This window comes from Citricoccus alkalitolerans (assembly GCF_039528175.1).
GTDB classification, from domain to species: domain Bacteria; phylum Actinomycetota; class Actinomycetes; order Actinomycetales; family Micrococcaceae; genus Citricoccus; species Citricoccus alkalitolerans.
This window is the reverse complement of sequence record NZ_BAAALH010000001.1, coordinates 365593-410716: the sequence shown is the minus strand read 5'-3', so window position 1 is coordinate 410716 and position 45124 is coordinate 365593. Positions and strand designations below refer to the sequence as shown.

General features: G+C 68.8%; 43 protein-coding genes. 4 read left to right on the top strand and 39 right to left on the bottom strand.

Annotated elements, in window-relative coordinates:
- The 3 genes from ABD134_RS01800 to dapA all read right to left on the bottom strand — a co-directional run.
- On the bottom strand, positions 1–1155 hold a 1155-nt coding region (locus ABD134_RS01800; RefSeq protein ID WP_344226159.1), incomplete at its 3' end, for a DNA translocase FtsK 4TM domain-containing protein.
- A gap of 214 nt (positions 1156–1369) precedes the next feature.
- The gene (locus tag ABD134_RS01795) at positions 1370–3055 is read right to left on the bottom strand and encodes a ribonuclease J (protein ID WP_344226157.1); all 1686 of its coding nucleotides are present in this window, start codon (positions 3053–3055) and stop codon (positions 1370–1372) included.
- Between the two features lie 15 nt (positions 3056–3070).
- Positions 3071–3982, bottom strand: a complete 912-nt coding sequence (gene dapA / locus ABD134_RS01790) for a 4-hydroxy-tetrahydrodipicolinate synthase (RefSeq protein WP_344226155.1) — start codon at positions 3980–3982, stop codon at positions 3071–3073.
- A 108-nt stretch (positions 3983–4090) separates the two neighbouring features.
- On the opposite strand from dapA, the gene ABD134_RS01785 reads away from it, so the two are divergent.
- Complete coding sequence (locus tag ABD134_RS01785; protein WP_344226153.1) at positions 4091–5314, top strand: heparan-alpha-glucosaminide N-acetyltransferase domain-containing protein; 1224 nt, start codon at positions 4091–4093, stop codon at positions 5312–5314.
- Between the two features lie 21 nt (positions 5315–5335).
- On the opposite strand, the gene ABD134_RS01780 is transcribed toward ABD134_RS01785, so the two are convergent.
- From ABD134_RS01780 to ABD134_RS01645, 28 genes are all read right to left on the bottom strand, one after another.
- Positions 5336–5785 (bottom strand): hypothetical protein, encoded by a 450-nt coding sequence (locus ABD134_RS01780; protein WP_344226151.1) that lies wholly within the window; start codon positions 5783–5785, stop codon positions 5336–5338.
- A 16-nt stretch (positions 5786–5801) separates the two neighbouring features.
- Complete coding sequence (gene dapB, locus ABD134_RS01775; protein WP_344226150.1) at positions 5802–6605, bottom strand: 4-hydroxy-tetrahydrodipicolinate reductase; 804 nt, start codon at positions 6603–6605, stop codon at positions 5802–5804.
- Between the two features lie 56 nt (positions 6606–6661).
- Complete coding sequence (locus ABD134_RS01770) at positions 6662–8185, bottom strand: alanine/glycine:cation symporter family protein (RefSeq protein WP_344226148.1); 1524 nt, start codon at positions 8183–8185, stop codon at positions 6662–6664.
- A 156-nt stretch (positions 8186–8341) separates the two neighbouring features.
- Positions 8342–9679, bottom strand: coding sequence for a M16 family metallopeptidase (locus ABD134_RS01765; protein ID WP_344226146.1), 1338 nt, complete (start codon positions 9677–9679; stop codon positions 8342–8344).
- 129 nt (positions 9680–9808) lie between these two features.
- Positions 9809–12088 (bottom strand): polyribonucleotide nucleotidyltransferase, encoded by a 2280-nt coding sequence (locus ABD134_RS01760; RefSeq protein ID WP_344226144.1) that lies wholly within the window; start codon positions 12086–12088, stop codon positions 9809–9811.
- Positions 12089–12347: 259 nt separating this feature from the next.
- Positions 12348–12617, bottom strand: a complete 270-nt coding sequence (gene rpsO, locus ABD134_RS01755) for a 30S ribosomal protein S15 (protein WP_115930821.1) — start codon at positions 12615–12617, stop codon at positions 12348–12350.
- A 99-nt stretch (positions 12618–12716) separates the two neighbouring features.
- On the bottom strand, positions 12717–13505 hold the full coding sequence (locus ABD134_RS01750) for a class I SAM-dependent methyltransferase (RefSeq protein ID WP_344226141.1): 789 nt from the start codon (positions 13503–13505) through the stop codon (positions 12717–12719).
- Positions 13506–13523: 18 nt separating this feature from the next.
- On the bottom strand, positions 13524–14489 hold the full coding sequence (locus ABD134_RS01745) for a bifunctional riboflavin kinase/FAD synthetase (RefSeq protein ID WP_344226139.1): 966 nt from the start codon (positions 14487–14489) through the stop codon (positions 13524–13526).
- 42 nt (positions 14490–14531) lie between these two features.
- Positions 14532–14999 (bottom strand): hypothetical protein, encoded by a 468-nt coding sequence (locus tag ABD134_RS01740; RefSeq protein WP_378108392.1) that lies wholly within the window; start codon positions 14997–14999, stop codon positions 14532–14534.
- On the bottom strand, positions 14992–15354 hold the full coding sequence (locus ABD134_RS01735; protein WP_344227612.1) for a hypothetical protein: 363 nt from the start codon (positions 15352–15354) through the stop codon (positions 14992–14994). Before ABD134_RS01735 ends, ABD134_RS01740 begins: the two co-directional genes overlap by 8 nt.
- Before the next feature lie 5 nt (positions 15355–15359).
- Positions 15360–16322: a tRNA pseudouridine(55) synthase TruB gene (gene truB, locus ABD134_RS01730; protein WP_344227610.1), complete on the bottom strand. Its 963-nt coding sequence runs from the start codon at positions 16320–16322 to the stop codon at positions 15360–15362.
- Positions 16323–16354: 32 nt separating this feature from the next.
- On the bottom strand, positions 16355–16804 hold the full coding sequence (gene rbfA / locus ABD134_RS01725) for a 30S ribosome-binding factor RbfA (RefSeq protein WP_344226137.1): 450 nt from the start codon (positions 16802–16804) through the stop codon (positions 16355–16357).
- Positions 16805–16847: 43 nt separating this feature from the next.
- A complete protein-coding gene (infB, locus tag ABD134_RS01720) occupies positions 16848–19748 on the bottom strand; it encodes a translation initiation factor IF-2 (RefSeq protein WP_344226135.1) in 2901 nt (966 codons plus the stop codon).
- 131 nt (positions 19749–19879) lie between these two features.
- Positions 19880–20191 carry a YlxR family protein gene (locus tag ABD134_RS01715; protein ID WP_344226133.1) on the bottom strand — a complete coding sequence of 104 codons (312 nt, stop codon included), beginning with the start codon at positions 20189–20191 and terminating at the stop codon, positions 19880–19882.
- A 95-nt stretch (positions 20192–20286) separates the two neighbouring features.
- Positions 20287–21252 carry a transcription termination factor NusA gene (gene nusA, locus ABD134_RS01710; protein ID WP_344226131.1) on the bottom strand — a complete coding sequence of 322 codons (966 nt, stop codon included), beginning with the start codon at positions 21250–21252 and terminating at the stop codon, positions 20287–20289.
- Positions 21253–21900, bottom strand: a complete 648-nt coding sequence (locus ABD134_RS01705; protein ID WP_344226129.1) for a ribosome maturation factor RimP — start codon at positions 21898–21900, stop codon at positions 21253–21255.
- Positions 21901–21908: 8 nt separating this feature from the next.
- The gene (locus ABD134_RS01700; RefSeq protein WP_344226127.1) at positions 21909–22700 is read right to left on the bottom strand and encodes a sulfite exporter TauE/SafE family protein; all 792 of its coding nucleotides are present in this window, start codon (positions 22698–22700) and stop codon (positions 21909–21911) included.
- A gap of 26 nt (positions 22701–22726) precedes the next feature.
- Positions 22727–24505 (bottom strand): proline--tRNA ligase, encoded by a 1779-nt coding sequence (locus ABD134_RS01695; RefSeq protein ID WP_344226125.1) that lies wholly within the window; start codon positions 24503–24505, stop codon positions 22727–22729.
- Between the two features lie 127 nt (positions 24506–24632).
- A complete protein-coding gene (locus ABD134_RS01690; protein WP_344226123.1) occupies positions 24633–25490 on the bottom strand; it encodes a hypothetical protein in 858 nt (285 codons plus the stop codon).
- A 126-nt stretch (positions 25491–25616) separates the two neighbouring features.
- The gene (locus tag ABD134_RS01685) at positions 25617–26546 is read right to left on the bottom strand and encodes a GNAT family N-acetyltransferase (RefSeq protein WP_344226121.1); all 930 of its coding nucleotides are present in this window, start codon (positions 26544–26546) and stop codon (positions 25617–25619) included.
- A complete protein-coding gene (gene ispG, locus ABD134_RS01680; RefSeq protein ID WP_344227608.1) occupies positions 26503–27666 on the bottom strand; it encodes a flavodoxin-dependent (E)-4-hydroxy-3-methylbut-2-enyl-diphosphate synthase in 1164 nt (387 codons plus the stop codon). The genes ABD134_RS01685 and ispG overlap by 44 nt, the downstream gene beginning before the upstream one ends.
- A 69-nt stretch (positions 27667–27735) precedes the next feature.
- On the bottom strand, positions 27736–28485 hold the full coding sequence (locus ABD134_RS01675; protein WP_344226119.1) for a type 1 periplasmic-binding domain-containing protein: 750 nt from the start codon (positions 28483–28485) through the stop codon (positions 27736–27738).
- A 230-nt stretch (positions 28486–28715) separates the two neighbouring features.
- On the bottom strand, positions 28716–29030 hold the full coding sequence (locus ABD134_RS01670; RefSeq protein WP_344226117.1) for a YciI family protein: 315 nt from the start codon (positions 29028–29030) through the stop codon (positions 28716–28718).
- Between the two features lie 118 nt (positions 29031–29148).
- Positions 29149–30531, bottom strand: coding sequence for a M50 family metallopeptidase (locus ABD134_RS01665; RefSeq protein ID WP_344226115.1), 1383 nt, complete (start codon positions 30529–30531; stop codon positions 29149–29151).
- Positions 30525–31748 (bottom strand): 1-deoxy-D-xylulose-5-phosphate reductoisomerase, encoded by a 1224-nt coding sequence (dxr, locus tag ABD134_RS01660; protein WP_344226113.1) that lies wholly within the window; start codon positions 31746–31748, stop codon positions 30525–30527. The genes ABD134_RS01665 and dxr overlap by 7 nt, the downstream gene beginning before the upstream one ends.
- A gap of 147 nt (positions 31749–31895) precedes the next feature.
- A complete protein-coding gene (locus ABD134_RS01655; RefSeq protein WP_344226112.1) occupies positions 31896–33521 on the bottom strand; it encodes a solute symporter family protein in 1626 nt (541 codons plus the stop codon).
- Positions 33518–33934 carry a DUF485 domain-containing protein gene (locus tag ABD134_RS01650; protein WP_344226111.1) on the bottom strand — a complete coding sequence of 139 codons (417 nt, stop codon included), beginning with the start codon at positions 33932–33934 and terminating at the stop codon, positions 33518–33520. The genes ABD134_RS01655 and ABD134_RS01650 overlap by 4 nt, the downstream gene beginning before the upstream one ends.
- A gap of 120 nt (positions 33935–34054) precedes the next feature.
- Positions 34055–35245 (bottom strand): acyl-CoA dehydrogenase family protein, encoded by a 1191-nt coding sequence (locus ABD134_RS01645; RefSeq protein WP_378108394.1) that lies wholly within the window; start codon positions 35243–35245, stop codon positions 34055–34057.
- A 143-nt stretch (positions 35246–35388) separates the two neighbouring features.
- Between ABD134_RS01645 and ABD134_RS01640 the strand changes: the two genes are divergently transcribed.
- Both ABD134_RS01640 and ABD134_RS01635 read left to right on the top strand, forming a co-directional pair.
- The gene (locus ABD134_RS01640) at positions 35389–35994 is read left to right on the top strand and encodes a TetR/AcrR family transcriptional regulator (RefSeq protein ID WP_344226110.1); all 606 of its coding nucleotides are present in this window, start codon (positions 35389–35391) and stop codon (positions 35992–35994) included.
- Positions 35995–36069: 75 nt separating this feature from the next.
- Positions 36070–36534: a GNAT family N-acetyltransferase gene (locus ABD134_RS01635; protein WP_344226109.1), complete on the top strand. Its 465-nt coding sequence runs from the start codon at positions 36070–36072 to the stop codon at positions 36532–36534.
- A 19-nt stretch (positions 36535–36553) separates the two neighbouring features.
- Here the strand turns inward: ABD134_RS01635 and ABD134_RS01630 are convergent, their stop codons facing one another.
- From ABD134_RS01630 to pdhA, 3 genes are read right to left on the bottom strand one after another with little or no spacing between them, the layout of a single operon-like run.
- Positions 36554–37936 (bottom strand): dihydrolipoamide acetyltransferase family protein, encoded by a 1383-nt coding sequence (locus tag ABD134_RS01630; protein ID WP_344226107.1) that lies wholly within the window; start codon positions 37934–37936, stop codon positions 36554–36556.
- Position 37937: 1 nt separating this feature from the next.
- Complete coding sequence (locus tag ABD134_RS01625) at positions 37938–39005, bottom strand: alpha-ketoacid dehydrogenase subunit beta (protein ID WP_344226106.1); 1068 nt, start codon at positions 39003–39005, stop codon at positions 37938–37940.
- A complete protein-coding gene (gene pdhA / locus ABD134_RS01620; protein WP_344226104.1) occupies positions 39002–40144 on the bottom strand; it encodes a pyruvate dehydrogenase (acetyl-transferring) E1 component subunit alpha in 1143 nt (380 codons plus the stop codon). The genes ABD134_RS01625 and pdhA overlap by 4 nt, the downstream gene beginning before the upstream one ends.
- Before the next feature lie 182 nt (positions 40145–40326).
- On the opposite strand from pdhA, the gene ABD134_RS01615 reads away from it, so the two are divergent.
- Complete coding sequence (locus ABD134_RS01615) at positions 40327–40797, top strand: Lrp/AsnC family transcriptional regulator (protein ID WP_344226102.1); 471 nt, start codon at positions 40327–40329, stop codon at positions 40795–40797.
- A 61-nt stretch (positions 40798–40858) separates the two neighbouring features.
- Here ABD134_RS01615 and ABD134_RS01610 read toward each other — a convergent pair whose 3' ends face one another.
- The 5 genes from ABD134_RS01610 to tsf all read right to left on the bottom strand — a co-directional run bounded on the left by ABD134_RS01610 (position 40859) and on the right by tsf (position 45035).
- Entirely contained in the window at positions 40859–41476 is a 618-nt protein-coding gene (locus tag ABD134_RS01610) for a DivIVA domain-containing protein (RefSeq protein ID WP_344226100.1), read from the bottom strand.
- 122 nt (positions 41477–41598) lie between these two features.
- Positions 41599–42528 carry a phosphatidate cytidylyltransferase gene (locus tag ABD134_RS01605; RefSeq protein ID WP_344226097.1) on the bottom strand — a complete coding sequence of 310 codons (930 nt, stop codon included), beginning with the start codon at positions 42526–42528 and terminating at the stop codon, positions 41599–41601.
- Between the two features lie 15 nt (positions 42529–42543).
- Positions 42544–43101, bottom strand: coding sequence for a ribosome recycling factor (gene frr / locus ABD134_RS01600; protein WP_344226095.1), 558 nt, complete (start codon positions 43099–43101; stop codon positions 42544–42546).
- A gap of 97 nt (positions 43102–43198) precedes the next feature.
- Positions 43199–44017, bottom strand: a complete 819-nt coding sequence (gene pyrH, locus ABD134_RS01595) for a UMP kinase (protein ID WP_344226093.1) — start codon at positions 44015–44017, stop codon at positions 43199–43201.
- 181 nt (positions 44018–44198) lie between these two features.
- On the bottom strand, positions 44199–45035 hold the full coding sequence (gene tsf / locus ABD134_RS01590) for a translation elongation factor Ts (protein WP_344226092.1): 837 nt from the start codon (positions 45033–45035) through the stop codon (positions 44199–44201).
- Positions 45036–45124 lie beyond the last annotated feature (89 nt).

Genomic DNA, 45124 nt, shown 5'->3' with positions numbered 1-45124 from the left:
TCCCCCGGCGGTCGGCCGCCGGACACCCGGCGGCACGGCCGGGCTGGAGGGCCCGGCCTCAGCGGGGGTCGCCGCGGAGGCAGCGTCAGGGTGCTCGACTGGGTTCCCGGCAGGGTCGGCATCGCCGATCACGGCGGTCTCGTAGGCCTCCGTGGTGGTGACCGGATCACCGTTCTGGTCCAGGACCGCGGTCGGCTGTTCGTCGTCACGCCCGAAGAGCCGGGTGCCCTTGCGCTTCTTCTTCGCCTGCTTGTCCGGCGTGCCGGCGTGGTTCCGCTCGTGCTGCGTCAGGTAGGACTGATCATGCTCGTCCTCTCCGTCCCGGTCGGCCCGGCTTGCGCGGGCACCGCGGGCGGTGCGTTCCGGGCGCTCGGTGGCAACGCCGCCGTCGGGCTGGCCGGTGAGCCAGGCATAGGCGGCCCGCGTGCGCTGCGGGATCTGGCCCACCGGGGTTGCAGTGACGATCAGTAGCCCGAAGAGGACCAGGACGACCATCAGGGCCCACACGGGCCAGGGCGTCAACAGGGAGGCCAGCGGGGTGGTGGCGAGGTAACCGACCAGGCCTCCCCCGGCCAGGAGGTTCTCGAAGGAATCGGCCACGGCGGGCAGGCCTGCCACGAGGTGGGCGATCCCGGTGGCACCGATCAGCATGACCAGCAGGCCGATGGAGATGCGGCCGTTGTCCCGGTGCTCCTGTGGCGTGCGGAAGTACCGGATCGCGATGATGAACAGCACGGCTGGGAAGAGCAGGGCGGCCCAGCCGAGGGTACCGGCGGCCACGTTGTGGACCACGGTGCCGTAGCCCGGGGTGCCGCGCAGGCCCCACCATTCCACGGAGCCGATGACGAAGGCGAGGGCCACGAGGAAGAATCCGGTGCCGTCGCGGCGGTCCTCTGGTTCGATCCTTGCGTCGCGGCCGACCTTGCGCACACCGGCGCCGATCGGCGTGGCCAGGGCCATCCAGAACCCGCGTGCCGCGCGCACGAACAGGTTGCCCGCCGGCTGGGGGGCGGGTTCGGGCGCGCTGCGGTTGCGCTGGGTGGTGCCGGACGGGCGCGCAGACGACTTCGCCGACTTCGGCTCCGCACCCTTGCGGGCGGAGGAGGTCGAGGACCGGCTGGACTGCGAACGCGTCGGGGAAGTACGGGTCGCCATGCTACGTAGGGTACCGGCGTCGCCGTAGGCTGTCCGTGACCAACACAGGGGTTCCGGCGATGGCGACCCTCCCCCTGGCCGCGGCCGCCGTCGCCTTCGTGCTGGCCTTCATCGCGGCCGCCGTGGTCTACACCCTGACCCGCCGAAGGCCCGCGGGCCCTTGGACGCCGCGGTACTGAGCGGCAGCGCCCCGCTGTACCGCCGGTCCGGTGCCTCAGGCCTCCAGGACGACCGGGACGATCATCGGCCGGCGGCGCAGCTTGCGATTGACCCACGTGCCGATGACGCGGCGGACCACCTGCTGGAGCTGGTGTGTGGTGTGGTCCGCGTTGGACTGCACGGCCTCCTCGAGCGCGCGGGCGATCTTGAGTTTGACCTCGTCGAACACCGAGTCGTCCTCCGCGACGCCACGGGCGTGGATGTCCGGGCCTGACACGATGGTGCCGGTCTGGCGGTTGACCACGGAGATGATCGAGATGAATCCCTCCTCACCCAGCACCTGGCGGTCCTTGAGGTCGGCATCCGTGATCTCGCCGATCGAGGAACCGTCCACGTAGACGAATCCGCACTCCACCTGGCCGGTCATCCGCGCCACGCCGTCCGTGAGATCCACCACGGAACCGTCCTCGGTGAGCAGGACGTTCTCGCTCGGCACCCCCGTCGACTCGGCGATCTTGCCGTTCGCGATCAGGTGGCGCGTCTCACCGTGGACGGGCATCACGTGGGTGGGTTTGACGATGTTGTAGCAGTAGAGTAGCTCGCCCTGGGAGGCGTGGCCGGAGACGTGGACCTGGGCCATGCCCTTGTGGACCACCTCGGCACCGAGCTTCATCAGTCCGTTGACCACCCGGAACACGGAGGTCTCGTTGCCGGGGATCAGGGACGAGGCCAGGATCACGAGGTCGCCGGCATTGAGCTGGATGCGGTGGTCGCCGTTGGCCATCCGTGACAGCGCGGCCATGGGTTCGCCCTGGGAGCCGGTGCACATCAGCACCACCCGGTCGTCCGGCAGCTGGTCCACCTGTTTGAGGTCCACCAGAATGCCCTCCGGCACCTTGAGGTAGCCGAGCTTCGCGGCGATGCCCATGTTGCGCACCATGGACCGTCCCACGAAGCAGACCTTGCGGCCGTGCTGGTGGGCGGCGTCCAGGACCTGCTGGATGCGGTGCACGTGGGAGGCGAACGAGGCCACGATGACGCGCTGGCTGGCCCGGGCCATCAGGCCCTCCAGGACGGAGCCGATCTCCTTCTCCGTGGTGGTGAACCCGGGGACCTCCGCATTCGTGGAGTCGGTGAGGAACAGGTCCACGCCGTCCTCCCCCAGACGGGCGAAGGCCCGCAGGTCCGTGATGCGGCCGTCCAACGGCAACTGATCCATCTTGAAGTCGCCGGTGTGCAGGATGGTGCCGGCCTGCGTCTTGATGGCCACCGCGAGTGCGTCCGGGATGGAGTGGTTGACGGCCACGAACTCGCATTCGAAGGGGCCGAGATGCTCGGTGTCCCCCTCCGTGACGGTGAGGGTGAGCGGACGGATCCGGTGCTCCTCGAGTTTGGCCTCGATCAGGGCCAGAGTCAGGGTGGAGCCGATCAGCGGGATGTCCGCCTTCAGCCGCAACAGGTACGGCACGGCGCCGATATGGTCCTCGTGGCCGTGGGTCAGCACCACTCCGACCACGTCGTCGAGGCGGTCCTCGATATAGCTGAAGTCCGGCAGGATCAGGTCCACGCCGGGCTGGTGTTCCTCGGGGAAGAGCACGCCGCAATCGACGATGAGGATCTTGCCGTCCAGTTCGAAGACGGTCATGTTGCGCCCCACCTCGCCGAGGCCACCGAGGGGGACGATGCGGCAGGTGCCGGGCTTCAGCGCGGGTGGAGTGGACAGGCGGGAGCCTGGTGCCATGGGGTTCGGTCCCTTCTAGAAGGTGAGTCCGGCCTCCGCGAGGTCGGCCCGGATGATGGTCCTCTCCTCCTCGGTGGCCTCCACGAGCGGGAGGCGGACCACGGAGTTCGGCAGGAGGCCCTGCCAGTTCAGGATCGTCTTGGCGGAGACGGCCCCCTGGATGTGCGTCATCACCGCCCGCTGGTACGGATCCAGCTCGAAGTGCAGTGCTTGGGCCGCTGCCAGGTCGCCGGCGAGCATGGCGTCCACCATCTGCCGGTACAGCCGCGTGGCCACGTGGGCGGTCACGGAGACCACGCCCACGGCACCCAGGGTCATGAGCGGCATGGTCAGGGAGTCCTCGCCCGAGTAGATGTCCAGGTCCGTGTTCGCCGCCACCAGGGTGGTGGACTGGAAGTCGCCCTTGGCGTCCTTGAGGGCCGCGATGTTCGGGTGCTGGGCCAGCGCGATGATGGTGTCCGGGTTGATCGGCATGACCGAGCGCCCCGGAATGTCGTAGAGCATGACCGGAAGGTCGGTGGCGGAGGCGATGGTCTCGAAGTGTGCCCGGATACCGGCCTGGTTGGGCTTGTTGTAGTACGGCGTGACCAGCAGCAGGCCGTCGACGCCGGTCTTGGCGGCCAGCTGGGACAGGTGCACCGAGTGCCCCGTGTCATTCATGCCGGTGCCGGCGATGACCTTGGCTCGCCCCCCGACGGCCTCCACCACAGCCTCGAACATGGCAACGTTCTCCTCGTCCAGCAGGGTCGAGGTCTCCCCGGTGGTGCCGGTGATGACCAGCCCGTCGGCACCCTCGTCCACGAGGTGGTTCGCCAGTTTCTGGGCCGAGTCCAGGTCCAGGCCGCCGTCGTCCGTGAAGGGGGTGACCATGGCGGGGACAACGGTGCCGAAGGTGTTCGCGGAGCGCGGGGCAGGGGTCTCGATCATGGCTTCCAGCCTACCTGCGAGAATGGCCTCCGGCAGGTAGCCGGAAGGCGAGAGTCTGGGCTGACACGACGAACGAACCAAGAACGAACCAGGAACAGGGAGTGGCCCATGGCGGCAACCACGGCAGTGCAGCGCCGCATCCCCGGTGTGGACGCGGCCCGGGGTCTGGCCCTGTTGGGCATGATCGCCACCCATCTGCTCGGACTGGTGTCCGCGGACGGGACGGAGCCGACCGTCGTCGGGCTGGTGTTCGCCGGGAAGTCCTCGGCCCTGTTCGCCACCCTGGCCGGCGTCGGGCTGGCCCTGCTCACCGGCGGCGCGGGAAGGACCGGCACCCCGCACCGGGGACCCCTCCTCGGCTGGGACCGCCGCCGGGTGGCGATACGCGCACTGCTGCTGTTCATCCTCGGACTCGCCTGCGGTTCGCTGGACATGAACGTCGCCGTCATCCTCGCCCAGTACGCGCTGCTGTTCCTGGTCGCGGTGCCTTTCCTGCACTTGGGGGCCCGTGCCCTGGCCGCCTGGGCGACCGGCTGGGTGCTGCTCTCCCCCGTGCTCGCGAGCCTGCTGTCCGCGACGCTGCAGTCGGCGGTGGGGTCCACGGCCTATGTGGACGGCTGGCGGCTGTGGTCCAATCCGACCCTCATCGACCTGGTCTCCCAGCCCGGACTGCTGGCCTGGGACCTGCTGTTCTCGGGCTACTATCCCGTGCTGCAGTGGTTCAGCTACGTGCTCTTCGGCCTGTTCCTCGGCCGGCTGCGGCTGGACCGGATGCGGGTGGCAGCCGTCCTCGCCGCCGGTGGCGCCACCCTGGCCGCGGTGGCATTCCTCCTCTCGCGCGGACTGCAGCAGTGGCCCGGGGTGGTCTCTGCCCTGGCGACCGGGACGGGGGCCGGCACGCGTGCTCTTGAGGCTGAGCTACTGACCGGCGCGAGCCTGTCCACCGAGTCGGTCCAGCACCTTCTCGTGTGGTTCACGCTCTCCACGCCCCACTCCGGGGCGCCGTTGGACCTGCTGTTGACCTGTGGCACCTCCGCCCTGGTGCTCGGGGTCTGCCTGTTGTTGACCCAGGTCGCCCGGGGTCTGCTCGTCTGGCCCCTGATGCCCCTGATCGGTGCCGGTGCCCTTCCCCTCACGCTGTACGTGGGGCACCTGGTGGCCTTGGACGTCTTCGAGACGGCGACGGCCGACTGGCCCCGCCTCGGCCTGCTCCTGGCCTACTGGGTGGGTTGCCTCATCGCCGGGACGCTGTGGCGGGGATTCGGCTGGAAGGGCCCGCTGGAGTGGCTTGTCGCGACAACCTCGGGCACGCTCGCCGGACCGAGGCCCTGACGTGTGTTCTGACTTGGGTCCTCAGCCCTCGGACCGGACTGAGTACAGGGCGATCGCGTCCCGCATGGCCTTCCGGGCCCGGGTGCGGTCGCCGGAGGCGTCGTAGCCGAGGGAGAGCCGGTACCAGGATCGCCAGTCCTGCGGGGCGGCCTCGGCCTCCGCACGGAAGGTCTCGAACTGGACGTCCGCAGCCGCTCGGTCGATGCGCCCCGCGGCCGAGCGGGGCAGGTTGTCCACGGGCAGCCCACCCTCGGCCTCCAAGGCGCGGCCCATCTTCTCCATCGTGAGGCCGAAGCGCAGCTCGCGCCACAGCGTCCACACGCCCACGGCGACCACGCAGAGCACGGCCACCCCGAGGATCCTGGCGATGGGTTGCGGTGCCTGCAGGAAGCCCACGGCAGACACGACCGCCACCACCGCGAACAGCAGCATGAGGGCGGCGATCGCCACCACTCCGATCTTGGTTCTCATCGTCCTCCGCTCCAGCTCAGTCGAGGTCCAGGTAGGCGTCCAGGCCGTAGGCCAGGCCGGGCCGGGAGGCCACGGTCCGCAACCCCAGCAGGACGCCACGCATGTACGCCCCGCGGTCGAAGGCATCATGGCGGACTACCAGCTGCTCGCCCGGTCCACCCATCAGGACCTCCTGATGGGCCTCCAGCCCGCGCAGTCGCACGGCATGCACGCGGATCCCGTCCACCTGGGCCCCGCGGGCGCCGTCCGGATCATGGGTGGTCGCGTCCGGGGAGGGTCCGACGCCGGCCGCCTGGCGGGCGTCCGCGATCAGCCCCGCGGTGCGCACCGCCGTGCCTGAAGGCGCATCGACCTTGTCCGGGTGGTGCATCTCGATGATCTCCACGGAGGGAAAGTGACGGGCGGCCTTCGCGGCGAAGGCGCTGGCCAGGACGGAGCCGACCGAGAAGTTCGGGGCGATCAGCACGCCCACCTCCGGGTGCGCCGCCAGCTGCCCCGTGAGCGTCTCCCGGCGCTCGGCGGACCAGCCGGAGGTCCCGACGACGGCGTGCAGACCGTGCTCGACGGCGAAGGCCACATTGTCCGGGGAGACCTGCGGGACGGTGAGGTCCAGCAGGTGGCTCGCGCCGGCGTCGACGGCGGCCGAGACGGGATCCCGGGAGCCGAGTTCGGCCACCAGCTCCAGATCCGGGGCTCCGCCCACGGCCGCCACTGCGTAGCGGCCCATCTTGCCGGTGGCTCCGAGGATGGCGACCCGGATCGGTGCGCCGCTGAGGTCGGTGCGGGGTTCAGGGCGGGATTCGGTCTCGGGCGCAGTCATGACCTCCAGTTTAGGCGCCGCCGGAGGCCTCCGGTGCCGCCGGCCGTGGGGCCATCTCAGAGCTGGTGCTGATCCCGGTCACCAGCAGGCTTCACCGGTGCCCGCCCGGTGTGCGTGCGGGAGGAACCCACCACGTTTCCGGACTTCCAGTCCGCCCAACCAGGACGGTCCACCATGAAGGTCTCGATGTCAGCGGCGGACGCCACGAGCTTCGGATCGTGCTTGAGGTAATGCCGGGTCTCACGGGCCACCAGACCGGAGAGGACCAGCAGGCCAATCAGGTTCGGCAGTGCCATCAGGCCGTTCATGATGTCCGAGAAACTCCAGACGACGGCCAGCGGCACGGTACAACCCACGAACACCACGAGGGAGAACACCACGCGGTAGGGCATCACGAGCCGCTGACCGAACAGGCGCTCCACGTTGCGCTCACCGTAGTAGGACCAGCCGAGGATGGTGGAAAAGGCGAACATCATCAGGCCGAGGGTGACGATCCAGTGACCCCACTGTCCCGGCAAGCCACTCGAGAACGCCTCCCCCGTCATCAGAGCGGCGGAGATCTGCTCCCCGTCCTCGCCGGCACGGTTCCAGGTACCGGTGGTGATGATGACCAGGCCGGTGAAGGACACCACGATGATCGTATCGATGAACGTCTGGGTCATGGACACCAGTCCTTGGCGGACCGGATGGGAGGTCTGGGCTGCGGCGGCCGCGATGGCAGCCGACCCCAGTCCGGACTCATTGGAGAACATGCCCCGCGCCACGCCGTACTGGATGGCGATGATGAGGATCGATCCGGTGAATCCTCCGACGGCTGCGGTGCCGGTGAACGCGTCCGTGAAGATCAGGGCGATGGCAGCGGGCACATCGACGATGTTGACGGCCAGGATGAAGATGGCGGCCGCGACGTAGAAGACGATCATCACCGGCACGAAGGCAGACGTGACCTTGCCGATGGATTTGATGCCACCCACCAGTACCAGGATGGTCAGGACCGTGAGGACGATGCCGGTCACCCACGGGACCACGCCGAACGATTCCTCCACGTTGGCTGCGATCGAGTTGCCCTGGGTCATGTTGCCGATGCCGAAGGAGGCCAGGAAGGCGAACACCGCGAAGGACAGAGCCAGGATCTTGCCGACAGGCCCCTTGATGGCCTTCTGCAGGTAGTACTGCGGTCCACCTGACTTCTCTCCCGCCTCGTCCGTGGTGCGGAAGCGGACCCCGAGGTAGGCCTCTGAATACTTGGACGCCATCCCGAGCAGCCCGGTCACCCACATCCAGAACAAGGCGCCCGGCCCGCCGATACCGATGGCCGTGGCCACCCCGACGATGTTCCCGGTGCCGACCGTGGCCGCCAGAGCAGTGGTCAAGGCCTGGAACTGGGAGATGTCACCCTCGGTGTCCGGATCCCGCCGTCGGATGATGCCCAGATTCAGCGCCGGGAGGAGCTTGTGGAACTGGAGGAAGCCCAGTCGGATGGTCAGGTAGAGGCCGGTGCCCAGCAGCAGGGGGATGAGGAAGAACGGGCCCCATACGAATGAGCCGATGGTGTCCAGGACTGTCTGCAGTTGTTCCATGACGGTGATCCGGTCTTTCTGTCCGTGGTGCGCTGCCCGACCCCTCGGGCGACGGATCGGCCTGTGAGAGGACGATGCCGTCCAGAATGTTGCACACACCACCCCGAGTCAAGCGACTCCCCGTGGAAGGGGCGGATGGAAATGTCCTGGAAACGCTCAGCGGCCGGAGAGTCCGTCCGCCGACACGTCCGGGCCGACCATGATCGTGGCCCGGGGGGAGGTGGCCAGGCGCTGGGCCACCGTCTGGACCTGCTCGGCCGTCACGGCCCGCAGCCGGTCCAGGGCGCCGTCCAGGTCCACGAACTCCCCCGTGACCAGTTCGGCACGGCCCAGGCGTGACATCCGGGAGCCCGTGTCCTCCAGCCCGAGCACGGTGCCGCCGGAGAGCTGGCCGCGGGCCCGCTCCAATTCCTCGTCCGTGATGCCGTGCTCGGCCAGCCGTTCCAGTTCCGAGACCATGAGCTCGGCCACGGTGCCGGCCCTCTGCGGGGAGCAGCCGGCGTAGAGGCCGAAGTAGCCTACGTCCGAATAGGCGGCGGAGAAGGAGTACGTGTTGTAGGCCAGGCCACGCTTCTCCCGGATTTCCTGGAACAGGCGCGAACTCATGCCCCCGCCCAGAGTGGAGTTCATCAGTGCCAGCGCGAACCGGTCGGGGTCCAGGGAGTGGATGGAGCGCCCGCCGACCAGGATCGAGGACTGCTCCACCGGCCGGGCGATCCGGTGCAGTCCCTCGGAGATCTCCGCCCCGGTGTACACGTGGCTGCGCCGTGGAGCGGGGGCGACACCCTCCGGCAGGCCCCAGCCCGAGCGGTCCAGCGCCTCGACAACGAGCCGGCACACCTCGTCATGGTCCAGGCCACCGGCGGCGGTCACCACGAGTTCATCCGGGCGGTACCACTGGCGGTAGTGCTCCAACACGCGTTCACGGGTCACGGCGTTGATGGTCGCGGCAGTGCCGCCGATGGGACGGCCCAGCTCGTGCCCGTCCAGCAGGGCGGCCGCCAGAGCCTCATGCGCGGTGTCGATGGGATCGTCGGCGTCCATCGCCAGTTCCTCGAGGATTACCCCGCGTTCCGTCTCGAGTTCTTCAGGATCGATCAGGGCGGAGGTGACCATGTCCGTGATGACGTCGATGGCCATCGGCAGGTCGGTGTCCAGCACCCTGGCGTGGTAGCACGTGGACTCCTTGGCCGTGGAGGCGTTGGATTCCCCGCCGACCCGATCGAAGGCCGTGGCGATGTCCATGGCCGACCGGGTGGGGGTGCCTTTGAAGAGCAGGTGCTCCAGGAAATGGGTGGAACCGAAACCACCTTCCGCCTCATCCCGTGAGCCCACGGCGATCCAGAAACCGATGGTGACCGAGCGCTGGTCCGGCATCGCCTCGGTCAGGACTCGGACGCCGCCGGGCAGCACGGAACGCCGGACCACGGAGCCGTGGCCGGCGTCCTGGAGTGTTCCGGTGAAGTCGGCGGGAATCGGCAGCGTAGGACTCATGTCTCCGAAACTACCAGCGCCGCCGTGGCCGGCCTCATTGGTGCCCTAAACACCCGTGGCCCGCACCGAAGTGCGGGCCACGGGCCGGTGGAGCTGAGAGGTCAGCTCCTTCAGGCGATCAGCGGGAGATCAGTTCCCCTCGGACTCCTCGGAGCCACCCTCCGCGTCGGACGGCGCATCCGACTCGTTGTCCTCGGATTCGCCGCCCTCGACCACGGGGGCCAGGGACAGCTTGCCGCGGTCGTCGATCTTGGTGATCTCGACCTGGATCTTCTGGCCGACCTCGACGACGTCCTCGACGTCCTCGACGCGCTTGCCCTCGTTGATCTTGCGCAGCTCGGAGATGTGCAGCAGACCATCCTTGCCCGGGGTGAGGGACACGAACGCACCGAAGGTGGTCAGCTTCACCACGGTCCCGAGGTAGCGCTCCCCGACCTCGGGAACCTGCGGGTTGGCAATGGCATTGACCGCGGAACGGGCGGCCTCGGCTGCCGATCCCTCGGTGGCACCGATCAGCACGGTGCCGTCGTCCTCGATGGAGATGTCCGCACCCGTGTCGTCCTGGATCTGGTTGATCATGGCACCCTTGGGGCCGATGACCGCACCGATCTTGTCCACCGGGATCTTGACGGCGATGATGCGCGGGGCATACTGGCTCATCTCATCCGGGGCATCGATCGCGGCGTTCAGGACACCCAGGATGTGCAGGCGAGCCTCACGGGCCTGGGTCAGCGCGGCGGCCAGCACGGAGGCCGGGATGCCGTCGAGCTTGGTGTCCAGCTGGATCGCAGTGACGAACTCGGAGGTGCCGGCCACCTTGAAGTCCATGTCGCCGAAGGCATCCTCGGCACCGAGGATATCCGTCAGGGCGGCGTAGCGGGTCTGACCGTCCACGGTGTCCGAGACCAGGCCCATGGCGATGCCGGCCACGGCGGCCTTCAGAGGAACACCGGCGTTCAGCATCGACAGGGTCGAGGCACAGACGGAGCCCATGGACGTGGAACCGTTGGAGCCTAGGGCCTCGGAGACCTGGCGGATCGCGTACGGAAACTCCTCGCGGGACGGAAGCACCGGGACCATGGCACGCTCGGCGAGGGCACCGTGGCCGATCTCGCGGCGCTTCGGCGAGCCCACACGGCCGGTCTCACCGACGGAGTACGGCGGGAAGTTGTAGTGGTGCAGGTAGCGCTTGCGCGTATCCGGTGCCAGCGAGTCGATCTGCTGTTCCATCTTCAGCATGTTCAGCGTGGTGACACCCATGATCTGGGTCTCGCCGCGCTCGAAGATGGCCGAACCGTGCACGCGCGGCAGTACCTCCACCTCGGCGGTCAGCTTGCGGATGTCCGTGAGGCCACGGCCGTCGATGCGGACCTGGTTGGTCAGGATCTGCTGGCGTACGGCCTTCTTGGTCACGGCACCGTAGGCCTTGGAGATCTCGCCGCGGCGCTGCTCGAATTGGGTGCCCTCCCCGGCCAGGGCCTCGACGACCTCGGCGCGGTAGGCGTCGTCGGTGTTCTGGCGCTCCTGCTTGTCGGCGATCGAGTAGATCTCCTGCAGCCGGGCACCGGCGAACTGTTCCACGGCCTCGTAGGCGTCGTCCTCGTAGTCCTTGAAGACCGGGATCTCGACGGGTGCCTTGGCGGCGCGCTGGGCCAGGTCGGCCTGGGCGTCGCAGAGGGCCTTGATGAAGGGCTTGGCGGCCTCGAGGCCTTCGGCCACGACCTCCTCGGTCGGAGCGGTGGCGCCCTGTTCCTTGATCAGGTTCCAGGAGTCCGGAGTGGCCTCGGCTTCGACCATCATCACGGCGATGTCGTCCCCGGCAACACGGCCGGCCACGGCCATGTTGAACACGGCGTCCTTGAGCTGTGAGTGCTTCGGGAAGGCGACCCACTGGCGGTTGCCGGCGCCGTCGTCGATCAGGGCCACTCGCACGCCGCCGATCGGGCCGGAGAACGGCAGGCCGGAGAGCTGGGTGGACATCGAGGCGGCGTTGATGGCCACCGTGTCATAGATCTCGTCCGGAGCGATCGAGGTGACGGTCACGACGACCTGGACCTCGTTGCGGATGCCCTTGGTGAACGCGGGACGCAGCGGGCGGTCGATCAGGCGGCAGGTGAGGACGGCGTCAGTGGACGGGCGGCCCTCACGGCGGAAGAACGAACCGGGGATGCGGCCGGCAGCGTACATGCGCTCCTCGACATCCACGGTCAGCGGGAAGAAGTCGAAGCCCTCACGCGGGGACTTGCCGACGGTCGTGGCCGACAGCATCGAGGTCTCTTCGTCGATGTAGACCATGGCCGCGCCGGCGGCCTGCTGGGCCAGACGGCCGGTTTCGAAGCGCACGACGCGCTGTCCGTAGGTGCCGTTGTCGATGACGGCTTCGGCGAACTTGATTTCGGGACCCTCCATGGGGTGGGTGTCCTTTCTTCGGCCCGCCGCGTCACCACCCGGTCTTCGATCGAAGCCTCCGGACGCTCGGACACGATGGTCGTGAGATTCCGGAAGCCACTGTCGAGGACCGCGAATGGATGGACGCTGACGGGCTTGATGGGTGTGCTGACTGGTGTCAGCAGGGACGGTCACATCGGGTGAGCCTCCCTGACCAGACTAAAGGCGGCGACCCGAAGGGGGAAACCCCACACGCGGGACGCCGCCTGAAGTCAAGAGGTCACTTACGCAGGCCGAGGCGCCCGATCAGCGAGCGGTAGCGCTCGATGTCAGTGCGCTCGAGGTACCCGAGCATACGACGACGGCGACCGACCAGGGCCATCAGGCCACGGCGGGTGTGGTGGTCGTGCTTGTGGGATTTCAGGTGTTCCGTCAGGTCCAAGATGCGACGGGACAGCACAGCAACCTGCACTTCCGGAGAACCGGTGTCGCCCTCGTGGGTGGCGTATTCCTTCATGATGTCCTGCTTGACGGCGGGGTCGAGTGCCACGCGAACTCCTTATGAGTTGTGCCGCGATCATAAACGGTGGATCCCGCCACCGCGGACTGCAGCGGGCACCAACAAGCCAGTCTAGCAGTCCGGATGCCGTCAGCCGCGCCGCGTGCGCAACGCGAACGTCAGGTACGGCAGTTCGATCGCCTGGTCCGGGGCGAATCCCAGGTGCTCGTGCAGGTACCAGTCGAGATTGGCCGTCATCCTCGCGCGGATGTCCTCGCCCGAGCGGAGCCAATACGAACGGGACGCCATCAGCGCGTGGAGGCCGGCCGGCGTCGTGCGGTCCGTCCAGTGCACCTCGTGGTGCTGCTCTGCTCCGAAGGGCGCGCGCGTGCGCCGCCGTGGCCGGCCGGTTCCGGCCGCGTGGACGTCCCCGGCATGCATGATGCGGGTGAGCCGGTGGATCCAGGGCACGGAGGTGTCCAATTGGTTCCACACCAGGGCCAGCGTGCCGCCGGGACGCAGCAGCCGGGCGGCCTCCGCCGAGCCGGCGTCCGGGTCGATCCAGTGCCACGCCTGCGCGCTCGTGACCAGGTCGAAGCCGCCGGGCTCCAGTCCCGTGTGCTCCGCGCCGGCCTGGACGACGACGGCGGAGGGCACCGCGCGCCGCAACGGTTCCAGCATGGAGGCCGAGGGATCCACGGCGGTGACCTCCAGTCCGCGGTCCACCAGCAGCCGGGTGAAGAGGCCGGTGCCGGCGCCGAGGTCCACGGCGGTGCGAGTGCCGGCCGGGACCATGAAGTCGACAGTCTGTGCCGGGTAGGAGGGCCGCACCGCGTGGTAGTGCTCTCCCCCGCTCGCGAAGGCGGAGCCGAGGCTCTGGCGGGAGGCGTTGTCGAGGCGGGGGTCCCCGCCGGGTCGGTTCGGGACGGGACGTGTCACCGGAGAGTCACCGGACGGTCACGGACGGGGGTCCGCCGGGACCGCGGCCAGGACCTGGCGCGTGCGGTCGACGTCCTGGGTCATCTGCTCGACGAGCTTGGGGATGCCCTCGAACGCGACCATGCCGCGCAGACGTTCCACGAACTCGACCGTGACGAACTGCCCGTACAGGTCGAAGTCCTCGACCTGTTCCTGCGGCCGGTCGATGACATGGGCCTCGACCACCCGGGACACCCCCTCGAAGGTCGGGTTGGAGCCGATCGAGATGGCGACGGGCCAGCAGCGGTGCGCCTCGTCGAAGAGCCAGCCGGCGTAGACGCCGTCCGCGGGGATCATGCCCTGGACCTCATCGGAGAGGTTGGCGGTGGGGAAGCCCAGCTCGCGGCCCCGGGCGAAGCCATGGACGACCTCGCCGTGCACGCGGTGGTTTCGGCCCAGCACTCTGGCGGCCTCACGGACCTGGCCCTCGCGCAGCGATTCGCGGATCCAGGTGGAGGAGCAGCGGCGGTCCTCGCCGAAGTCGGCCACATCGATGACGTCGAAGCCGTACGTGCGGCCGAGTTCCACCATGGTCCCGAAGTCACCGGAGTTGCGGAAACCGAAGCGGACGTCCCGGCCCACCACCACCGCCGTGGCGTTGACGGCGTCCACGATCACATTCTTGACGAATTCCTCAGGGCTCTGCTGGGCGAACTCGAGGGTGTAGTGGATGACCAGCATCGCGTCGATGCCGGCCTGCTCGATCAGCCGGGCCTTCTCCTCATATCCGGTGATCGCCTCCTGGAGATCGTTGGGCCGGTGCACCACGCGGGGATGCGGGTCGAAGGTGATGGCCACGGAGGTAGCCCCGGAACCGCGTGCGGCGGAGACGACCTGGTCGAGGACTTGGAGGTGGCCACGGTGCACCCCATCGAAGTTCCCGATGGTGACCACGGAGGGTGCGGGGTTCTCCGGTACGGCGGCTAGGCCGTCCCAATAGTGCATGCAGTCCCTCCGCTCCGGATCATGACTCGATTATCCACCCCCTCAGGGGCGGCTTTCCACTCCGCCACCGGGGCGGTGTCCCAGCAACCAGGCCAGGCCCAGGATCGGCAGGATCAGCGGGATGTACCCGTACCCGGCGCCGAAGCGGCTCCACACCGTGTCATCGGCGAACAGCTGCGGGTCCAGGAGCGTCCAGAGCCCGACCCCGACCACGCCCACCAGCTCGATGCCCACCGCCACGACCGAGACGTACCAGGCCGTGCGGCCGGAACGGGCCAGGGACAGCGTGGCCACGATGTAGACGGCGGCGGCGAAGGCGGAGAGCAGGTAGGCCAGCGGTGCCTGATCGAAGCGCGTGGCGATCTGGAAGATCGAACGCGCGAAGGAGGATAGGGCGAACACGGCGTAGACCATCACCAGGATGCGTCCGAGTCCCTGGTTTCGCTGGTTCCGCCGGGGTCTGTTGGTCTCCCTGGTCCACGTGCTGTTCTTGTTCTCGGTCTCAGCCAAACCAGATCACCTGCAGTCTGTACAACATCACGAAGATCGTCGGCCCCACGGCGGCCATCACCAGGTTGGACCAGCGGGTCTTGTCCGTGACGGCCCACACCACGGCGACCAGAGAGACCACCAGGGCCGTCAGGACATAGCCCCAGAACTCCCAGAGCTCCCCCTGGAGGGGCTCGCCTCCGGTCTGGCGGAAGATCGCCCCCACGCCGTAGACGACCAGGAACAGTTCGACCGCGGCCACGGAGAGGATGGAGAAGTCGTCCGGGAAGCTGCGGATGAAGGTCATCACCACGCAGATCACCAGGGAGACGGCACACAAGGCGGTGCCGACCCAGAACCAGCCGTCGGTCGCCACCTCGGTCACGTGCGCCCACCGTCCTGGCCGGTTGCTCGGCCTGGCGTCTGGGCCGGCGCGAAGACGATCTCGGGCTTGGCGGAGAGCGCCCCCGGGCGGCCCTGGCGCGCTTGGTCGGAGATCAAGGCGACGACGGTGCCGTCCGGTGCCTGCGCGGCCACCATCCCCTCGGTGCCGGTGGCCTCGATGCGCCGCCCGAAGGACAGCTCGGAGACCTCCTCGCCGGTCAGCCGGCGCACGGGGAACAGCCCGGCCGCGGCCTCGGACAGCTCGGTGGAGGTGAAGCGCACCGCCAGGTCCTCGAGGGTCACGGCATCGGAAACGGAGAAGGGTCCGACGGCGGTGCGCCGCAAGGCCGTCAGGTGGCCGCCGGTTTCGAGGGCCTCCCCCAGGTCCCGCGCCAAGGCCCGGATATAGGTCCCGGAGGTGCAGTCCACCTCGACGTCGAGGTCCACGGTGGCGCCACCCTCGGCTCGCCGGTAACCGGTGACCTCGAGACGGCGGACCGTGACGGGCCTGGCCTTGAGGCGCACGTCCTCCCCGGCGCGCACCCGGTGATAGGCGCGCTGCCCGTCCACCTTGATGGCAGACACGGCCGAGGGGACTTGCAGGATGTCCCCCGTGAGATCGTCCACGGCGGCATCCACCCGTTCCGGGGTGACCGCGTTCGCGAGCCGCGTCTGCAGCACATCACCCTCGGCATCATCCGTCACGGTGGAGACCCCGAGCCGGATGGTCGCCAGATACGTCTTGTCCGTCCCCGTGATCGCCGTCAGCAGGCGGGTGGCCTTGTTGAAACCGACCACCAGCAGGCCGGTGGCCATCGGATCCAGCGTTCCGGCATGACCGACCTTGCGGGTATTGGCCAGCCGGCGGACCTTCCCGACGACGTCATGGGAGGTCCAGCCAGCCGGCTTGTCCACGAGCACCAGGCCGGAGGCCTGGGTGCCGGGAGCGCCCTCGGGCAGCTCCCGGCCCCGGGACTGCTTGGAAGAACCGGTCAACGGGCCGCGTCCTCGTTCCCGCTGTCCTCGCCGTCCTTCTTGTACGGGTCGGACTCACCGGCGAAGGTGGCGTTCTCACGCAACCGGGCCAGTTCGGCGTCGCGCTCCCTGGCCTGGGCGAGCACCTCTTCGAGGTGCGCCGCGACCTCCGGGACCTCGTCAGCCACGAACTCCAGCGTCGGCACCAGCCGGATGGTCAGCTGGCGCCCGACCTCGTGCCGGATGGCGCCCTGGTGGGCCTCGAGGACCTCCCGGGCACCCTCGGCCGCCGTGGCGTCACCGAGCACCGTGTAGTACACGGTGGCGTGCTGGAGGTCGTTGGTCACCCGCACCTCGGTGAGGGTGATGGCCTCGGCCCGGTCGTCCTTGACCCGCTTGCGCAGGGCCTCGGCGACCAGGACCTTGATCCGTTGGGACAACCGGGCCGCACGTGCCTGATCCACCATGGGACCGTCCTTTCTCCTTGGGGGGATCGGCCGGCGCGTCAACTCAGACGCGCGGCTTCTCCTGCATCTCGAAGGTCTCGATGATGTCCCCGTCCTTGATGTCGTTGAAGCCACCCAGACCGATACCGCACTCGTAGCCCTCGCGGACCTCGGTGGCGTCGTCCTTGAACCGGCGCAGCGACTCGATTTTGAGCTTGTCCGCCACCACGTTGCCGTCCCGCACGAGGCGGGCGGAGGCGTTGCGGCGGATGAGCCCGGAACGGACCAGCGTGCCGGCGATGTTGCCCCACTTGGAGGACCGGAAGACCTCGCGGACCTCCGCAGAACCCAGCTGGACCTCTTCGTACTCCGGCTTGAGCATGCCCTTCAGCGCGCTCTCGATGTCATCGAGCGCGTCGTAGATCACCGAGTAGAAGCGCATGTCCACGCCCTCCTTGTCGGCCAGCTCGGTGACGCGCTCGGCCGGGCGGACATTGAAGCCGATGATGATGGCATTGTCCACGGTGGCCAGGTTGACGTCGTTCTGCGTGATGGCACCCACGCCGCGGTGGATGACGCGAAGCTGTACCTCGGCGCCGACCTCGATCTCGAGCAGGGAGTCCTCGAGGGCCTCCACGGCGCCGGAGGCGTCGCCCTTGATGATGAGGTTGAGGGTGTCGATCTTGCCCTCGGCCACAGCCTGGTCGAAGTTCTCCAGGGAGATCCGCTTGCGTCGCTTGGCCAGCATGGCGTTGCGATCGGCGGCCTCGCGCTTCTCGGCGATCTGGCGGGCGGTGCGGTCGTCCTCGGTCACCAGGAAGGTGTCGCCGGCACGCGGCACGGAGGACAGGCCCAGCACCTGGACCGGACGCGACGGCGGCGCCTCGGTCACGGTGGTGCCGTCGTCGTCGAACATGGCGCGGACGCGGCCGTGGCCGTGGCCCACCACCATGGTGTCCCCGACGCGGAGCGTGCCGGACTGCACGAGCACCGTGACAACGGCGCCGCGGCCCTTGTCCAGGTTCGCCTCGATGGCCACACCGCGGGCACCCTTGTTCGGGTTGGCGGTGAGCTCCAGCGCGGCGTCCGCGGTGAGCAGGATGGCCGAGAGCAGATCCTCGATGTTCAGGTTGTTCCGGGCAGAGACGTCCACGAACATCGTGTCGCCGCCGTACTCCTCGGGGACCAGGCCGTACTCGGCGAGCTGACCGCGGATCTTCTCCGGGGAGGCCTCCGGCTTGTCGATCTTGTTGACCGCGACCACGATCGGCACGCCTGCCGCCTTGGCGTGGTTCAACGCCTCGACGGTCTGCGGCATGACGCCGTCATCAGCGGCCACCACGAGCACCGCGATGTCCGTGACCTTGGCACCACGGGCACGCATGGCGGTGAACGCCTCGTGACCCGGGGTATCGATGAAGGTCAGGCTGCGGTCGGTATCACCGTGCTGGAAGTCCACCTGGTAGGCACCGATGTGCTGGGTGATGCCGCCGGCCTCGCCCTCGATGACCTTGGTGGAGCGGATGGCGTCCAGCAGCCGGGTCTTGCCGTGGTCCACGTGACCCATGACGGTCACGACGGCCGGGCGCTTCTCAAGGTCGTCCTCGGTCTCCGCCTCTTCCTCGGCGTCGAGGTCGATGTCGAAGGCCTCAAGGAGCTCCTTGTCCTCGTCCTCCGGGGAGACGATCTCGATCTGGTAGCCGAGCTCTTCTCCGAGCACGCGGAACGTCTCCTCGTCCAGGGACTGGTTGGCGTTCGCCATCTCGCCCAGGTGGAAGAGCACGGTCACCAGCGAGGCCGGATCTGCATTGATCTTCTCGGCGAAGTCACTCAGGGACGAGCCACGGCGCAGACGCAGCTGCGTGGTGCCGTCACCGCGCGGGACGGAGACACCGCCGACCGACGGTGCCGACTTCTGCTCCAGCTCCTGACGCTTCGCGCGCTTCGACTTGCGCTGCTTGCGACCACCGGGACCGCCGCGGCCGAAGGCACCCTGGGTGCCACCGCGTCCGCCACGGCCGCCGCGCGGGCCAGCGCCACCACCGGCGGGACCGGTGCCCCCGGGGCCGCCACCGGGACGGCCACGGCCGCCGCCACCCGGACGGGCGGAGGCCGGCTGCGGCTTGTTGATGTGGCCAGGCATCATGTTCGGGCTGGGACGTGCGCCACCCGGCTTCGGGCCGCCGGCGGCTGCTCCGGCACCGGCCGGACGCGGACCACCGGGGCGCGGGCCACCGGCACGCTCCCCGGCATCCGGACGGCCCGAGCGCATGCCCTGCTTGGGAGCGAAGGGGTTGTTGCCCGGACGCGGACCGCCAGGGCGGGGACCACCGGGGCGCGGGCCACCGGCGCGTTCGCCACCACGCTCGTCAGCGCGGGGCGCGGACTGCTTGGAGGTGAACGGGTTGTTGCCGGGCCGCGGGGCGGCTGGCTTGGTGCCGCCCGGCTTCGGGGCACCTGGACGGGCTGAAGTCGCCGGTTTCGGCGCAGACGGAGAGGCCGGTGCCGCCGGGGCGGAAGCCTCGCTCGATGCTGCCGGGGTTGCCGGAGCTGCCGGCTTCTCAACTGCGGGGGCTGCCGGCTTCTCAGCTGCGGGGGCAGCCGGTGCCGGAGCGGCCGGCTTCTCAGCTGCGGGGGCGGCCGGTGCCGGTGCGCCCGGCTTCGCGGCGGCCGGAGCCGCCGGAGTGGCGGGCTTCTCCGCTGCCGGGGTTGCCGGAGCAACCGGCTTCTCGGGCGCCGGGGCGGCCGGTGCCGGCGTGGCTGCCGCAGGCTTGGCGGAAGCCGACTTGGAGGGAGTCTTCGGTGCGGCGTCCGCATAGGCGGAACGCAGCTTCTTGACCACCGGGGGTTCGATGGTCGAGGAGGCGGAACGAACGAATTCGCCCATGTCCTGAAGCTTGTTCAGGGCCTCCTTGGATGAAATGCCGAGCTCTTTGGCGAGCTCGTGGACGCGGACCTTAGCCACGGTTCTCCTGTTCTGGTCCGCGTCGTGGCCTTGAGGGGAGCCTCAGCTCCCCCGGGCCGTGTCAAGCGGACCGTAATGACGGGTGGTGTTCATCGTTGGGCACTCATCGTGTGGTGCTCATCGGGTTTCCATCAGATCTCTGACCCGCTTTCGTTCTCGGTCTTCAACACCGGTGCATCCGGATGCCCGGCGAACAGTCCGACCAGGGAGGTCGCATCCACTCGGCCTCGGAAGGCCCGGTTGAATGCGCCCCTCTTCAGGGCGGCCTGCAGGCAAGCGTGATCCGGGTGGATCCAGGCCCCTCGGCCCGGCTTGCGCCGACGCCAGTCGGGAACCACGAGTCCGGGACTCGCGACCTCCTCCAGCGCCAGGCGCACCAGCTTGGTGTGGTCCTCTTTCCCCCGGCACCCGACGCAGGTGCGCACCGGAGTGTGTGCCTGCATGGAGAAGCCTGTTCCGTCAAGGAAATGGAAATGGACCTGGCCAGTCTACCTCAGTCGGTCCGGTGGGCCAGCAGGTGTCGGCCACCGGGCCGGGTTCAGCCCTCTTCGCTGGAGATGTCGATCCGCCAGCCGGTCAGCTTGGCGGCCAGACGGGCGTTCTGCCCCTCCTTGCCGATGGCCAGCGAGAGCACGTCCCGAGGGACGACCACACGGGCTGACCGGGTGGCTTCGTCCACGATCTCCACGGAGCTGACCCGCGCCGGGGACAGGGCGGAGGAGATGAAGGCGGCAGGACTCTCACTGAAGTCCACGATGTCGATCTTCTCGTCGTTCAGCTCACTCATCACGGCGCGCACTCGGGAGCCCATCTCACCGATGCAGGCACCCTTGGCGTTGATGCCGGCCTTGGTGGCCTTCACGGCCATCTTGGTCCGGTGTCCGGCCTCGCGGGCGAGGGCAAGGATCTCCACAGAGCCGTCGGCGATCTCGGGGACCTCCAGTTCGAACAGCTTGCGGACCAGCCCGGGGTGGGAGCGCGAGAGCGTGATCGAGGGACCCTTGAGCCCGCGGTGCACGTCCACCACGTAGGCCCGCAGACGCTGGCCGTGGGAGTAGTCCTCTCCGGGGACCTGTTCCGGCGGCGGCAGGACGGCCTCGACCGTGCCCAGGTTCACCTGGATCATGTGCGGGTTGGTCCCCTGCTGGATCAGCCCGGAGATGATCTCGCCCTCGCGGCCCTTGAACTGGCCCAGGATGTTGTCGTCCTCGGCGTCACGCAGTCGCTGGAGGATGATCTGCCGAGCCGTGGACGCCGCGATCCGGCCGAAGCCCTGCGGGGTGTCGTCGAACTCGCCGACCGACTGGCCGTCCTCGTCGATCTCGGTGGCCCAGATGGTCACGTGGCCGGATTTGCGGTCGATCTCCGCGCGGGCCCGGGACAGGGCGCCGGGCGACTTGTGGTATGCAACCACCAAAGCCTGTTCGATGGTGGGCACGAGGCGGTCCAGTGGGATCTCACGCTCGGTCTCCAGCATCCGCAGGGCGCTCATGTCGATGTCCACTCAGGCCTCCGAATTCAGTTCTTCATCGGCAGCACTTCCGCCACCGCGGGTCAACTCTACCTGCACCGTGCCCGGTCCCAGGCGGTGGTAGGCGTGCCGGACCGGATCGCCGATCTTGGCGGGCATCCCCTTCTTCGCCCCCGGCTTGACCGGCACCAGCACGACGCTGGCCTCGTCGGCGGTCTGGATGCGCCCGGTCAGCCGACCGGCCGGCGCCGGTGCAGACGCTTCGGCCGAGGCGGTGGATGAGGTGGCGGGCGAGCTGGTCGGCAAGGGCGACGGGCCGTCGTCGGGCAGGACTTCGACCGAGACCAGACGACCGACGTTGCGGCGCCAGTGCCGCGGCTCGGTCAACGGGCGCTCGACGCCCGGGGAGGACACCTCGAGCTGGTACGGCTCGGTTCCGAGCCCCGGCAGGTCGGACCCTGCCGCATCAAGCGCGGTGGAGATGGCCTGGGCCACCTCGGCGACCTCGTCCAGGTCCAGCCCGGCGGTGCCGTCTGCATGGTCCACGATGACTTTCAGGATCAACTGACCTGGCTCGCCCTCGACCGTGGCTGCCTCGAAGTGCAGGCCGGTGGACTCGACGGCGGGCGCGACCAGGGCGGCCAGTGTTGTGCGTTCAGGGTGTTCGGTGGCGTCGTGCATGGGTCCATTCAAGCCCAGTCGGCAACAAAGTCGTAACCGAGTTTGACGATCAGGACGAACACGACCACGAGGAACACGATCCGGATGAAGCCCGAGCCGCGCCTGATGGCCATCCGGGCCCCGAGGTAGCCGCCGACCATGTTCGCCACCCCCAGGACGAGGCCCAGGCCGAGGAGGATGTGGCCGGAGGGCAGGAAGAAGGCGATGGCACCGAGGTTGGTGAACAGGTTCACGATCTTGGCCTGGGCCGAGCCCTGCAGGAAGGTGTAGCCGAGGATCGCCACCAGGGAGATCACCAGGAAGGTTCCGGTGCCCGGCCCCAGGACCCCGTCGTAGAAGCCGATGACCGCTCCGATGAGCAGTGCCACGGCCAGGTGGCGCCGGCCCTCATAGCGCAGTCCCGAGTCCCGGCCCAGCTGAGGCCTGGCCGCGGTGAAGACGGCCACGCCGACCAGGGCCAGCAGGATGACGGGTTTGATGACCTCGGCCGGAAGCAGCGTGGCGACGATGGCCCCGCCGAAGCTTCCTCCCAGGGCGACCACCGCCATGGGCAGGGCGGTGCTCAGGTCCGGGTGAATACGCCGGTAGTAGGTAATGGCGCTGGTGGTGGTCCCGAAGACGGAGCCCAGCTTGTTCGTGGCCAGGGCCTGGACCGGGGTGATGCCGGGGACCATGAGCAGGACGGGCAATTGCAGCAACCCTCCCCCACCCACCACCGCGTCGATCCACCCGGCGGCGAGACCGGCCAGGAGGACCATCACGAGGGTGGCCACGGTGATGTCCTCAAGACCGGTCAGCACGATCGTGCCTCCATGCTGCCGAAGACCTAGGCGGAGCGGACGAGGCCCGCGATCGTGGCGGCGGCGCCGGAGACCTCCACGGTCTGGGCCTCCCCCGTGACCCGGTCCTTGACCTCGACCACACCGTCGGCGAGGCCGCGGCCGACGACCACGGAGGTGGGGATGCCGATGAGCTCGATGTCGGAGAACTTCACTCCGGCCGAGACCTTCTTGCGGTCATCGTAGAGGACGGCCAGGCCCTGGGCCTCGAGGTCAGCGACGAGCTGATCGGCCGCGGCGAAGATCTCCTCACCCTTGCCGGTGGCCACCACGTGCACGTCCGCGGGGGCGATGGCGCGCGGCCACGCCAGCCCCTTCTCATCGTGGTGGGACTCGGCCAGGGCGGCGACGGCGCGGGTGACGCCGATGCCGTAGGAACCCATGGTGACCACGACCTGCTTGCCGTTCTGGTCCAGCACCTTGAGATCGAGGGCCTCGGCATACTTGCGGCCGAGTTGGAAGATGTGCCCCATCTCGATGCCGCGGCGGGTGTGCAGGGGGCCGGAGCCGTCCGGGGCCGGATCGCCATCTCGCACCTCGGTGGCCTCGATGACGCCGTCCCACTGGAAGTCACGTCCGGCCACCAGCCCGAAGACATGCTGTTGCAGGGCGTTGGCTCCGGTGATCCAGGTGGTGCCGGTGACGATGCGCGGGTCCACGAAGAACGGCAGGGCGGAGTCGTTGTTGGGACCGATGTAGCCCTTGACCAGGGACGGGTGCCGGGCAAGGTCCGCCTCCGTGGCCTGCTCGACGCCGGGCTCCCCGGCCACCTCGAGCAGCACACCGATGCCGGCCTCCAGACGCTTGAGGTCCACGTCCCGGTCGCCGGGGACAGCCACGATGAACTGGCGGCGCTCGTTGCCATCCAGCACGGCCGTGAGCACGACGCACTTGAGGGTGTCCGCGGCCTCCCAGTCGCGACCCTCACGGGGCATCAGCTGGTTGGAGACGTCCACCAGGGTGGCGATCGTCGTGGAGTCGGGGGTATCCCTCACCTGGGCCGGCGGCAGGCCGGCGAGTGCCGCCTCGCCCAACGGCTCGGGGGCGACCGTGGTGACGGCCTCGACGTTGGCGCGGAAGCCGCCGTCGGACTCCACGAAGGTGTCCTCACCGATCGGTGAGGGGTGCAGGAACTCCTCGGACCGTGAGCCGCCCATGGCCCCGGCCTGGGCCTGGACGGGCACGACGGCCAGGCCCAGGCGGTCGAAGATCCTCAGGTAGGCACCACGGTGGTCGGCGTAGGCCTGGTCCAGGCCGGCGTCGTCCACGGTGAAGGAGTAGGAGTCCTTCATGATGAACTCGCGCACGCGCAGCAGTCCGGCACGGGGCCGGGCCTCATCCCGGAACTTGGTCTGGATCTGGTACAGGTACGCCGGCAGGTCCTTGTAGGAGGAGTAGTGGTCCTTGACCAGGAGGGTGAACATCTCCTCGTGCGTGGGGGCCAGCAGGAAGTCGGCCCCCTTGCGGTCCTGGACGCGGAACAGGGCATCACCGTACTCCTCCCAGCGGCCGGTGGCCTCGTAGGGCTCCTTGGGCAGTAGCGCCGGGAACTGGACCTCCTGACCGCCGATCGCCTCCATCTCCTCGCGCACGATCTGCTCGACCCGGTTCTTCACGCGCAGCCCCAACGGCAGCCATGTATAGGCCCCCGGGCCCGAACGCCGGATGTACCCGGCGCGGACGAGCAGCTTGTGGCTGGCCACCTCGGCGTCGGCCGGGTCGTCACGCAGGGTGCGGAGGAACAGGGTGGACATGCGCAGGGGCATGGGGGCTCCGATCGGTGGTTACTGGATGGCTGAGATGCTGCCGGACTGGTGCGGAGGTACTGCTGGACGGCCAGGCGGCCGGGGGCGCCCTGCCGTCTGAATGAAGCCGGAATGAGTCCCGGGCGGTTCAGCCGCCGAGCTCGGCCCGCAGGGCGTCGATGAGCTCCACTCCCTCGGCGGCCGTCTTCGGCTCGCCGCCGGCTGCCGTCCCCGCGTAGCTGATCAGCCGCTCGCCGTCCTGGACGTACACGGTGGTGGAGATACTGTTGCCGGCCCCGGCGGGCAGCGAGGCACCTTCGATGTCAACAGTGGTGCTGATGGTGATGGCCAGGGAGGCGTCCCCCTCGGCCTCGATGTCCTCCACCGTCATGGTGGCCTCGGCGTTGAGACCCTCGCCCATCTCCAGGGAGTAGCTCGGGCAGGCGGCGGCGAACTCCTCGAAGGCGGCCATGCCCTCGGTGGCAGCGGCGGCATCCGGGTACACGGACACGCTGAGCATGTCCGAGTTGGCCCCGCCGGTCTCGGTGGTCTCCACCACCACGCCGCCGATCAACTCCGTGCCTTCCGGCAGCTCTCCGGTGGCCGCGTCCTGTCCCTCCGGGCCGCACTCGGCCGGGGTGATGGTGATGCCCTCGGTCAGGCCCTGACTGGATTGCTGCAGCTCCTCGAGCTGGGAGCCGGTCACGATCTGGGTGCCCTCACCGAGCACGGCCTTCAGGGCTGCCTCGACATCCCCGGCGGCTGCGGCGTCATCACTGGACGACGCGTCCGGAGACGCGGTGGCGGAAGCGCTGGCCGTGTCGTCCTCGGTGGCTGACGGCGCGGGGGACTCGCTGGCCTCGTTCGCGGCGTCACTGCTGGCCGGAGCGCTGGACTCTCCCTCGTCCCCAGGACCGCCGCAGGCGGCCAGGGAGAGGGCGAGCAGTCCGATGCCCACGATCGACGGCAGCGTAGCGGTACGGAATCGGGTGTGCTGGCTGTTCATGTCCTGTCCCCTCATAGCTGTTGCTGGTGGCTCCGTCAACGCCGGGCCGCTTGGGCAGGTCGGACGGACAGGAGCTAGGAAAAGCATAGGTCAAGCGCCCAGGACCGGGGCACAGGATCGCGGAGCCTACAACAAGACGGTGGCGAAGGTGCCGACCTGTTCGAATCCCACGGTGCGGTAGGTGCGCAGGGCAGCGGTGTTGAAGCTGTTGACATAGAGGCTCACCTGGGGTGCCGTCTGCCGGGCATACTCCGTCACGGCGGCCACGGACGGCGCGGCCAGCCCCTGTCCGCGCCGGCTCGGTTCGACCCACACCCCCTGGATCTGCGTGCAACTGGCGGAGACCACACCGAGATCGGCCTTGAAGCGGACTCGACCGGCGTCGTCGAGATCCACCAGGGACCAGCCGTTGCGGATCAGGTCCTCCACGCGCAACCGGTACTGCACCGCCCCGTTCTGCAGGGGCGAGAACCCGAGTTCCTCCTCGAACATCGCCACGCAGGCGGGCAGCACCACGGGGAACTCCTCTGGGCGGGCCGGACGCACGCGGGGCGAGGGTTCCACCGCCGGGCGGCCGCGCAGGACCATGAGCGGCTGGTCATCGCGGATCTGGCGAGCCCGTTGCGGACCCCGGGACAGCTCGTCCCAGAGCGCCAGCACCGACTCGCGGGGACCATACACGGACGCGAAACGGCGGTGCAGGGCCGTCAGCGCCACCCCGAACAGGGCACCTGCCTCGGCGGTCGCGCCGATGGGGACCACGTTGGCACCCACCCAGCAGGCGGCCTCCAGCCCAGCCGGGCGCCCGGCGGTCACCGGAGTCGCCTGGGTGAAGATGCCGAGGAAGAGTGGTCCACCGGAGCGGGCCGGCGTGGCGTCGCGGCCCTTCTCCAGGATGGACTCCACGAAGCAATTCGTCACCGGGTCGGCGGCGGCCAGGGCCGTGAGGGCCGAGGTGTCGGCATGGTTCAGGACCCGGACGGCCCCGCCGGTGGCCCGGCGGACAGCCTCGTCAGGAGACGGAGACCACGGGCGGGCCCTGGACAGGATTCTCACGATCAGTACCCTCGCTGCCTTCCTCCAGGCCGGACTCGGCCGCGATCCGACGGGCCTCGAACAGCAGCGTCTCCACGATCTCGTCCTCCGGAACCGTCTTGACGACCTCACCCTTGATGAAGATCTGGCCCTTGCCGTTGCCGGAGGCCACACCGAGATCGGCCTCGCGGGCCTCCCCGGGCCCGTTGACCACGCAGCCCATGACGGCCACGCGCAGCGGGACCGTGAGGTCCTTCAGGCCCTCGGTGACCTCTTCGGCCAAGGAGTACACGTCCACCTGGGCGCGGCCGCAGGAGGGGCAGGAGACAATGTCCAGGCGGCGCTCGCGGAGGTTCAGGGACTGTAGGATCTGCAACCCGACCTTGACCTCTTCGACCGGCGGGGCGGACAGGGAGACGCGGATCGTGTCACCGATGCCCTTGCCGAGGAGATATCCGAAGGCGCTCGCGGACTTGATGGTGCCCTGGAAGGCAGGGCCGGCCTCGGTGACGCCGAGGTGCAGCGGCCAGTCGCCCTGTTCGGCCAGCAGTTCGTAGGCCCGGGCCATGATCACCGGGTCGTTGTGCTTGACGGAGATCTTGAAGTCGCGGAAGCCGTGCTCCTCGAACAGGGAGGCCTCCCACACGGCGGACTCGACGAGTGCCTCCGGGGTGGCCTTGCCGTACTTCTTGAGCAGGTCGGGGTGCAGCGAACCCGCGTTGACGCCGATCCGGATGGAGGTTCCGTGGTCCGAGGCGGCCTGGGCGATCTCCTTGACCTGGTCGTCGAACTTCCTGATGTTGCCAGGGTTCACGCGCACGGCACCACAACCGGCCTCGATCGCGGCGAACACGTACTTCGGCTGGAAGTGGATGTCCGCGATCACCGGGATGGTGGACTGCTGCGCGATCACCTTGAGCGCCTCGGCGTCCTTGTCCGTGGGGCAGGCCACCCGGACGATGTCACAGCCGGCCGCGGTGAGCTCGGCGATCTGCTGGAGCGTGGCGCCGATGTCATGTGTCTTCGTGGTGGTCATCGTCTGGACCGAGACCTGGTGATCGGAGCCCACGCCCACTCGTCCCACCTGCAACTGCCTCGTCTTGCGGCGAGGTGCCAGGACGGGCGGTGGTGCGGCGGGCATGCCAAGACTGACGGGCACTGACAACTCCTGTGGGGCTGATCGGGGTACGGGGGTTCCGTTCGCCCCAGTCTACTGGTACGAGACGAACCAGGGCTGGGGTGAGACCTCCGTCATGGTCCGCTCCGGGGTGAAGATCGGCGAGTCCTCGTCGATGAAGTTCTTCCACCCCAGGCGCATCCCGGACGGCAGGTCCTTCTTCAGCGAACGCCACGTCTCCTGCTTTTGTTCCGCGGATCCGTTGCCGTCCGCATGCACCATGAGTACCAACCCGTCCCGGGCCTCCACGTCCTGCCGGTCCGGGATCATCCGGGCCTGGAATTGGTGCAGGATCACGAGCTTCTCCGGCAGCCCATGCTCGGCCACGAGCTCCGCCAGCCAGGCAGTGGTCTGATTGACCTCCGCGGCGGAGACCTGTCCGATCTGCTCCATGTGCTGCTGGCCGGGCTGCAGTCGCCATTCCGGGTCCAGTGCCAGTCCCACGTGCGGGTGCCGCAGCAGCTCCTCAAAGGCCTGCGCCTGGGTGGTGAAGTCCTGCGTGCCCGGTTGCAGGTCCAGGACCACGTAGGTGCCCGCCTTTCCGGCGGCCTCCACCCACTCGGCGAGCCGGTCCCGGTCCACATAGGAGGTGTAGTCCCCCGTGGGTCCCGGGGACGAGGTCGCCACGGTGGAGATGATCTCGAAGGCCGGGATCACCGGCTCCTCGCTGAAGGGCTGGTAGTCCGCGGCCAGAGCGGCGGCCCGCTCCAGGGCCTCATCCATGTCCTGCTCACCCAGCATGCCGAGGGAACCGGTGCCTGGCGTGCCGTACAGCGCCACCATCCGGCGACCGGGGAACAGGGTGGTCCCCCCGCCGGGGAGCTCCGGGGTCGGCGTAGGTGTTGGGGTGGGCGTAGGGCTCGGGGTCGTGGTGCCCGACGGTGGCGGCGATCCCGAGCCCGTCGGCCCACCGGCGCCTGGTTGCGGGCTGGGAGTACAGGCGGTCAGGACGGCGGCGACGCCGGCTGCGGTGAGTCCGGCCAGGGACGTCAGGACGCGGCGACGTTCGATGCTCAGGCCTCGTTCCCGCGGATGGCGGCCGCCTGGTCACCGACCGCGCACGACCATTCGTGGACATCGGTGGACGAGATCAGGCCGTGCTGCTGGAAGGGGTCGCCGGCCAGCAGGTCCCGGACACTCTCAGCCGCATCGGACTTGACGAGCAGCAGGGCCGCTGTCGGATCGTCCACGTAGGCGCCCGCGGCCACCATGGCGGTGCCCAGGGATCCCAGGAACTCGCGGTGTGCGGCGCGGTGCACGTCACGCTGGTCGCCCAGCCCTGGGACGTAGTTGTACTGGACGGCGAAGATCTTCTGTGGTTCAGCCATGGGGCCAGCGTAGGACACCTCCCGGTTCAGAGAATGCGCGACACATCGATCCGTCCACCCCGGCTCGATTGTCCGCGCGGCTGCCCGGCTCCGAACCGCGCCTGACACCGGCGACGTCCTAGAAGATCCGGATGGGATCCACGATGTCCGCCACGATCAGTAGCAAGCCCATGCCGAGTAGGGCGATCCCCACCACGTAGGTCAGCGGCAGAAGCTTGGCGATGTCGAAGACCCCGGGGTCCCGGCGTCGGGTCAGTTTGGCCCACGCGCGGCGGAGTGCCTCCCACAGCGCCCCGGCCACGTGACCGCCATCCAACGGCAGCAGGGGGATGAGGTTGAACACCATCAGAGCCACGTTGACCCCGGCCACCAGCGAAAGCAGCAGAGAGGCCTTGTCCGCCAGCGGCACGTCCTCCAGGGCGGCTGCCTCCCCGGCGATGCGGCCCACGCCCACCACGGACATCGGCCCGTTGGGATCTCGCTCCTCCGGGCCGAAGACGGCGACGGCCGTCTCCCAGAGCTTCACGGGCAGCACCACCACCACGTCGGCGGTCGCCTTCAGCTGCTGCCCCATCACCGGGAAGGTCTCGGTGACCGGTTGCGGCACATTCTGGACCTCCGAACCCATGCCGACGAAGCCGACGTCCTCCGTCTGGGTGCTCCCGTCCGGGTTGGTCTGCGCGCGTCCGCTGGAATCGGCGATGGGCCGCTCGGTCAGCTTCGGGGTGATGGTCCCGGACTGCTCGGCACCATCACGTTCCCAGGTGATGGCCGTGGGCTCACCGGCCCTCTCGCGGATGGCTGAGGACAGCTCATCCCAACCGTCCACGGGGCGGCCGTTGAAGGTGGTGATGGTATCCCCGGGTTCCAGCCCGGCCTCGAACGCCGGCGCGGCCGGGTCCCCGGGCCGGCAGGCCTGCGTGCCGCTCTGTCCGCCAGCTTCGCCGGCGGTGGCCCGTTCCTGCTGGACGGCGGCCGGGACCACACACTTGAACACCTCGGAGACAGTCGTGGTCGCAGTGGCCACGCCCGTGGTGGTCACGAGGATGGCCGTCAGGGCGAACGCGATGACGAGGTTCATGAACGGCCCGCCGAGCATGATGATGATCCGCTTCCACACCGGCAGCGAGATGAACGTGCGCTTCTCGTCCCCCGGTTGCAGTTCCTCGGCGGACATCTGACGGGCGTCGGAGGCCATCTGTTGGAACAGGCCGGTACTGGCACTGCGCGGCCGTTCGCCGTCCTCGGGGTGCTCCGGAGGGTACATCCCGACCATGGAGACGTAGCCACCCAACGGGATGGCCTTCACCCCGTACTCGGTCTCCCCCTTCTTGCGGGAGAACACGGTTGGGCCGAAGCCGACCATGTACTGGGTGACGCGGACGCCGAAGAGCTTGGCGGGCAGCAGGTGGCCGACCTCATGCAGGGCGATCGACAGGGCGATGCCGACGGCCACGGCCAGGACGCCGACGATGAACCAGAGGATCTCCACCGTCACCACCGCGCCTGTGCTGCGGTGCGCGCCCACTGCTCGGCGGCCGCGAGCGCCTCGACGCTCAGGTCCTGGCCGGCCAGCACGACGTCCGGGTCATAGTCCTCCACCACGGCGCGCACGGTGTCCACGATCTCGGTGAAGCCGATCTGGCCGGTGTGGAAGGCCTCCACGGCCTCCTCGTTCGCGGCGTTGTAGACGGACATGTGCGTGGTGGAGGCGCCGGCAGCCTGTTTCGCGAGTCGGACTGCCGGGAAGGCGTCCTCGTCCAGGGGTTCGAACGTCCACGTGGCGGCCCGCGTCCAGTCCAGGCCCGGCGCGGAGCCGGGCACGCGGTGGGGCCAGCCGATGCCGAGGGCGATGGGCAGGCGCATGTCCGGCGGGGAGGCCTGGGCGATCGTGGAGCCGTCGGTGAACTCGACCATCGAGTGGACGATCGACTGCGGGTGGACGACCACGTCGATCCGGTCCAGCGGAAGGTCGAAGAGCAGGTGGGCCTCGATCACCTCGAGGGCCTTGTTCACCATGGAGGCCGAGTTGGTGGTGACGACCTTGCCCATATCCCAGGTGGGGTGGACCAGGGCCTCGGCCGGGGTGACCCCCGCGAGCTGGTCCCGGGTGCGGCCGCGGAACGGTCCGCCGGAGGCGGTGACCACGAGGCGCCGGACCTCGTCGGCGGTCCCGGAGCGCAGGGCCTGCGCCAGAGCAGAGTGCTCGGAGTCGACCGGGACCAGCTGGCCCGGGGCTGCGGCCTGCTTGACGAGGGCCCCACCGACAATAAGGGATTCCTTGTTGGCCAGCGCGAGCAGGTGGCCGGCCTGCAGCGCCGCGAGCGTGGGCGCCAGGCCGATGGACCCGGTGATCCCGTTGAGCACGACGTCGGCGCCCTCCCAGGCGGCGACCTCGGCCGCCGCGGTGGGCCCGGAGAACAACTCCGGGGAGGGCGTGGGCACTCCGGCCTGCTGGGCTGCGGCGGCGATGGCCTCGGCGAGGTCGCCCGTGGCGGCGGTGGCACTGCCGACAGCGCCGGCACCCGTGGCCACGGCCTGCCGCGCCAGGAGGGGGGTGTTGGATCCACCGGACAGCCCCGCGACCTCGAATCGCTCCGGAGCCGAGGCGATGACCTCGAGTCCCTGGGTCCCGATCGAGCCGGTGGAACCGATCAGGGTGACCCGGCGGATCCTCGTGGGGCCGGCGTCGGTCAGGTCAAGCGGTTCGGAAGTCACCGGTCCATTATGGCCGGACGAACTGGGAGGTCCCTGCACCACAGTGAATCCTCACGCGTTGGCGGGCAGAGACCGACGGTACGCGTACCGTCGGTCTCTGCCCGCACAACGCTGGTGGGTCGAGGACCGGGAAGGCCCGGGGTGGGGTTAGTGGTCCACCGCCTTCTCGGCGCCGACGCCGGTCAGGGAACGCACCTCCATCTCGGCCTGCTTCTCCGGGTTCTCGGTGCGCTTGTCCAGCTTGGAACCGATGAATCCGAGGAGGAAGGCGAGCGGGATGGAGACGATGCCGGGGTTCTTCAGCGGGAACCAGGCGAAGTCGGCACCGACGATCATGGACGTCTCCGTTCCGGACATCACCGGGGAGAAGACGATCAGCACGATCGCGGCACCCAGGCCGCCGTACATCGACCACAGCGCGCCCTGGGTGGTGAAGCCCTTCCAGAACAGCGAGTACAGGATGGTGGGCAGGTTGGCGGACGCGGCGACCGCGAAGGCGAGCGCCACCAGGAAGGCCACGTTCTGGCCTTGGGCCCCGATCCCGCCGATGATGGCCAGGACGCCGATGACCACCACAGTACGGCGGGCGATCTTGACCTCCTTCTCAGGACTGGTCTTGCCCTTGGCCAGGACATTCGCGTAGATGTCGTGCGCGAACGACGCGGCCGCGGTGATCGTCAGGCCGGCGACCACCGCCAGGATGGTCGCGAAGGCGACGGCGGAGATCAGCCCCAGCAACAGCGGTCCTCCGAGTTCGAACGCCAGCAGCGGGGCCGCCGAGTTGACGCCGCCCGGCGCGTTCTCGATCCGCTCCGGGCCGATGAGGGCGCCGGCGCCGTAACCCAGCACCAGGGTGAACAGGTAGAAGGCGCCGATCAGCACGATCGCCCAGACGACTGACTTGCGGGCTTCCTTGGCGGTCGGCACCGTGTAGAACCGCATCAGCACGTGGGGCAGACCGGCGGTGCCGAGCACGAGGGCCAGGCCGAGGGACAGGAAGTCGAGCTTGGTGACCTCGCTGAGGCCGTACTGCAGGCCCGGGTCGAGAATGGCCTCGCCCTGCGGGCTGAGCTCCACGGCCGCGCCGAGCAGGGCGGAGAAGTTGAAGCCGAACAGGGCCAGGACCCAGATGGTCATGATGAAGGCACCGGCGATCAGCAGGCAGGCCTTGATGATCTGGACCCAGGTGGTGCCCTTCATGCCGCCCACGAGCACGTAGACGATCATCAGGGCGCCCACGATCGCGATGACCACGGACTGGCCCAGCCGCTCGTCGATGCCCAGCAGCAGGGAGACGAGCGCACCGGCCCCCGCCATCTGGGCCAGCAGGTAGAAGAGGCAGACCATCAGGGTGGCGAGCGCCGCCGCGATGCGCACCGGCCGTTGACGGAGTCGGAAGGACAGCACGTCCGCCATGGTGAACTTGCCGGTGTTGCGCAGCAGCTCGGCCACCAGGAGCAGGGCGACGAGCCACGCCACGAGGAAGCCGATCGAGTAGAGGAAGCCGTCATAGCCGTTGATGGCGATGGCTCCCACGATGCCGAGGAAGGACGCGGCCGAGAGGTAGTCTCCGGCGATCGCCGTGCCGTTCTGGGTACCGGTGAACGACCGGCCGCCGGCGTAGTAGTCGGCCGCGGTCTTGGTGTTCTTGGAGGCCCGCAGGACGATGATGAGGGTGATGGCGACGAAGAGGCCGAAGACCAGGATGTTGAGCCACGGTTCGCCGACGTTGGTGCCCTCGGCGCTGGTAGTCAGGATGGGAAGGTTGTTCACTTCTGGCCTCCGTCGGTCGGCTCGTCGATCGGCTCACCGGCGCCGGCGAGGCTCTGGTTGGCGATGCTCGGGTCCAGGTCTTCGATTTCCTCCCGGATGGCCGTGGAGCGCGGATCCAGCTTTTTGTTGGAGAAGGCCACGTAGAGCCCGGTGATGACGAAGGTCGAGACGAATTGCAGGAGCCCGATCACCAGTCCCAGGTTGATGTTGCCGAGGACCTTGATGGACATGAACTCAGGGGCGTAGGCCGCGAGGATGACGTACAGGAAGTACCAGACGATGAAGACCACGGTCCACGGGAAGACGAAGCTGCGGTGGGTCCTCCGCAGCTCTTGGAACTGTGGAGTCGCCTGAACGGCGCGGAAATCGACATGGCCGTTGTCGGCCAGGTCCAGGTGTGGTGTTGAAGACACGTATCCCCCAGTCAGTGTGGCGCCCGCAGGCTACCGGCGAGTATGGCCCGGCCATCCTAAGCATTCAGTGATTCAGATCACAGGCATTTCGTGCAAAAACCGTGTCGGTGTCGCCCACGGTCAGAGCCCGAGTGAGCGGGCGATCAGCATGAGCTGGACCTCGGTGGTGCCCTCGCCGATCTCCAGGATCTTCGAGTCGCGGTAGTGGCGTGCCACCAGAGACTCGTTCATGAATCCATAGCCGCCGAACACCTGCGTGGCGTCCCGCGCATTGTCCATGGCCGCCTCACCGGCGACCAGCTTGGCGATGGCCGCCTCCGTCTTGAACGGCTTGCCCGCCAGCATCTTGGCCGCCGCCTCGTAGTACGCCAGCCGGGCCGCGTGGGCGCGCGCCTGCATACGGGCGATCTTGAAGGACACGGCCTGATTCTTGCCGATAGCCTGCCCGAAGGCGGTCCGGGTCTTCGCGTAGGCGATCGATTCATCCACGCACCCCTGAGCCGCCCCCGTGGACAGGGCGGCGATGGCGATGCGGCCCTCGTCCAGGATCGAGAGGAAATTGGCGTAGCCACGTCCCCGCTCGCCCAGGAGGTTCGCCTCCGGCACCTCGACGCCGTCGAAGAACAGCGGATGGGTGTCCGAGGAGTTCCAGCCCATCTTGTCGTAGGCCCCGCCCACGGTGAATCCGGGCGTGCCGGACGGCACCAGGAGTGTGGAGATCTCCTTGGCCGGACCTTCGCCCCGGTCCTCCCGGCTGCCGGTCACCGCCGTGACGGTGACGAGCCGGGTGATGTCCGTGCCGGAGTTCGTGATGAATTCCTTGGCCCCGTTCACGGTCCAGGTACCGTCGGCCAGGGTCGCTGTGGTCTGGGTCCCCCCGGCGTCCGACCCACCGTTGGGTTCGGTCAGCCCGAAGCCGGCCAGGGCACGGGCCGTCACGAGATCCGGAAGCCACGCCTCTTTCTGCTCGTCCGTGCCGAAGCGGTAGACCGGCATGGCCCCCAGGGACACCCCGGCCTCCAGGGTGATGGCGACGGACTGGTTCACCCGCCCCAACTCCTCGAGGGCCAGGGCCAGCGCGAAGTAGTCGCCACCCATGCCGCCGTACTCCTCCGGGAACGGCAGGCCGAACAGGCCCATCTCCCCCATCTGACGCACGATCTCATAGGGGAACTCATGACGGGCATCCAAGTCGGCGGAGACCGGCGCCACCACTTCATCGGCGAATTCCCGGACCGTGCCGACCAGGTCCCGGTAGTCCTCGTCGAGTTCGGGGCCGGCCAGGCCGGCGGAGTAAGGGGTGGTGCTCATGGCGTGTCCCATCTGAGTAAATCTTGATTAACTGAAACAATGGTGTGATCGTAGACACCCTGGGTGCTCGCTGTCCACCACCGGGCCGACCGCCCCCACCCGAAACCGCCTCCAGCCCAACCACACGACATCGCCAGGACGCCATGACCTCAGAACAGACCGCCCGTGCCGCCGCCAAGGCTGATCGCCGGCAATCCCTGCTGGAGGCGGCCGCCCGCTTGTTCGCCGACCGGGGCTTCACCTCGGTCCGGCTCGAGGACCTGGGCGCGGCCTGTGGTGTCAGCGGACCGGCGGTGTACCGGCACTTCCCGGGCAAGACCGCCGTCCTCGGCGAACTGCTGCTCCAGGTCAGCCGGGATCTGCTGGACGGCGCCCACCGGGTGGCCGCCGCCGAGGACGGAGCGGGAGAGGCCCTCGCCGCCCTCGTGCGCTTCCAGACCGACTTCGCCCTGTCCCACCGTGACGTGATCGCCGTCCAGGGCCGGGAGATGCGCCATCTCGAGCCGGAGGTACGCGCCGAGGTGGTCCGGCTTCAACGGGACTACATCGAGGTCTGGGCGGGCCAACTGCGCCTGCTGCACCCGGGGGAGGACCACGGAACCGCAGTTTTCCGCACCCAGGCGGCCCTCGGACTGGTGAATTCCACCCCGCATTCGGTCCGCCGCTCACCCTCAGAGCACCGGGGACGGCGTGCCCTGTTGGAGGCGATGGCCCTGTCCGCGCTCCTGACGGGATCGGAGGCCCGCTAGTATTCCGCGTACAGTGTGAGAGCGAGGGCCACCGTGGTTAAGGCCCCACCCCGTGACGAGGAGGTCACCATTTCCGTGCAACTTCGTGAAGTCCGGTCCGAGGACCTGGACTACTTCTTTGAGCACCAGCAGGATCCCGAGGCCAACCTGATGGCCGCCTTCGCCCCGCGCAGTCCCCAGGACCGCGGCGTGTTCGACTACCACTGGTCCCGGTTGCTCGAGGACCCCGCCACGAAGGTCCGGACCATCGAGCAGGACGGCCAGGTCGCCGGGGCCGTCGTCGTCTCAGGTATCGGCGAGGAGCCGGAGCTCTCCTTCTGGACCGCCCGCGAGTACTGGGGCCGGGGAATCACCACCGCCGCGGTGGACGCACTGCTGGAGGCCTTCACGGACCGCCCCCTGCGCGCGCACGTGCCGGCGGACAACATCGGTTCGCAGAAGATCCTCACCCGCCGCGGTTTCTCCGTGGTGGGCGAGGACAAGAACTTCTCCAACGCTCGGTCCGAGGTGGTCACCGAGCTCATCATGCAGCTCGGCTGACCACCTCGTCTGACCGCCTCTAGAACAGCGCCAGGACCATGCCCGGGCGGGCCAGCACCGCGCCGACGTCCGCCAGGAACCGCGAGCCCTGCTCACCGTCCACCAGCCGGTGGTCGAAGGACAGGGACAGCGTCATCACCTGGCGCAGCGCCACCTCGTCCCGGTGTTCCCACGGCATCCGCCGGACCTGACCGATGGCCAGAATGCCCGCTTCCCCGGGGTTGATGATGGGCGTGCCGGCATCGACACCGAAGACCCCCACGTTCGTCAGGGTGAAGGTACCCCCGGAGAGCTGCTCGGGCGTCAGCTTCCCTTCCCGGGCCACCGCCGTCAGCTCGGCCAGCTGGATCGCCAGCGAGCGCAGGTCGGCGGCGTGGGCGTCCTTGAGGTTCGGCACCATGAGCCCCCGCGGGGTGGCGGCGGCGATGCCCAGGTTGACGTAGTTCTGCCGGATGATCCGCCCTCCGTCCCCGTCCCACCGGGAGTTGAGTTCGGGCGTACGCTCGAGCGCCAGGCAGGCAGCTCGGGCCACCAGGGTGAGCGGGGTGAGCTTCAACTCGCGGAAGTCCCGCCGCTGCCGCACCTCCTGCAGCAACTCGATGGATTCAGTGACGTCAACGGTCAGGAACTCGGTCACATGCGGGGCCGTGAACGCACTGGACGTCATGGCGGCGGCTGTGGCCTTGCGGACGGAGCGGATCGGCTCCTCCTCCGTGCGGGGCCGGCCCGCGAGGGTGCGGACACCGCCGGGCGAGGCACCGGTCAGGGTGTCGGCCCCGGACGGACCGCCCGACGCCGGCCGCGCATCGTCCGCAGCGGCTGTGACATCCTCGCGGGTCACCACTCCCCCATCTCCGCTGCCGTGGAGCAGGGCGATGTCCACCCCGAGGTCACGGGCGAGCTTACGGACCGGAGGGGTGGAACGCGGGCGCTCGGCGGTGAGCGTTGCGGCGGCCCCGGCCGGCACCGGCACCGAGGACGGCCAGCCGGCCGGCGGGGCGGCCGGCACCGGATCAGGCGCCGAGGGTCGACCGGCCCGGGCACGACGGGCGGGGCGGCCAGCCCCCTCCACTGCCGCGCCGTAGCCGACCAGCGTCGGCACTCGACCATCCGGCAGGGAGGAGGAGCCGGCGTCGGGCACCGGGGTGTCCTCCGGCTCCGCTCCGGGCAGGTCGAAGGAGATGATGGGGGCGCCGACCGGGATGACTGCCCCGGGCTCCCCATGCAGTTCGGCGATGGTGCCGTCGAAGGGGCTGGAGAGCTCGACGACCGCCTTGGCCGTCTCCACCTCGGCGAGGACGTCGTTCACCGCGACGGTGTCACCGACGGCAATCTTCCAGGAGAGCAGCTCGGACTCGGTCAGGCCCTCGCCGAGATCCGGCAGGTTGAAGACCTTGAGCATGTCAGGCTCCTGACGTGTGGTCGGACGCGGATCCCAGGGGTACGGGTGCCGCGAAGGGATCCAGGGAGTCGAGGGAGTGAGGGCAGCCCAGAGCCCTGTCCACGCCGTCGAGGATGCGGTCCAGGTCCGGCACGTGGTGGTGCTCGAGCTTGGCCGGGGGGTACGGGATATCGAATCCGGTGACTCGCACCGGCGGGTGCTCCAGCCAGTGGAAGCAGCGCTCGGTCACCGTGGCGGCGATCTCGGCGCCCAGCCCCCCGGTTCGGGAGGCCTCATGAGCGATCACCAACCGGCCGGTCTTGCGCACGGAGGACTCGATGAGACCGAAGTCGATCGGGGACAGCGATCTCAGGTCGATCACCTCGAGGGAGGCCCCCTCCGCGGCGGCGGCCTCCGCGGCCTGCAGGCAGGTCTTGACCAGCGGACCATAGGTCACCAGGGTGACATCGGATCCCTCGGTGGCCAGGGCGGCCGGGCCCAGAGGGCGCAGCGGTGCCGCGAGATCCACGGGAGCCTTGTCATGGTAGCGGCGCTTCGGCTCCAGGTAGACGACCGGGTCATTGCTCGCGACGGCCGCGCGGATGAGATCGAATCCCTCCTGCGGCGTGGACGGGGAGACGACCCGCAACCCGGCCGTGTGCACGAAGTAGGCCTCGGGTGACTCCGAGTGGTGCTCCGGTGAGCCGATGCCGCCGCCGAACGGGATGCGGATGGTGATCGGCATGGTCACGGCCCCGTGGGTGCGATGGTAGAGCTTGGCGACCTGGGAGACGATCTGGTCGAAGGACGGGTAGACGAACCCGTCGAACTGGATCTCCACGACGGGACGGTAGCCCCGGTAGGCCAGGCCGACGGCGGTGCCCATGATGCCGGACTCGGCCAGGGGCGTGTCCACCACGCGGTCCTCGCCGAACTCGTCCTGGAGGCCGTCGGTGATGCGGAAGACACCACCGAGCTGGCCGATGTCCTCGCCCATGAGCAGGACGGCCGGATCCTCGGCCAGGGCGGCCCGCAGGCCGGCGTTGATCGCCTTGCCGAAGGTGAGACTCCCGGAAGCGGCGCCCGTCATCGCGCACCCGCTTCCAGCTGCGGCCCATCGAACTGCTCCAGGTAGAGGCGGTAGTGCTCCCGCTGACGCTCCAGCTCGTGGTGCGGCTCTGCGTACACGTGGCTGAAGAGATCGGCCGGCTCCGGATCCTCCAGGTCGGCGACGCCGGCCCGCAGTTCCGCGGCCATGGCATCCGCCGCCGCGGTGGAGTCTGCCGTCAGGGCCTCGACGTCCTCCCCCAGCTCGGCCAGGTGCTTCTCGAGCCGGTCGATGGGGTCCTTGGCACGCCAGGCCTCCACCTCCTCCGTGTCCCGGTAGCGGGACGGATCGTCGGCGGTGGTGTGGGGGCCCATGCGGTAGGTCACGGCCTCGATGAAAGTTGGGCCGCCACCGTTGCGGGCCCGTTCGAGGGCGCGGCGGGTGGCGGCCATGACCGCGAGGACGTCATTGCCGTCCACACGCATGGCGGGGATGCCGAAGCCCCAGGGACGGTCGGCGATGTGGCGCTTGGCCTGGAGGCCGACCGGCTCGGAGATCGCCCAGTGGTTGTTCTGGCAGAAGAACACCACAGGGGCGTGGAAGCTGGCGGCGAAGACCATGGCCTCGTTGACATCGCCCTGGCTGGTGGCACCATCACCGAAGTAGCCGATGGCTGCGGCATCCGCGCCATCCCGGGTGATGCCCATGGCGTAGCCGACGGCGTGCAACGCCTGCGCGCCGATGATGATCTGTTGCGCCGCGAAATTGTGGTCCTGGGGCTTCCAACCGGCGAACGTCGCGCCGCGCCACAGGCGGACCAGCCCCAGCGGGTCGACGCCCCGCAGGTAGGCCACGCCGTTCTCGCGGTAGGAGGGGAACACGTAGTCGTCATCCTGCATGGCCACGGCCGAACCGGCTTGCGCGGCCTCCTGCCCCAGCAGCGGCGGCCACAGAGCGAGTTCTCCCTGGCGCTGGAGGTGCGTGCACTCCGTGTCGATCCGGCGGATGAGGGTCATGTCCCGGTGCAGGGACCCCAGCATCGCGGGGGTGACGTCCTCCAGCCAGGGATCCAGGTCATGGTCCGGACGGCGATGGCCTTCCGGCGTGAGCACCTGGAGCAGGTCCGGTTCGGGGACGTGGGGCATGCCGGTGGATGGGGGAATCAGGCTGGTGGATCCCATGGTGACCTCCTCGTTCAGGCCCGCACCGGGTAGGTGCTGTGCCATAGCCGTGGACGCGATCAGGGTGTCGACCGCTGTCCCTTGTGATGCTAGTCACAGCAGCAGCGTTGCACAAGGTAGGCTAGCCGCACTGAGCATCCTGCCCAGGCGCCTCGCGAGACCATCCCGGGAAAGTAAGCATCATGCGCACATTGGACACCACCGACTTGAGACTCCTCATCGAGCTGTCGAGGGCACCGGATGCCACCACCGTGGCCCTCGCCCAAGCCCTGTCCCTGTCCCGTAACACTGTCCAGGCGCGTCTGGTCCGGCTCACCGAGGAGGGGGTGTTCCTACCCTTCGAGCGCCGGATCAGCTTGGATGCCCTCGGACACCCGCTGACAGCGTTCGTCCAGATCCACGTCCACCAGCAGCAACTCACCGAGATCACCGCGGCCCTGCACGGGATTCCCGAGGTGGTCCAGGCCCACGGCCTGACCGGCTCGGCGGATGTCCTGGCCCGGGTCGCGGCCCGGAACGCAGAGGACCTGTTCAGGATCCACTCGCGGATCCTGCAGATCGACGGGGTGGACCGTGCGGACACCTCCCTGGCCATGACCGAGCTGGTCGCGTGGCGGACGGTGCCACTCGTCGAGTCGCTCCTGGGCGGCTGACGAGGGTTCGGGGGGGGTGCCGGTCGAGCAGAGGGCCGGGCGGGCTGAGGGGGCGGGCCGGTCAGTCGAGGACGGACAGCACGTCGATGGCGGCGTCAAGGAACGCGTCCACCTGGGCCTCGTCATAGCCGTCGGTGCCGGGAGCAGCACTGAACACTGCCCGGCGAACGTCATCGGCACCCAGATCAGCGCCCTCCTCGCGATCGTCGAAGCGAGCCGAGAGGCGGTGGCACAAGGCGTCCACCTCGGCTCGGTCGTAGCCGCCGTCCTGGTCCCGGGCCGGGCGGCGGAATCGCTCGCCGCCGGGGCGGTCGAGACGGCCCCGGAGAACGTCGATGGAGGCGTGGACCCGGCCAATCCAGGCTTCCTCGCCCTCGACCTCGATGCGCCGTTCGCGCTCAGACCGGGCGAGGGCATCCTCGAGCCGGTCCAGGACGTCGTCGACCTGGTCGGCCTGGTAGCCGCCTTTGACCGCGTCGAAGGTGATGTGGCGGATGTCGGCGGAGCGCAAGTCTCCACCACCCTCATAGGCGACTCGGGCCCGGGCCAGGAAACGGTCCACCTGCTTGCGGTGGTATCCGAAGGTGCGCCGGTCCGCGAGGTCGAAGGGTTGGCGATCGGCCGACCGCATCACCTGCTGCTGGAGTCCTTCGGAATCCTGCCGCGTGCCGTGGTCCATCGAGAAGGCTCCTTCGGAAGAGTGTGGGGGTTCGCCAACGTGTCCATCGTAGCCAGCGGGACTGGCGGATCGTGTGAGGCCGCCGGGGTGTCAGGCGTCTCTCACGCCCCAGCATCCTGCCCTCACACGAAGGGCAGGCCGAAGACCATGTAGGCGACCGGTGCGGAGAACACGAGCGAGTCCAGCCGGTCCATGGCACCACCGTGGCCCGGGAGCATCGACCCCATGTCCTTGATGTTCAGCTCGCGTTTCACCATGGACTCGGCGAAGTCGCCCGCGGTCGCCGAGGCCACGGTCAGGAGGCCGAGCAGGCTGCCGACCCACCACGGGTGGTCCAGGAACAGGTGGACCGCGGCCGTGCCCACGAGCACGGAGCCGGCCACCGATCCGGCGAAGCCCTCCCAGGACTTCTTGGGACTGATCTTGGGCGCCATGGGGTGTTTGCCGAAGCTGGCGCCGACGATGTAGCCGAAGGTGTCGTTGGAGACCACCATGAGCAGCATGCATGCCACCATGAGATTGCCCTGTTCCTGGCCCAGCAGGGCGATCGCGAAGGACAGCAGGAACGGCACCCAGAGGACGATGAAGGAAGAGGCCATCACGGACTCTCCCTGCGCGGGCAAGTCCTCCACCACCGACCAGACCAGGACCAGCAGAAGCGTGCCCAGCAGGGCAAGCACCAAGGCCTCGACCCCGCCGGCGAAGGCACCCAGGGGCATCGCCACGGCACCGGCCCAGAGCGGCACTCGGGGGATGTCCAGACCGCGACGCGAGATCGCCTGCGCTGTTTCCGTGACCCCCAGCAGCAGCAGTGCGATGACGAGGATCGCCAGGACCACCGGAAACCAGATCAAGCCGACGAGGGCGCCACCGAGCAACAACAGGCCCACGGTGATGGCCGCCGGGAGATTGCGTCCGGCTTTGGCCTGCCGGGCACGGGCGGTCTCCTGCTCCCGCCGCTGCCGCCGGGTCACCGGTGGTTCCGGCTGTTCCAGTTGCGGAACCGGAGACAGGTCCGGCTGAGAGGCAGCGGGCGGGGAGGGATCAGTCATGGTGTGGTGGGTTGCTCAAACCTCGAGGAGTTCCGTTTCCTTACGCTTGGCCATCTCGTCAATCTCGTCCGTGAACCGGCGGGTTATGGCGTCGAGTTCCTTCTCGGCACGTGTCCCCTCGTCCTCGCCGACGTCCCCGTCCCTGACCATCTTGTCCAGCGTCTCCTTGGCCTTGCGGCGGGTGTTGCGCAGGGAGACCTTGTGGTCCTCGGCCTTGGTCTTGACGAGCTTGACGTACTCCTTGCGGCGTTCCTCGGTCAGATCGGGCACGACCACGCGAATGACCTTCCCGTCATTGGAGGGGTTCGCGCCGATCTCGGAGTCCGAGAGGGCCTTCTCGATGTTGCGCAGTGCGGACACGTCGAACGGCGTGATCAACAGGGTGCGGGCGTCGGTGGTCGTGAAGGAGGCGAGCTGCTGCAGCGGCGTGTAGGAGCCGTAGTAGTCCACCATGACCTTGGAGTAGAGCCCGGGGTTCGCCCGGCCGGTGCGGACCGAGCCGAAGTCCTCGCGGGTGGCCTCGATCGTCTTCTCCATCTGCTCGGTGGCAGCCTGAAGGGTTTCCTGCGTCACGTTGTCTCCTGGGTTCTGGTGCGGTTGTGGTCAATCCTAGGACACCCGCTCGAGCGGCGGTCCCAGGCAGGCGGTCCGGACGGGCCGGCGGTGCAGGTCAGAGGGTGACCGTGGTGCCGATCCTCTCACCCAGCAGGGCCTGGGTGACGTTGCCCTGGCCCTCCATGCCGAACACCATCATGGACAGGCCGTTGTCCTTGCACATGGTCATCGCGGTCTGGTCCATCACCCGGATGTCGTTCAACAGTGCCTCGTCATAGGTGAGGTGCTCGTACTTGCGTGCAGAGGGGTCCTTCTTCGGGTCTGCCGTGTAGACGCCGTCCACGCCGGACTTGGCCATGAGCACCTCGTCAGCGCCGACCTCCAGGGCACGCTGGGCGGCCACGGTGTCCGTGGAGAAGTACGGCAGGCCGGTGCCGGCCCCGAAGATCACCACTCGGCCCTTCTGCATGTGCCGGATGGCGCGGAGGGGGATGTAGGGTTCGGCGACCTGTTCCATGTGGATGGCGGACTGGACGCGGGTGGACACACCAGCCTGTTCCAGGAAGTCCTGCAGTGCCAAACAGTTCATGACAGTGCCGAGCATGCCCATGTAATCGGCACGCCGGCGGTCCATGCCGTTCTCGGAGAGCTCGGCTCCGCGGAAGAAGTTGCCGCCGCCGACGACGATGGCGATCTCGACCTCCCCCCGGGCGTCGGCGATCTGCTCGGCCATGCCGCGCACCGTGTCCGGATCCACGCCGACCTTGCCGCCACCGAAGACCTCGCCGGAGAGCTTGAGCAGCACCCGGCGCTTCTCGGTCCGGCCGGGATTGCCGCGGGTGTCACCGGCTTGGGCCTGCTGCAGATCCCGGGACTCGTTGAAGGACGTGGCGTCCCGGATGTCTGGGGTGGTTCGCTGGTCAGTGCTCTCCATGGGCTGGCCTCCTGGGCTCATCGGGGCTGGCGGTGGTGACGGTGCACCACATGATGATGGTTCGTCGGGCAGAGCAAAGGGGGTGGCCATCCATGTTGGATGACCACCCCCTTTTCAGACTCGTCCGCTGCGCGGTCGGTCCGATCCTACCGCGTGGGCGGGGGACCGCCGTGCGGGTCGGTCAGTTGCCGACGCGGAAGCGGGCAAAACCGGCGACGGCGGTGCCGGCGTCGGTCAGGACCTTGCCGACGGTCTGCTTCGGGTCCTTGGCGAACGGCTGGTCCACGAGCACGATCTCCTTGAAGAAACCGGTCAGGCGGCCCTCGACGATCTTGGCCATGGCCTGCTCCGGCTTGCCCTCGGCGCGGGCGGTCTCGTCGGCGATGCGACGCTCGTTCTCGACGGTCTCGGCCGGCACGTCCTCGCGGGACAGGTAGGTCGGAGCGAAGGCGGCGGTGTGCACGGCGACGTCGTGAGCGGCGGCCTGCGCGGCCTCGGAGTCGGCGTCCACGGCCATCAGCACGCCCACCTGGGCGGGAAGGTCCTTGGAGGTCTTGTGCAGGTAGGCGTCCACGAAGGCACCTTCCACGCGGGCGATGCGGCGGACGACGACCTTCTCGCCGAGGACAGCGCCTTCGTCGACGACGTGCTCGCCAAGGGTGCGGCCGTTGAACTCTGAGGCCAACAGTGCCTCGAGATCGGCTGCACCGGTGGAGACGGCCTGCTCGAGGACGACGTTGCCCAGCTCGATGAACTTCTCGTTCTTGGCGACGAAGTCAGTCTCGCAGTTGACCTCGACCATGACGCCGGTGCCGTCCTTGACGGCGGCAGCGACCAGGCCCTCGACGGCCGCACGGCCCTCGCGCTTGGTGGCGCCCTTGAGGCCCTTCACGCGGATGATCTCGATCGCCTTGTCGCTGTCGCCATTGGCCTCGTCGAGCGCCTTCTTGACGTCCATCATTCCGGCGCCGGTGCGCTCGCGCAGGGCCTTGATGTCAGCTGCGGTGTAGTTCGCCATGCCTGGTACCCATCCTTACCTGTAGCGGGATTGTCCCGAAGTGGTGTTGTGGTGCTTGGTTCTGGTGCCCGGACCTGGCCCGGGCAGAC

What these genes read in the sequence shown, in the direction of transcription:
- ABD134_RS01785 (WP_344226153.1), top strand. Translation starts at nt 4,091, where the DNA reads ATGGCGGCAACCACGGCAGTGCAGCGCCGCATCCCCGGTGTGGACGCG.
- ABD134_RS01610 (WP_344226100.1), bottom strand. Translation starts at nt 41,476, where the DNA reads ATGGACCACGGCACGCGGCAGGATTCCGAAGGACTCCAGCAGCAGGTG.
- ABD134_RS01675 (WP_344226119.1), bottom strand. Translation starts at nt 28,485, where the DNA reads ATGGTGGCGCTGTACGGCACGCCAGGCACCGGTTCCCTCGGCATGCTG.
- ABD134_RS01615 (WP_344226102.1), top strand. Translation starts at nt 40,327, where the DNA reads ATGCGCACATTGGACACCACCGACTTGAGACTCCTCATCGAGCTGTCG.
- pyrH (WP_344226093.1), bottom strand. Translation starts at nt 44,017, where the DNA reads ATGGAGAGCACTGACCAGCGAACCACCCCAGACATCCGGGACGCCACG.
- ABD134_RS01715 (WP_344226133.1), bottom strand. Translation starts at nt 20,191, where the DNA reads ATGCAGGCACACACTCCGGTGCGCACCTGCGTCGGGTGCCGGGGGAAA.
- dapB (WP_344226150.1), bottom strand. Translation starts at nt 6,605, where the DNA reads ATGACTGCGCCCGAGACCGAATCCCGCCCTGAACCCCGCACCGACCTC.
- ABD134_RS01780 (WP_344226151.1), bottom strand. Translation starts at nt 5,785, where the DNA reads ATGAGAACCAAGATCGGAGTGGTGGCGATCGCCGCCCTCATGCTGCTG.
- ABD134_RS01645 (WP_378108394.1), bottom strand. Translation starts at nt 35,245, where the DNA reads ATGAGCACCACCCCTTACTCCGCCGGCCTGGCCGGCCCCGAACTCGAC.
- ABD134_RS01670 (WP_344226117.1), bottom strand. Translation starts at nt 29,030, where the DNA reads ATGGCTGAACCACAGAAGATCTTCGCCGTCCAGTACAACTACGTCCCA.
- ABD134_RS01745 (WP_344226139.1), bottom strand. Translation starts at nt 14,489, where the DNA reads ATGCACTATTGGGACGGCCTAGCCGCCGTACCGGAGAACCCCGCACCC.
- ABD134_RS01795 (WP_344226157.1), bottom strand. Translation starts at nt 3,055, where the DNA reads ATGGCACCAGGCTCCCGCCTGTCCACTCCACCCGCGCTGAAGCCCGGC.
- ABD134_RS01770 (WP_344226148.1), bottom strand. Translation starts at nt 8,185, where the DNA reads ATGGAACAACTGCAGACAGTCCTGGACACCATCGGCTCATTCGTATGG.
- ABD134_RS01605 (WP_344226097.1), bottom strand. Translation starts at nt 42,528, where the DNA reads ATGACTGATCCCTCCCCGCCCGCTGCCTCTCAGCCGGACCTGTCTCCG.
- ABD134_RS01625 (WP_344226106.1), bottom strand. Translation starts at nt 39,005, where the DNA reads ATGACGGGCGCCGCTTCCGGGAGTCTCACCTTCGGCAAGGCGATCAAC.
- ABD134_RS01695 (WP_344226125.1), bottom strand. Translation starts at nt 24,505, where the DNA reads ATGCCCCTGCGCATGTCCACCCTGTTCCTCCGCACCCTGCGTGACGAC.
- ABD134_RS01705 (WP_344226129.1), bottom strand. Translation starts at nt 21,900, where the DNA reads ATGCACGACGCCACCGAACACCCTGAACGCACAACACTGGCCGCCCTG.
- ABD134_RS01640 (WP_344226110.1), top strand. Translation starts at nt 35,389, where the DNA reads ATGACCTCAGAACAGACCGCCCGTGCCGCCGCCAAGGCTGATCGCCGG.
- dapA (WP_344226155.1), bottom strand. Translation starts at nt 3,982, where the DNA reads ATGATCGAGACCCCTGCCCCGCGCTCCGCGAACACCTTCGGCACCGTT.
- ABD134_RS01630 (WP_344226107.1), bottom strand. Translation starts at nt 37,936, where the DNA reads ATGCTCAAGGTCTTCAACCTGCCGGATCTCGGCGAGGGCCTGACCGAG.
- ABD134_RS01765 (WP_344226146.1), bottom strand. Translation starts at nt 9,679, where the DNA reads ATGAGTCCTACGCTGCCGATTCCCGCCGACTTCACCGGAACACTCCAG.
- pdhA (WP_344226104.1), bottom strand. Translation starts at nt 40,144, where the DNA reads ATGGGATCCACCAGCCTGATTCCCCCATCCACCGGCATGCCCCACGTC.
- tsf (WP_344226092.1), bottom strand. Translation starts at nt 45,035, where the DNA reads ATGGCGAACTACACCGCAGCTGACATCAAGGCCCTGCGCGAGCGCACC.
- ABD134_RS01690 (WP_344226123.1), bottom strand. Translation starts at nt 25,490, where the DNA reads ATGAACAGCCAGCACACCCGATTCCGTACCGCTACGCTGCCGTCGATC.
- ABD134_RS01760 (WP_344226144.1), bottom strand. Translation starts at nt 12,088, where the DNA reads ATGGAGGGTCCCGAAATCAAGTTCGCCGAAGCCGTCATCGACAACGGC.
- rbfA (WP_344226137.1), bottom strand. Translation starts at nt 16,804, where the DNA reads ATGGTGGATCAGGCACGTGCGGCCCGGTTGTCCCAACGGATCAAGGTC.
- ispG (WP_344227608.1), bottom strand. Translation starts at nt 27,666, where the DNA reads ATGCCCGCCGCACCACCGCCCGTCCTGGCACCTCGCCGCAAGACGAGG.